The organism is Chromobacterium sphagni (genome assembly GCF_001855555.1).
Taxonomy (GTDB): domain Bacteria; phylum Pseudomonadota; class Gammaproteobacteria; order Burkholderiales; family Chromobacteriaceae; genus Chromobacterium; species Chromobacterium sphagni.
In genome coordinates this window covers 228173-284678 of sequence record NZ_MKCT01000017.1, presented here as the reverse complement: position 1 = coordinate 284678, position 56506 = coordinate 228173, and the positions used below count along the sequence as shown (strand labels likewise).

Below are 56506 nucleotides of genomic sequence, written 5' to 3'. Positions count from 1 at the left end.
GGCGTTGCTCGCCAGGCTGTCCCCGGCGCTGGACGAGATCGGCGCGGCGCTGGAAGAGGCCCGCCAGTCGCAGGGTCAACCGGCCGGACTGCTGCGGCTGACACTGCCGCACAGCGCGGCCCAACTGTTGTTCTACCCGCTGCTGGCCGACTTCCTGGCGAGCCACCCGCAATTGACACTGGAACTGGACGTCAACAATGGCCTGGTGGACATCGTCGCCCAGCGTTTCGACGCCGGCATACGCTTCGGCGAAACGCTGCAGCCTGGCATGCGCGCGCTGCAGATCAGCCAGCCGCTGCGCTTCATCGTAGCGGCCTCTCCCGATTATCTGGCTCGGCGCGGCGCGCCCGCCCGGCCGGATGATCTGGCCCGCCACGCCTGCATCGGCTACCGTTTCGGCGGCAACGGCCAGCAATACCGCTGGCAGTTTGTCCAGGACGGCCAGCCCTTGCAGCTGGCGCTGAGCGGACCGCTGATCGCCAACGACAATATGGCCATCCTGCATGCCGCAATGGGCGGCGCGGGCCTCGCCTATCTGGCCGAGCCCCTGGCTCGGCCTCAGATAGCCGCCGGCCGCCTGCAAGCGGTGCTGGACGCTTTCATGCCGCCGGCGGAGGCCTTCCATCTCTACTACCCACACCACCGCCAGCCGCCGGCCAAGTTGCGCGCGCTGATAGCCTTCCTGCGCGGGCGCGCCGGCCTGCCATGAACCGGCCGCCGAAATGAAAAAAGCCTACTCCCGGCGGGAACAGGCCGGGATCGGCCCCGCGGCGCTCAGCGGCCCTGCCGCGCCAGTTGCCCGGCGGCATCGCGCTTGTGGTAGCCCAGCAGGTAGTACGCCGCCACCAGGAACACCAGCCAGCCCGGGCCGACCATCAACGCCACCCGGGTGTCGGGGAAGTAGGCCATCAGGCCGATGACCAGCGCCAGGAAGCCCAGCGTCAGATAGGAACCGTACGGCCACAGCGGCATGCGGTGGCTGATCGCCGCCAGTTGCGCCGGCGACAGCGTGCGGCGGAAACGCAGCTGCGCCAACAGGATGATCAGCCAGGTCCACACCGCGCCGAAAGTGGAGATGGCGGTCAGCCAGGTGAACACCTCCTTGGGCGCCAGGTAGTTGAGCAGCACGCCCACCAGCAGCGCGGCGATAGACAACAGCAGCGCCGGCATCGGCACGCCGTTTTTCGACACGCGGGCGAACAGCGGCAGCGCCTGCTTCTGCTCCGCCAGGTTGAACAGCATGCGGCCGGTGCTGTAGATGCCGCTATTGCACGAAGACAAGGCGGCGGTCAGCACCACGAAGTTGATGATGCCGGCGGCTGCCGGGATGCCCAGGCTCTGGAACGTCATCACGAAGGGACTGCCGCGGGTGCCCAGCTCGTTCCACGGATAGATGGCCAGGATCACGAACAGCGCGCCGATGTAGAAGATCAGGATGCGCCAGAACACCGAATCCACCGCGCGCGCCAGCGCCTTTTTCGGATTCTTGGCCTCGCCGGCGGTCAGGCCCAGCATTTCCACGCCCAGGTAGGCGAACATCACCATCTGCAAGGACATCAGCACGCCGGTGAAGCCGTGCGGCATGAAACCGCCGTGCGCCCACAGATTGGAAATGCCGGTGGCCACGCCGTGGTTGCCGAAACCGAAGGCGATCATGGCGAAGCCGCCGGCTATCATCAATACGATGGTGACGATCTTGATCAGCGCGAACCAGAACTCGAACTCGCCGTAGGCCTTTACCGCGATCAGGTTGACGCCGCCCATCGCCAGCATCGCCGCCAGCACCCAGTACCAGGACGGCACATCCGGGAACCAGATGCCCATGTAGACGCCGACCGCGGTGATCTCCGCCATGCAGGTCACCAGCCACAGAAACCAGTAGTTCCAGCCGGTGAGGTAGCCGGCCAGCGGCCCCAGATAGTCTTGCGCGTAGCGGCTGAACGAGCCGGCTACCGGATTGTGGATGGCCATTTCGCCCAGCGCGCGCATGATCATGAAGATGGCCAGACCACCTATGCCGTAGGCCAGCATGATGGCCGGCCCCGCCATCTTGATGGCGGTGGCGGAACCGAGGAACAGGCCGACACCTATGGTTGCCCCCAGCGCCATCAGATTGATATGCCTCTCCTCCAGCCCCCGGTGCAGGGTCTGTTGCTCTCCCGACATACAGTGCTCCTTGTGTAAACGTTGAACTTCCGGCTATTGCTTGTGCTGTTGCGCCGGAATGACAAAGCATTTTACATAGATTCATATCGATATGAATATTTGAGCACTTTATTAAAATTAAAATGAATCAACTAGCATTCAAATTTCATAAAACAAACCCATATCAGCCATGATGCGCCGCAGTCGCCTCCTGCCCGGCGCGGCTCCAGGCCGTAAAAAAACCCGGAGCCAGGCTCCGGGTTGCGCTGCGGCATGCCAGGCCGGGATCAGGCCGTCTTGAGCTTGCCCTTGCCTTTAGCGACTTTCTCTTCCACCTCTTCCTCGCGCTCCCAGGCTTCGCGGTAGGCGCGGCCGTAATAGCTGTCCAGCAGCAACTGCTTCAATTCGCTGATCAGCGGGTAGCGCGGATTGGCGCCGGTGCACTGGTCGTCGAAGGCCGCCTCGGCCAGCGCGTCCAACTTGGCGAGGAAATCCGCCTCCGCCACGCCGGCGGCCTGGATCGACGCCGGGATGGCCAGCGTCCTCTTCATCTCGTCCACCCATTCGATCAGCTTCTCGACGCGGGCGTGGTCGCTATTGGCTTCCAGGCCCAGGTGGCGGGCGATCTCGGCGTAGCGCGCCACGCTCTTGGGGCGGTCGTACTGGCTGAAGGCGGTCTGCTTGGTCGGCACGTCGGCGGCGTTGTAGCGGATCACATTGCTGATCAGTAGCGCGTTGGCCAGGCCGTGCGCCAGGCCGAACTCGGCGCCGATCTTGTGCGCCATCGAATGGCAGACGCCGAGGAAGGCGTTGGCGAAGGCGATGCCGGCGATGGTGGCGGCGTTGTGCACCTGTTCGCGCGCCTTCGGGTCTCCCGCGCCGTTGCGGTACGACGACGGCAGGTAGTCCTTCAGCATCTTCAAGGCTTGCAAGGCCTGCGGATCGGAGTATTCGTTGGCCATCACCGACACATAGGCTTCCAGCGCGTGGGTGACGGCGTCGATGCCGCCGAAGGCGGTCAGCGACTTGGGCATGTCCATCACCAGATTGGCGTCGACGATGGCCATGTTCGGCGTCAGCTCGTAGTCGGCGATCGGATATTTCACGCCGGTCACTTCGTCGGTGACCACCGCGAACGGCGTCACTTCCGAGCCGGTGCCCGAGGTGGTCGGCACCGCCACCATCATCGCCTTCTGCCCCAGTTTCGGGAATTGGTAGATGCGCTTGCGGATGTCCATGAAGCGCAGCGCCAGATCGGCAAAGTGGACCTCCGGATGCTCGTACATCACCCACATGATCTTGGCCGCGTCCATCGGCGAGCCGCCGCCTATCGCCATGATCACATCCGGCTTGAAAGCGTGGGCCAGGTCGGCGCCCTTGCGCACCACCGCCAGCGTCGGGTCGGCCGGCACTTCGAAGAAGGTTTCCACTTCCAGGCCCATCTTCTTCAGCAGGCGGATCGGCTCGTCGACGAAGCCGTGCTCGAACAAGTACTGGCCGGTGACGATCAGGCAGCGCTTCCTACCGGCCAGGTCTTCCAGCGCCACCGGCAGGCAGCCGCGGCGGAAGTAGATGGACTTGGGCAGCTTGTGCCACAGCATGTTTTCAGCCCTCTTGGCGACGGTTTTCTTGTTGATCAGGTGTTTGGGGCCGACATTCTCGGAGATGGAGTTGCCGCCCCAGGAGCCGCAGCCCAAGGTCAGCGACGGCGCCAGGCTGAAGTTGTACAGATCGCCGATGCCGCCCTGGGACGACGGGGTGTTGATCAGGATGCGAGCTGTCTTCATCCGGTTGCCGAAGTAACGCACGCGTTCTTCCTGCAGATCCTGGTCGGTGTACAGCGCCGAGGTGTGGCCTATGCCGCCCATGGTCACCAGCGCCTCGGCCTTGTCGCAGGCGTCGATAAAATCCTTCGCCCGGTACATCGCCAGCGTCGGCGACAGTTTTTCGTGGGCGAAGGCTTCCTTCTCTGATACCTCGCTCACCTCGCCTATCAGCACCTTGGTGGTCGGCGGCACGTCGATGCCCGCCATCGCGGCGATTTTGGCCGCGCTCTGGCCAACGATGGCGGCGTTCAGGCTGCCGTCCTGCAGGATCACCTTGCGCACCGCCTCGACCTCGCTCCCCTTCAGGATGTAGCCGCCATGCTTGGAGAAGCGCTCGCGCACCGCGTCGTAGATTTCATCGACGATGATCACCGACTGCTCGGACGCGCACACCACGCCGTTGTCGAAAGTCTTGGACATCAGAATGGAGGCGACGGCGCGCTTGATGTCGGCGGTTTCGTCTATCACCGCCGGGGTATTGCCGGCGCCGACGCCGATGGCGGGCTTGCCGGAGGAGTAAGCGGCCTTGACCATGCCCGGACCGCCGGTGGCCAGGATCAGGTTGACGTCCGGGTGGTGCATCAGCTGGTTGGACAGCGCCACCGACGGCTCGTCTATCCAGCCTATGATGTCCTGCGGCGCGCCGGCGGCCACCGCGGCGTCCAGCACCAGGCGGGCGGCTTCGCAGGTGGAGCGGCGCGCGCGCGGGTGCGGCGAGAAGATGATGCCGTTGCGGGTCTTCAGCGAGATCAGCGCCTTGAAGATGGCGGTGGAGGTCGGGTTGGTGGTCGGCACGATGCCGCACAGCACGCCGATCGGCTCGGCGATGGTGAGGGTGCCGAAGGTGTCGTCCTCGGACAGCACGCCGCAGGTCTTCTCGTCCTTGTACTTGTTGTAGATGTACTCGGAGGCGAAGTGGTTCTTGATCACCTTGTCCTCCATCACCCCCATGCCGGTTTCGGCCACCGCCATCCGCGCCAGCGGGATGCGGGCGTCGGCGGCGGCCAGCGCGGCGCAGCGGAAGATATGGTCGACCTGCTCCTGGCTGAACTGCGCGAACGCCGTCTGCGCCTTTTTGACACGCGCCACCAGCGCGTCCAGCTCGATCTGATTGCTAACAGCCATGTTGTCTCTCCAGAACCAAATGAAATTGCCGGGCGCCGCGCGGTTTATTTCCAGCGCCATGTTTGCGAAAGTGAATGAATATGCGGAGAAAATCCCATTCCCCGCCGCAAAACGATGGCGGCGCCATCAAACCTTTGTAGCGAATCGATTACATCGCAGGCCACATGCCCTTATTAAAATCAAGGCTTTTGCATTGCCTACCCGCTGATTCGCTTGATTCGCCACCATGTTAATCCGTTTGCGGATATTCGATTTTGCGCATAGCCAAACAATTGCCGGTTTCCCAACGAAAAGAGCGCCGATTCGGCGCTCTTCAGATAGTCCAGACAGGAATCGCTGTAACGGCGGCGCTACCGCCCCATGAAACCGTACTTGAAATACTGGCCGCTGCGGCTCAGCTCACGGATGCGGACCGGATCGGTCTCGCCGTTGATATTGGTGATCACCAGCCGGCCGCGGCCCTGCTTCAGATCGTTGTTGAAATCGTAGTAGCCGCCCAGCACCGCCAGCCGGCCGGCCTCTACCTCGCCGGAGAACTTGAGGATCGAGCCTTCCACCTGGTTGTTGATGTTGATCAGCGCGCCGTTGGTGGCGTCGATGCCCTTGGGTATCTCGATATTGTCCAGTTCCTTCTGGATCGCAGGCTCCATCGCGCTGTAATCGCTGGCCGCCGCCTTGATCGCGCCGCAGCCGGAATGGCTGATGAACATCAGCAAGGGCGTGTGCAGGTGGCGCACGCCGTATTCGACCGAGCCCTCCGACGTGGCCAGCTGGTTGCCCAGATTGCTGATCACGAACAGCTCGCCGTCGGCGTCGCCGCCCAGCATGCCCACCTGGCCGCCGGGATTGGAGCAGGTCACCACCGTGGCCCTGGGCATCTGACGCTCGCCCAGCTTGGCGAGATAGCCCGGCGAATGCTTGGCGATATAGGCGCCGTTGGCCTTGAGTATGCTGCCGACCACGCTCTTCACCTGGCCGGTCTCGCCAGCCGCGGGCTTGGCCGCGGCATGCGCGACCTGTCTGGGCTTGGCGCGCGCCTTGCGGGCCGCGTGCGGCCTGCCGCCCGGCGCCGTCACCTCGGGACTGGGCTGGCTCAGATCCCGCGCCGGCGGCTTGCCCATCGGCACCGCGGGTTCCATTTTCTCCGCCGCTGCCGCATCAGCCTTGGCCGGAGCGCCTTTCTTGGCCGCCTCCATCTTCTTGCCCGCTTCCGCGGGCTTGCCGCCCGCGGCCGGCTTGACCTGAGTTCCGCTGGCCGGGGAGGATGGGGAAGGCATGGCCGCGGCCGGCCCTTCCGGCGTCTGGGCCGGCTTGCCCACCCGCAGCGGCAGCTTGATCACCTGCTGCACCTGGGGCTCCGCCGCTCCCGGCGCATCGTCCGCCCATGCCGACTGCAACGCCAGCAGCAGCGGCAACGCCATGCACGATCTGATATGCCGAGGCTTCATGCTCTGGTCCTTAAGGTCATCAAAGGAAATATTCATTCTATTCTGCATCATCGACTATAGCCGGAAAAGCCACCAGTCGGCATGCATGGACTCAAGCCTGCTTGCGCTGGCTCAGCCACACCCCGGCGAACACCAGCATCCCGGCCAGGCCCTGCCACGGCAGGAAGCGCTCGTCCAACAGCAGCCAGGCCAGCAGTACGGTGAATACCGGAATCAGATTGATGAAGGCGCCGGCGCGCGCCACCGGAATGCGCGACACCGCCCAGGTATACAGGCCATACGCGCCCAGCGTGATGGCCGCGCCCAGGTACAGCACCCACAGGCTGGGCAGCCAGTGGTAGTTGTCCGGCCAGCGCCCCCACGGCGTCAGCAGCAGCAGGCCGAACCAGGCGCAACCTATCAGCGTCTGGATGCCGGTGATGGCCAGCGGCGAATAGCGCGGCGACAGCCGCTTGGCGATCAGCACATAGCCGCTGGCGCAGATCATGGCGCAGAACTCCAGCGCGTTGCCCAGCACCGGATCGGACGCGCCCGGCCCGGCCCGGCTGCCGGCGCTAAGCCAGATCACTCCGGCAAAGGACAGAACGATGCCCAGCCACACCTGCCGGCCCTGCTTCTCGCGCAGGAACAGGCTGGCGCCTATCGCCATCAGCATAGGCAGCGTGGCAGTGATCACCCCGGCCTGCGAGGCGCTGGTATAGGTCAGGGCATTGGCCTCGAACAGGAAGTACAGGCAGGGCTCGGCCAGACCCATCGCCAGCAGCCAGCGCCAATCCCCGGCCTGATAGCGCCAGCGCACCCGGCCGCCCATCAACAACGGCAACAGGCACAGGCTGGCGATCACCATCCGGGCGAACAGCACCGCCAGCGGATGGTAGAAAACGAAGACATATTTGAGAACGATGAAGGAACTGGCCCACAACAGCATGGCCAGGCTCAGGGCGAGATAGGGCAAAGCGACTCCTAGACGGTTTCACGGGCCATCTGCGCGGCCCTAGTCGAGGAGGCATTGTTTCAGAAGATGATGACGGCTGTCGAATGCGGCTGGCGCCGGCGGCAGACCTGCAACTGCCACTCTCCCACTATCCGGCCAACTGAGCAGCGGCAGTTTCAGGCATACGCTCCAAGGTAGCCCACCAGAACAGCACGGCCAGCATGCTGACGCCAAAGCCTAACCCGCATACCCCCTGCCAGCCCAAGCAGGCGTATACGCTGGTCGCAGCAATCGCGCCCAGGCCGCTGCCCAATGAATAAAACAGCATATAACATGCCACTAGGCGGCTGTGCGCCGTCGTCGCCTCACGGAAAATCATGCCCTGGTTGACCACGTGAATCGCCTGCCCGCCCATGTCCAGCAGAATGATGCCAACAATCAGCGCCCACAAGCCATGCTCCATCCAGGCCAGCAGCGGCCAAGCAAACAGCATGCACAGCAACGCCGCCGCACTGGTCCGCTGACCCAAGCCAAGATCCGTCCAGCGCCCGGCCTTGGCAGCCGCCAGCGCGCCGACCAGCCCCACCAGGCCAAATGCGCCTATCGCCGTATGCGAGTAGCCAAATGGCTCAGCGCTCAGCGGCAGCGCCATCGCGCTCCAAAATATTCCCAGAATCGCAAACATCAGCAAGGCAAGCATGCCGCGTATCTGCAACCCCCGTTCCCGCCGCAACAATAGCCACATGGAATGCAGCAACATGGGATAAGACAACTCCATCCGCCTTGCCGGCCGCGGCGGCAACAATCGCGCCAGCAATAGCAGCATGGTCAGCGTCGCCCCTGCGGAAGCCAGATACACCGCGCGCCAACCAGCGAGATCGCTGATGCAACCGGCCAGCACCCGCGCCAGCAGCAATCCGACTACCACGCCTCCCTGCACGGTGCCCACCACTCTGCCGCGCCGCTCTGGCGCGGCCAACGTCGCGGAATAGGCAATCAGTCCCTGAGTCATCGCCGTGCCAAACAAGCCGGCCGCCGCCATGCCCAGCAATAGCAGCGTTGGGCTGGCGACCCAGACAATGAACAACAGCGTCAGCAACAGCAGCGCCAACTGCACCAGCAGCAAGCGCACCCGGTTCCACAAATCCCCCAGCGGCACTACCAGACAAAGCGCCAGCGCACAGCCAAGCTGCGTGGCGGTGACTATCCCGCCCGCCCCGGCCACGCTGATGCCCAAGTCGGCTCTGATCGTGTCCAGCAAGGGCTGCGCATAGTAGACATTGGCCACGCTCATGGCCGCGCATGCCGACATGACCATCAACAAAAAAGTAGCCGGTTGGCCTGCTTCGCCGTCCTCCTCACGCCGGCGGGAGAGCTTCGCGTTCAGGCTCATCATCCCTGCTCGGTCCAGGCCAATTGGCGGTGCAAGCCGCAGCGATCGGCCTGTATCCAGTATTCGACGATCTTGCCGTCCGCCACCCGGTAACAGGCGCTGTCTATCAGCGTCAACGGCCTGCCGCTGGCCGGATAGCCATCTATCTGGCCGGTATGATGGCCAAACTGAGTCCAGCGGGCGTAAGCGCGGTCGCCATTCACCAACAGCTCGTCTATCCGCAGCGTGAACTCGCCGAACAACTGGCGGAATTCGCGCACATGGTCGGCATAATTGGCCGGGCTGCGCGCCAGGACGCGCGGATTTTCCGACTCCAGCTGGTGGGCCGCCACCTGCTCCGCCAGGTAAATTCCCGCCGCGTCCGGATTGCGCCCGGACCTGACCTCCCGCAGGAAGCCCAGCACCACCTGCCGCGTGATATCGCTGTTCATCGTCTTTCTCCCGCCTGATTGCGTATTCGCTCCAATGCTTCCACTTCATCCCGGCAGGCCTGCCTGGCATGCAGCGTCATTCCCTGCCACCACCAGGCCAGCAGCCTTTTCAACCCACGGCGCAATAAGCTCATTGCCGGCTCCACTGTTCAATCATTTATCATGATCCGATCGTATTATGAATAATCGAATTGAAAAACCGCATTTGTCATGACAAACTGTTCATGAAATGAGAACAAATCACTTACCCGATGCCCAAGCGCTGCTGGCCTTCGACGCGCTGGTGCGTTGCGGCAGCTTCACCGCGGCCGCCGACGAGTTGCACTGCACCAAGAGCCGGATCAGCCAGTTGGTGAAAGCGCTGGAGCAGGACCTCGGCACAGTGCTGGTGCTGCGCAACACCCGCCGGGTAGCGCTGACCGAAACCGGACAGCGGCTGGCGGTGCACGCGCGCGAACTGCGCAGCCTGCTGGAACGCGCCCGCCTGGACGTCAACGAAGCCGAGGGCGAGGTCAGCGGTCCGCTGGTAATCAGCTCCATCACCTCCTTCGCCCAATACCTGCTCGCGCCCATCCTGGCCGAGCTGGCGGTGCTGCACCCCTGCCTGAAATTGAAGCTGCAAGTGGAAAACCGGCTGCAGGACCCTATCTCCGAAGGGCTGGACTTCTGCATCCGCACCCGCAACGTCCACGACGACGCGCTGGTGGCCAAACCACTGGGCTTCGTGCGCGAATGGGCGTTCGCCGCGCCGGACTATCTGGCCAAGGCGCCTCCGCTGAAGACGCCGGAAGACCTGAGCCATCACCGCATCCTGCTCGACACCAGCCGGCCCAAGCTGCGCGACGCGCCGGAATGGCTGCTGGAAAAGGACGGCGTGCAGAAGCAGGTGCGGATTCAACCGGTGCTCAGCAGCCACCAGTACGCGCCGCTATTGTCCGGCGCCATCGCCGGCAGCGGCATCGCCCTGCTGCCCCACTACGTGGCGATCGAACACCTGAAGTCCGGCCGGCTGACGCCGGTGCTGCCGGGCTGGAGCCACGACTGCTGGCCGGTGTTCCTGGTCTATCCCTACCGTCATCCGCTGCCGCGCAAATACGAGGCCTTCATCCAGCACGTGGTGCCGCGCATGCGCTCGCTGTTGCAAAGCGGCCTTGATCCAGACCAAGGCGGCGCCCCGCCGGCATGGTCAGAATGACGGCCATTCGCGCCGGCGCTGGCCCGGCCTGACAAGGAGAACCCAATGGAACACCGCGACATCGTCATCGTCGGCGGCGGCATGGTCGGCAGCGCGCTAGCCGCCGCCCTGGCCGGCCACGGCCTGTCCATCGCCGTGCTGGAACAGCAGGCGCCGCAGCCTTTCGACGCGGAACAGGAGCCCGATCTGCGGGTGTCGGCGATCAGCCCGGCTTCGGCGCAATTCCTGCGGCGCATCGGCGCCTGGGACAGGCTGCGGGCGATGCGCGCCGCGCCGTACCGGCTGATGCAAGTGTGGGAACAGCACGAGGCCGGCGGCACCCTGTTCGACGCCGCCGAAGCCGGCGTGGCGCAACTGGGCCATATCGTGGAAAACCGCGTGGTGCAGTTGGCCGCCACCGCCGCGCTGTTGGACAAGGGCGGCGTCGACTACCGCTGCCCGGCCGCAGTGGAGGACATTGTCTATCGGCCACAAGCCTCGCAAGTGACGCTGGCCGACGGCGGCCGGCTGCAGGCGCGGCTGTTGATCGCCGCCGACGGCGCCCACTCCCGGGTGCGCGAGGCGGCCGGCATCGCCGTCGCCAGCCGGGACTATCCGATGCACGCGCTGGTGCTCTCCTGCCGGATGGACAGCGGCCAACAGGACATCACCTGGCAGCGCTTCACGCCGGACGGGCCGCAGGCCTTCCTGCCGCTGGCGGGCGACGCCGCCTCGCTGGTGTGGTACCACCGCCCGGAAAGAATCCGCCAGCTGCTCGCGCTCGGCGACGACGAACTGATCGCCGCGGTCAGCCAGGCCTTCCCGCGCAAGCTGCCCGGCATCGTCCGCATCGCGGCGCGCGGCAGCTTCCCGCTGGTCCGCCGCCACGCGCAATGCTATGTCAAAGACGGCGTGGCGCTGGCCGGCGACGCCGCCCACACCATACATCCGCTGGCCGGCCAAGGCGTCAACCTCGGTTTCCAGGATGCGGCGGCGTTGGCCGCAACCATCCTGGCGGCCCACGGCAAGCGCGAAGACTGGGCCGGCGCGGCCGCGCTCGCGCGCTACCAGCGCGCCCGCAAACCGGCCAACCTGGCGATGCAGGCAGGCATGGACGCCTTCTGCTATGGTTTCTCCAACGATATCGCCCCGCTCAGGCTGCTGCGCGGCCTGGGCTTGCGACTGGCCAACCGGGCCGGGCCGCTCAAACGCGAGGCGATCCGTTACGCACTGGGACTGGGGCCGCAGCGCCGCTGACGCCTGAAACATCGAGGCCGTCGGCCATATCATCGCTTGCGGCGCCTGACGACGACATCCACCGAAAGCGGCCCCGATGAAACTCCCCCTGCTGACAGCCCTGCTGGTGCTGGGCCTGGCCTGCGGCGTCCGCGCCGAAGAACCGCTGGCGCGCGACCTGGGCGAAGAAGTGATCCTGCTGCCGGTGCGCCTGCCCGATGGCAACGGCCAGGCCAGCAGCCATGCCATGACCGTCACCCTCTACCGCCCCGTCGGAGCAGGCCCGCATCCGCTGGTGGTGATCAGCCACGGCCGCGCCACCACGCCGGCCGAGCGCGCCAGTCCGCCGCGGATCCGCATGCTGGAGGCCGCCCGCTATTTCGTGCGCAAGGGCTTCGTGGTGCTGGTGCCCACCCGGCTGGGCTACGGCTCCAGCGCCGGCGAGCTGGACCCGGAGGATTCCGGCCCCTGTCGGCGCAAGGACTACGCCGCCTCGCTGCGGCCGGCGGTGGCGGAAATCCTGGCGGCGCTGGACTACGGCCGCCGCCGGGACGATGTCGACAGCCAGCGCATGCTGCTGCTGGGGCAGTCGGTCGGCGGCATCAGCACGGTGGCCGCCGCCGCCGAGAATCCGCCCGGAGTGGTGGCCGCCATCAACTTTGCCGGCGGCGCCGGCGGCGACCCGGCCACCCATCCCGGCACGCCCTGCTCCGCACCGCAGTTGCAGCAACTGTTCGCCGACATGGGCAGCCAGACCCGCATACCGATGCTGTGGGTCTACACGCAGAACGACCGCTTCTTCGGCCCGGAATACTCGCAGAGCTGGGCCCGCGTCTACCGCGCCGGCGGCGCGCAGCTGGACTACCGGCTGCTGCCGGCCTTCGGCGACAACGGCCACCTGCTGTTCTCCCACGGCGCCGCCATCTGGATGCCGCTGCTGGAAGACTATCTGCGCGGGCTGGGCTTCCGCCAACCGGGCATCGCGCCGCGCCCTGCATCCAGCGGCTACGCCGCGCTGGACGACAGCGACCGTATCCCCTACCTCAAGCCCGACGACAGGCGCAACGGCTACGCCCGCTTCCTCTCCAGCCCCCTGCCGCGCGCCTTCGCCATCAGCCCCGACGGCCACTGGGGCTATGCCTACGGCAGCGACGCCACCGACCGGGCGCTGGGCTTCTGCCAGAACCGCAGTCCCAGCCCCTGCTCGCTGTACGCGGTGGATCAGGACGTGGTGTGGCCGGGCCGCAAACCCTGACTCCGCGCCAGCCCGCGGCTCAGGCCTCGCCCGGTTGCCGCCGCTTGGCGAAGTAACTGGCCGGCGAGTCGCCCAGGATGCGGCGGAACATGGCGATGAAATTGCTGGGCGCGGCGTAGCCCAGCGCATCGGACACGGCGGCGACGGAATCGCCGCCAGCCAGCAACTCCAGCGCATGGCTCAACTGCGCCTGCTGCCGCCACTGGACGAAGCTCATGCCGGTCTCCGCCGCGAACAGGCGGCGCGCGCTGCGGCCGGACAGGCCGGCATGGCTGGCCAGGACCTCCAGCGTCTCGGCGCCGCCCGGCTGTCCGATCACCCGCCGGGCGATCCTGAGCAAGCGCTCGTCCAGCGGCATCGGCAAATGCAGCGGCTCTGGCCGGGCCATGCGCAACTCATCCAGCAGCACCGCCGCCAGCCGTTGCTGCGCCTCGTCCAGGCTATGCTTGTCGTCCCAAGCCGCGGTCCGATGCACCACGGCGCCCAACAGCTCGCCGATGGCCACCACGCAGGGCGAGACGGGAAGACCGCCGCAGGCATCCGGCGCGATCAGCACTCCCCAGCCGCTCATCGCGCCGCGGATGGCCACCTTGTGGCTGACGCCCGGCGGTATCCAGCCGGCCCGGCCAGGCGGCAGCAGCCAGGAACCCTGCCGGGTGCGCACATGCACCAGGCCGTTGGCCACGCAAAACAGCTGGCCACGCGCATGCTGGTGCCAATCGTATTCCACAGTTCCCAGGCGAAACTCGCTGTCCGGTCCGGCATGGCCGGCATGGGCGACCAGCACCGGGCCGCCCAGGTAGTCGGAGTAATCGATATTGGCCACAACGTCGCGCGGCATGTTTGTCCGTTTATCAGTATTTTCTGTCCATACCATGCTATCAGCCCTTGCCGGTTCGCACCCACACTAAACGCACCTCAACAACACGCGGCTAGGAGACGGCAATGCCAGCGGATTTTCATGTAGCGATCATAGGCGCCGGCATCGGCGGCCTGAGTCTGGCCCAGAGCCTGAAACGCCTGGGTGTCCCGTTCACCGTATTCGAGAAAGACCCCGCGCTGGACAGCCGGACGCAGGGCTACCGCATCCGCATCGACGAAGCCGGCCGCGGCGCGCTGGCCGACTGCCTGCCGCCGGCGCTCTACCGCCTGTTCCGCCGGAGCTGCGCGCAAACCGGCCCGGCCGGCCGCTTTTTCGACACCCAGCTGCGGGAAACCGTTGGCCGGGCCGCGGAACACTGGCGTCCGGCCACCCAAACCGAGGACAGCGAGCATGACGGCGGCGATTTGAGAGTCCATCGCCAGACTCTGCGCGAAATCCTGCTATGCGGCATCGAAGCGCATGTGCAATTTGGCAAGGGCTTTGCCCGCTTCCGGCAACAAGGCGATAAGCTGGCCATCGATTTCGACGATGGGGCGTCCCGGCTGTGCGATGTGCTGGTGGCGGCCGATGGCGTCCACTCCCAGGTTCGGCGCCAGCTGGCGCCGAACGCCGCGCCAGCGGAAACCGGAGCGGTTTGCCTGTACGGCAAGACCTTGCTGACGCCAGCCAACCGGCAGCGGCTGGAGCCGCGCTTATGCGCCGGCCCGGCCGTGGTGTTCGCCGACGAGTGCGTGGTCGTGATCGACGCCATGACTTTCGCCGCCCCGCTGCCGGGACTGGCAACGCAAGCCGGACTCGCTGGCCGCTTCAGCGCGGTAGACGACTATCTGTACTGGGCCTTGTACTGCCCGCAAAGCATGTTCGCCCAGGCAACCCCAAACGGGGAAGCGGCGGCCGGAGCCGAGTGGGCCGCGCGCTTGGCCAGCGTGGCGCGGGACTGGCATCCGGATTTGCAGGCGGCGTTTCGCCTTGCCGAACCGGCCTCGCTGGCGCTGATGCGCGTGCGCAGCGGCAACGCAAACGCCAACTGGCCGGCCGGGCCGGTCACCGTGCTGGGCGACGCGATGCATGCGATGAGTCCGGCCGGCGGCCTGGGAGCCAATACCGCCTTGCGCGACGCGGCGGCGCTGGCGGCGCAGCTTGGCATCGCCGCCGCTGGGCAGCAGCCGCTAGCGGTCAGCCTGGCCAGCTACCAGAGCGGGCTGCGGGCGCGGGCGGCGGAGGCGATCCGCTTGTCGCAAGACGCCGAGGACCAGTTGCTGGAACGGCGGACCTTCAGCCCGCACTGACAGGAAGGGAAAACCAAACACATGAGGCGGCGTTCGGCCGTGGCCGCCGCCGGCAAACGGCGGCTGCGGCCGGCTCAATCCAGCATCGCGCCGGATTCGGATTTGGGCGAGCGGCCCAGCAACCCGGCCACCACCTGCTTGGGATCGTGGCCCTGGTACAACAGGCCGCACACCGCGGCGGTGATCGGCATGTCCACCTGCAAGCGCTCGGCCATGGTCAGCACCTCGCGGGCAGTGGCCACGCCTTCGGCGACATGGCCCAGCTCGTCCAGCACCTGCGGCAGGGGCTTGCCTTCGGCCAGCTTCAGTCCCACCTGGCGGTTGCGCGACAGCGCGCCGGTGCAAGTGAGGATCAAGTCGCCCATGCCGGACAAGCCCATCATGGTCTGCGGGCTGGCGCCCAGCGCCATGGCCAGGCGGGTGATCTCGGCCAGGCCGCGGGTGATCAGCGCCGCGCGGGCGTTGAGGCCGAAGTCCAGGCCGTCGGCGACGCCGGTGGCGATGGCCATCACGTTCTTCACCGCGCCGCCCACCTCCACCCCCACCAGGTCGTCGTTGGCGTACAGGCGCAGCAGCGGACTATGCAGCTCGCGCGCGACGCGGGCGGCGAAATCGCCGTCGTCGCTGGCGACGGTGACCGCCGCCGGCAGTCCCTGCGCCACTTCGCGGGCGAAGCTGGGACCGGACAACACGCCGCAAGGATGGTCGGCCGGCAATTCCTCCGCCACCACCTGGTGCGGCAGCAGGCTGGAGCCGGCTTCGAAACCCTTGCAGGCCCACAATACCGGCGGCAGGACCGGCAGCGCGGTCAACGCCTTCAGCGTCGGCCTCAGGCCCGCCATCGGGGTGACGATCAACACCAGCTCGGCATCCAGCAGGGCGCCCGCCAGATCGGCATTCAGCGTCAAGCTATCGGGAAACGGGCAGTCGGGCAGGTAGCGCCGATTGGCGCGGGCCTCGGCCATCTGCGCGATCTGCGCGGCGTCGCGCGCCCACAGCGTCACCTGATGGTGGCGGGAAAAAGCTATAGCCAGCGCGGTTCCCCAGGCGCCGGCTCCCAAAATCGCCAGTTTCATGCTAAGCCCTTATAAACCCCACAAGTCGGTAATACGAGCATAGCCGATGCTGCCGTCGCGGTGGCGCACCTTGGCCCAGCCGTCCTGCGGCGCTTCCATCAGTTCCAGCACGCCGTCCCTGGGCACGCTGTACAAGAGCCTGCCGTCTTCGCCGGCCCGGTCGCGCACGCCGGCCTGCGGCGACACCACCAGCAGCCAGCGCTGCTTGGACAAGGCGGCAGCGGGAATCCAGGCGATGCCGCCGGTGGCGTCGCGCACCCGCGCCCATTCCTTCTGGCTGGACAGCACTTCCACCGGATAATAGCGGCTGACCACGAACAGCTTCTTCGCGGACAGCGCCGGCGCCTCGTACAATGCGACGCCGGTTTCCTTGACCGAGCGGAATTCCAGGGCCTGGGCGGCCTGGGCCATGCCCAGGGCCAACAGCAGCGTGATGACGAGGCGCTTCATGCTCAACCTCAGGCGTTGCCGGCTTCGGCCAGCTGCGCACGCTGCTGCATGTACAGGGCTTCGAAGTTGATCGGGGCCAGCAGCACCGGCGGGAAGCCGGCGCGATTCACCACGCTGGACACCGCTTCGCGGGCGTAGGGGAACAAGATGTTCGGGCAAGCCACGCCCAGGATCGGGTCGAGGTCGTCGCCTGGCACGTTGCGGATCTGGAAGATGCCGGACTGGGCCACTTCGCACAGGAACATGGTCTTTTCCGGCAGCTTGGCGGTTACGGTGACCGTCAGCGTCACTTCGTAGAAACCGTCGTCCAATTGCTGGCCGGCGCTGGCCAGCTGCATATCGATTTCCGGCTGGGCCTGCTCCAGGAACACCTGCGGCGCGCCGGGCACCTCCAGCGACATGTCTTTCACATAGATTTTTTCGATGGAAAACGCCGGTTGCAGCTCTTGTTGTTCGCTCATTTTCTTTCTCACAAAAAACCGTCGCCATGACGGCCGAATTTTAATTGGGTACAACGGCGGGCATCATCGCATGAAAGCCGGCGTCGGCCAACCGGCGCGGCCCGCGCGCCGCTCAGTCCGCCAGCAGGGTATCCAGCTTGCCGGCGTGGTTCAGCGCCACCAGGTCGTCGCAGCCGCCGATATGGGTGTCGCCGATGAAGATCTGCGGCACGGTGCGGCGGCCGGTGATGGCCATCATCTTGTCGCGCTGCTCGGGGTCCAGGTCGATGCGGACTTCCTGGATGCCGCTCACGCCCTTGCTGGCCAGCAGTTGCTTGGCGCGCACGCAGTACGGGCATACCGCGGTGGTGTACATGGTAACCGGTTTCATATTCCTCGCCTGATTAAGGTCTGTCGGGGTCGATTATAGCCTGAGTCGGCGCCTTAGCGGTTTGCGCCGGATCGCGCCGCCGCCGGATCGAACGCCTGCACCAGATCGCCGACCACCGCGTCCAGCGCCTTGCCCATTTCCGCCGCGCGCGGGCTGTTGACAATGGCGACGATGGCAAGGCGGCGGCCATCGGCGGCCTGCCAGTAGCCGGCCAGCGCCTTCACGTCGCGCAAGGTGCCGGTCTTCATCCTGAGCCGCGGCCCCAGGTCGGCGAAGCGTTTCTTCAGCGTGCCATCCTCGCTGGCGATGGGCAGGCTGGCCAAGAACTCGCCGGCGTAAGGCCCGCGCGCGGCATCCAGCAGCACCTCGCCCAGCAGGCGGACGCTCACCCGCTCGCGCCGCGACAGGCCGGAGCCGTTTTCCAACTCCAGCAGATTCGCGTCGTCGATGCGCCTTTGCGCCAGTTGCTCCCGCAGCGCGCGCTCGGCGGCGGCGGCGGTGTCGCCGCCGCCGGCCTCTTTGCCCAGCGTCAGAAACAGGGTGCGCGCCATGGTGTTGTTGCTGTACTTGTTGATGTCGGCCAACGCCACCGCCAGCGGCTGCGACTGCCAGACCGCCAGCTCGCGCGCATTGTCCGGCGCCCGGCCCTGCGCCACCGTCAGCGGTCCGCTGCCGCCCAGCGCATGCCACAGCGCGGCAAAGTCCTGGCCGGCGAATTCGTCATGCTCCAGCACGTTGACGTAGGCGCGCGCGCCGTCGCAGGCGGCCGGCACACTGCCGGTCACACTGACATGGCGGCCATCGTTGCGGATGGCGACGAAGCGGCGCACGTCCGGGCAGGCCTCATCCCCGCCGGATTTGACATCCACCTGCAGATTGACACCCGGCAACGGCGGGTCCAGCGCCACCCGCGCGCCATGCCCGTCGTTGAAGAAGGTCAGCCAGGCCACTTTCAGATTGGTCAGATGGGTGTCCGGCCCCACCACGAAGGCCTTGCCGGCGTCGCCGTCGAAATCGTCGGCGCTGGCCAGCCGGCTGAACGCCCGCTTGTCCAGCAACAGCTTGCCGTCCAGCTGGCGCACGCCGCGCAGCCGCAGGTTGTACAGCAGGCTCAAGAGATTGCCGTTGTCGAAACGCGGATCGCCGCCGCCCAGCCAGTACAAATCGCCGCTGAGCGCATCGCCCCGCAGCGGCGCGGCCGACAGCAGCGCCGTCTTCCAGCGGTAGTCCGGCCCCAGCCGGTTCAGCGCCGCCCAGCCGGTGAGCAGCTTCATGGTGGAAGCCGGATTCACCGCCGCGTCGGCGCGATGCGCCGCCAAGGGCTGGCCCCCTTCCACAGCGGCGGCCCAGACGGCGATCTCGTCCGGCTTGAAGCCGTGCAAATCCAGCGCCAGGGCCAACTCCGGCGCGGCGTAAACCGCCAGCGCGGCCAGCAGCGTCAATTGTCTCGTCATCTTCATCTCATAACTCCTGCGGATCGACATCCAGCGACCAGCGCAGGCTGCGGCCATGCTGGCGCGCCAGCGGATCGAGCAAGGGCTGCAGCTGCGAGAGCAAGCGGTGCAGCGCGCCGCGCTGCACCGCCTCCAGCACCAGCTGCGCCCGCTCGCGCTGCGCCAGCCGCGCCATCAGCGCCGGCGCCGGGCCGGAAATCAGCACGCCCTCGGCCAGCGGCTCCAGCAGCGCGCGCGCCTGTTTGAGAAAGGCGGTGGCCTGCGCCAGTTCCGGGCTGTCGGCGCGCAGCAGCGCCTGGAACACGCTGGGCGGAAAACCGGCCTGGCGACGCTCCGCCAGCAAGCTGGCGGCGTAGCCGTCGAAATCGTGCGCCACCAGCGCCTGGTACAGCGGGTGGTCCGGCCACTGGGTCTGGACCAGCACCTCGCCCGGCGCCTCCGCGCGGCCGGCGCGGCCGGCCACCTGCATCAACTGCGAGAACAGCCGTTCCGACGCGCGGAAATCGGCGGAGTACAGGCCGCCGTCGGCGCCCAGCACCGTCACCAACGACAGCGTGCCGAAGTCGTGGCCCTTGGCCAGCATCTGGGTGCCGACCAGGATGTCCACCTCGCCGCCGTTTACCTTGCGGTACACCTCGTCCCAGGCGTCCTTGCGGCTGGTGGTGTCCCGGTCTATCCGCAGCACCCGCGCCTCGGGCAGCATGCGCTGCAGCGCCGCCTCCAGCCGCTGCGTGCCCTCCCCCAGCGGCTTGATATCGGGATCGCCGCAATCCGGGCAGGCGCGCGGCACCGGCTCCTCCCAGCCGCAATGGTGGCAGCGCAGCTTGCGCTCCAGCAAATGCACCACCAGCTTGGCCGAACAGTGCGGGCAACCGCTGGTCCAGCCGCAGGCGGTGCAGGCCACCACCGGGGCGAAGCCGCGGCGATTGATGAACACCAGGCTCATCTCGCGCCGCGCCAGCCGCGTTTTCAGCGCCTCGACCACCCCTTCGGCCAAGCCTTCCACCAGTTGCCGGCGCCGGGTATCCACCAGCCTGACATCCGGCAGTCTGGCGGCGCCGTGCGCGCGCTGCGACAGCACCAGCTTGCGGTAGCGGCCGGCCTCGACATTGGCCACCGTCTCCAGGCAGGGCGTGGCCGAGCCCAGCACGATGGAAATGCCGGCGCGGCGCGCGCGCCACACCGCCAGATCGCGCGCGTGGTAGCGCAGGCCGTCCTGCTGCTTGAACGAGCCATCGTGCTCCTCGTCCACCACGATCAGGCCCAGCCGCGGCAGCGGGGTGAACACCGACAATCGGGTGCCGATCACCACGTCGGCATCGCCGTGCCAGGCGTCCAGCCAACCGTGCATGCGCTCGCCTTCGGCTAGATGGCTGTGCTGCACCACGATGCGGCTGCCGGGAAAGCGTTCGAGGAAGCGGTTGATCAATTGCGGCGTCAGGTTGATTTCCGGCACCAGCACCAGCACCTGCCGCCGCGCCGCCAGGTGGCCGGCGATCAACTGCAGGTAGACCTCAGTCTTGCCGCTGCCGGTGACGCCGTGCAGCAGCCAGGGCTGAAAGCCCTGGCTGCTGCACAAGGCGTCCAGCGCCGCCCGCTGCTCGGCGTTGAGCGCCGGCGCTTCGCCCAGCACCAGAGGCGGACGCTCCGGCGTGATCCGCTCCGCCTTGTCCTCGGCCAGCCAGTCGGCCAGCAGCTTTCCGGCCTGCGGCGTCACCGCCTTGGCCTGCTCCAGCCGCAACGGCCCGTCCTGCAAGGCCTGCCACAACGCCAGCCGCGCGCGCTGCCGCGCTGGCGGAGCTTCAGCCAGACCCGCAGCGGTGAGCGCAAAGGGCCGTTGGTCGACCCGGCGCACATCGCGCGGCTCGCGCAGGCCGGTGGGCAGCGCGGTGAACAGCGTCGGCCCCAGCGGATGGTGGTAATAGCCGGCGGCAAAATCGACCAGCGCCAGAAACTCCTCCGGCAATGGCGGCAAGCCGTCGAGCACGGTTTCGATGCATCGCAACTTGGCCGCATCGATCTGGCTGACACCCTCCCCCGGTATCGGCGCGACAACTACGCCACATACCCGGCGATTTCCGAACGGAACGCAGACTCGCGCGCCACCCATGACGGGTGATTGAGTCAGGTAGCTGAACGTTCCGGGCAGCGGCAGATCCACCACCACCTGGACCAGATCCTTACCATCCATTTACATGCCTTCCTCAGGCAAACCCTGCTGCGACAAGGCTTTGCATCCGCTGTGCACAGATCTTGTGGATAACTTTGTGAACAACCTTGGTGATACCTGGCAAAAAGCCATGAAATCAGTGTTTCCGTTGGATTGCACAAAAATTAATCAAATGTAAAACTCTTTTATTTTCAACAACTTATAAAGTTGACTATTTTCCCCCGCACATGCTTGACAAGCGAGGCGCCAGCGACTAGGCGGTGTGCATAACTCCAGGAACACCAGCGTCGCCCGCTGTCAACACACATTTTTCGGGATGCAAATATCCATTTGGAAACAGAGCCGAAAGCGGCTCTGGCGGGCTCGGATACCCTGGCGGTCAACAAAGGCCGCAATAGGACAAGTGCAATAAAAACTTAAAAAAACCGGGATTTTTTCCGCGGATTCCCATCATGAAAATGACTGATTTGTTTAAACAAAAACAAGGAATCATTCAATATTCACGACAGGCACCAAGCTGGTGCGCCGCGCACCAGGCGATGCACCAGCTTGGCGGGAAACGTCACTGGCAATGATAAGGGCGCGACAACCGGTGCACGGCCTCGACCAGCGCGCCGGCATGAGCCGGATCGGCAAACTGCGAAATGCCGTGGCCCAGATTGAAGACGTGGCCGCTGCCGCTGCCATAGCCTTGCAGGATGCGCGCCGCTTCGCGCTCGATGGCGGCCGGCTCGGCGAACAGCGCGTTGGGGTCGAAGTTGCCCTGCAGCGCCACCTTGTCGCCGACGCGCGCGCGCGCCAGGCCGATATCGGCGGTCCAGTCCAGTCCGACGCAGTCGGCGCCGATGGCGGCGATGTCTTCCAGCCATTGGCCGCCGTTCTTGGTGAACACGATCACCGGCACGCGCCGGCCGTCGGACTCGCGCTTGAGGCCGGCGACAATGCGCTGCATATAGGCCAGCGAGAACTCCTTGTACGCGGCGTGGCTGAGCGCGCCGCCCCAGGTGTCGAAGATCTGCACCGCCTGCGCGCCGGCGTCGATCTGGGCGTTGAGGTAGGCGGTCACCGAGCGGGCGTTCATCTCCAGGATGTGGTGCAGCAGCTCCGGACGACTGTACAGCATGGCCTTGACGTGGCGGAAGTCGGCGGAGCCGCCGCCCTCGACCATATAGCAGGCCAGCGTGAACGGGCTGCCGGAAAAGCCGATCAGCGGCACGCGGCCGTTCAGCGCTTTGCGGATGCTGGCCACCGCGTCGAAAACGTATTGCAGCTTGTCCAGCGGCGCCGGCTGCAAGGTGCGGATGGCGGCTTCGTCGCGCAGCGGGCGCTCGAACCTGGGGCCCTCGCCCTCGGCGAAATACAGGCCCAGGCCCATCGCGTCCGGCACGGTCAGGATGTCGGAAAACAGGATGGCCGCGTCCAGCGGGAACCGCTCCAGCGGCTGCAGCGTCACTTCGGTGGCGAAATCCGGACTGGTGCACAGGCCCATGAAGCTGCCGGCGCGGGCGCGGCTGGCGCGGTACTCCGGCAGGTAGCGGCCGGCTTGGCGCATCATCCAGATCGGGGTGTATTCAACCGGCTCTTTCAAAAGGGCCCGCAGGAAAGTATCGTTGCTCAGCTGGGTCATGTCGGCACGCGCTATGGAGGTCAGCAGGCATTATACCCACCCCCGCCTCAGGGGCGAAACCACAGCTCGCGCCGCTGCAAGGGCGTGTCCTCCGGCAACAGCGGGTTGTCCAGCTCGATGATGGTGCGGCCGGACAGCTTGAGCTCGCGCAAGTGGTCGCCGTTGAAGGCCTTGAACAGCTGGTCGAAGCTGCCGTCGGCCACGCTCTTGTCCAACCCCTGGCGCAGCAGCCGCGCCAGGTCCGCGCGCTTGGGGGAGACGAAGAAATAAAAGGCGGTGGGATAGTGCAGCAGCAGATAAGGATCCAGCATCAGCCCCTTGCTGTTGGGCGACGCCAGTTCCTGTTTCACCTCGATCACGCTGCGCGGGAAATAGTCGTAGCGATGCTGGCGCAGCATGGAAAACAGATTGGGATAGTCGGGGCTGGTCAACACCGGCAGGCCGGCGTGCAGCAATATCTGGGTATCCGGCCAGTCCTGGCCCTGGCCGGCGCGGAAAGCTGTCAACTGCCGGCGGGTCTTGACGTTCTTGAACAGGTCGGGATGATCGGCGTTGATCAGCGACACCCGCCACCCGATCAGGCCCTTGTCCAGCGGCACCCTCACCGTCAGCAGCTTGCGCTCGCGCTCGCGGCTGGTCATGCCCCAGAACAGGTCCACGCGGCCATCGGCGCGCAGCATCTGCTCGGTGGCCCGGCCCTGGTTCATGTCGCGCGCCGCCTGCAGCACGCACTGCTGCCGCATCTGGCTGCACGCCAGCTGCAGCAGCGCCTGCATATAGGGCCAGTGCGGATCATTGTCGCCGGACACCAGCGCGTAGTTGATGTTCGTCCCGGCCGCCTGCGCCAACGCCCATGCCCCGCACAGCAGCAACAGACCGAGTGCTCTCGCCATATCAGAACCGTTCCGTGGTGGTAACGGTATTATGGCCGCGGATCACAACCAGCCCAAGCCGCCTATCAGCCCGCCCAGCAACAACAGCCACAGCGGATTCCAGTTGCGCCGCCAGGCGATCAGCGCCACCGCCAGGCTCAGCCCCCAGCCGGCGGCGTCGCGGTTGGCCGCCTGCAGCAGCAGACAGGCGCTGGCGCCCACCAACCCCACCGTCAGCGGCTGCAGCGCGCGCGCGATCAACTGCGTCAGCTCGCTGCCCTTGCGCTCGGCCCACCAGCGCGACACGTAGTAGCTGAGCAGCGACGACGGCAGGCACATGCCCAGCATGCTGACCAAGGCGCCTGCCATGCCGGCCACATGCCAGCCTATCAGGCTGACCACCAGCACATTGGGCCCCGGCGCGGCCTGCGCCAGCGCGAACAGCTCGGCAAACTGCGGCGCGCTCATCCAGCCCTGTTCCACCACCAGCCGCTGCAGCTCGGGCAGCAGCACATTGGCGCCGCCGACCGCCATCAGCGACAGCACGCCGAACTGCCACAACAACAGCAGCAGAATCATGGCGCGCTCCCTCGCCGCGTCAGCCAGGCCAGCCACAGCGTCAGCGGCAGCGCCGCCAGCAACACCCACGGCAGCGGCAGGCGCCAGACGGCGATGGCGGCAAACGTGCAGGCCATCACCGCGACGCTCCAGGCGTGGCGCTCCAGTCGCGACAAGAGCCGCAGCAGCATCGCCAGCAACAAGCCCGCCGCCGCAGCGGCCAGGCCATGCATCACCTGCTCCACCAGCGGCAGCTGGCGGTAGCGGCCATACAGCGTGCCCAACAGCAGCACGATGGCCATCGGCGCCAGCAGCAGGCCGGCCACCGCCAACATCGAGCCGGCCACGCCGTGAAAACGCGCGCCGACCGACACGGCCATATTGACGATATTGGGTCCGGGCAACACCTGGCACAGCCCGAGCTGTTCGGCGAAATCGGCCTCGGACAACCAGCGCCGCCGCTGCACCAGCATGCTGTGCGCCTGCGGCAGTACGCCGCCGAAACCGGTGATGCCGACGGAAAAGAAACCGGCAAACAGGTCGCGCCGGCGCGGTTTGATCAGTTCGGTGTTCATGCTTTGACACTACTCTTGGGCCAGGAACACTACAAACGAGAATTTCTGACAGGGGCGGTCAATAAAACTCACAGCGCGCCCAGGCGCTCGACGATGAAGTCGACGAAGACTCTCAGTTTCGGCAAAGGTTGGCGGTCCGCCGGGTAGATCAGGTGCATGGGTTTGGGCGGCGGCAGATAGCCATCCAGCAAAGACACTAGCCGGCCCGCCGCCACATCGTCGGCCAGCAGCGCCTCCGCCTGCAGCGCCAGCCCCGCGCCGGCCAGCGCCAGCTGCCGCAAGGCCTGGCCCTGGTTGCACTGGAAGCGGCTGGCGCCGATCTCCACGCCGTGCCGGCGGGCCAGCGCGTCCCAGCCGTCATCGCGCTGCCAGCGGCTGAAGCCCAGGCAGTCATGCCCCGCCAGCTCGGCCGGCGTACGCGGCACGCCGCGCGCCGCCAGATACGCCGGCGCAGCCGCCGCCATCATCCGGTAAGGCCGCAGCCGCCGCGCCACCAGGCCGGAATCGGCCAGCTGGCCAATGCGGAATACCGCGTCGTAGCCGTCCGCCACCAGATCGACCAACTGGTCGCTCAGCTCCAGCTCCACCCCGATCTCCGGATAGCGCGCCATGAATTCGGCCAATAGCGGCGCCAGGCGCAAGCTGCCAAACGTCACCGAAGCATTGAGCCGCAGCACGCCGCGCGGCTGTTGCCGCAGCAGCTCGGCGGCATCCTCGGCTGCCGCCAACTCAGCCAGGATGGCGCGGCAGCGCTGATAATAATGCTGCCCCAGTTCAGTCAGTTGCTGACGCCGGGTGGTGCGCACCAACAGCCGGCCGCCCAGGCGTTTTTCCAGAGCGGCGATATGCTTGCCGACCATGGGCTGGGACAGGCGATATGCCTCCGCCGCCGCGGTGAAGCTCCCCTTGTCCACCACGGCGACGAACAACTCCATACTGAGCAGCCTGTCCATGAGTTAGAAACTCCAGGTTATTAATCCTGTTCATCATAACGGATTAATCAAGAAGGAGAATCCCGGCACACTGCATCCATCGCCAACCGCAATGGAGACACACCATGAAAATCCTGATCGTAGGCGCCAGCGGCACGCTGGGCCGCGCCGTGCAGCAAGCGCTGTCCCATCACCAGATCCTTACCGCCGGCCGCAACAGCGGCGACTTGCGGGTGGACATCACCGACAGCGCCAGCGTGCGCTCGATGTTCGAACAGGCCGGCCGGCTGGACGCCATCGTCAGCGCCACCGGCAGCCTGCATTTCGGCCCGCTGCTGGAAACCACCGCCGCCAACTTCCGCATCGGCCTGGAAGACAAGCTGCTGGGCCAGATCGACCTGGCGCTGACCGGCCAGCACTACCTGAACGACGGCGGCTCCATCACGCTGACCAGCGGCATCGTCAGCCAGCAGCCCATCCGCCACGGCAGCAACGCCACCGCCGTCAACCGCGCGCTGGAAGGCTTCGCCGCCGCAGCCGCGCTGGAATTGACGCGAGGCCAACGCATCAATGTAGTCAGCCCGAATGTGCTACAGGAGTCGTGGGAAGGCTATGCCCCTACTTCCCCGGCTTCGAAGCGGTGCCCGCCGCCCGCGCCGCCTTGGCCTATGTGCGCAGCGTGGAAGGCATCGCCAACGGCCAGACGCTGACCGTGTGGTAAACCAAGGAAGGAAAGCTAGACATGAAAATACTGTTAGTCGGAGCGAAAGGAACCATAGGCCGTGCGGTTCAGCACGCCCTGTCCCGCCATCAAATCTTGTCGGCCGGTCGAGACAGCGGAGAACTCCACGCGGACATGACGCAGCCGGACAGCATTCGCGCACTATTCGAGCGCACAGGAAAGGTGGATGCCATCATCTGCGCGGCCGGCCTGCTGCATCTCGGCCCCTTGACGGAGATGTCGCCCGAGCAATTTCGCATCGGCTTGGACAATAAATTGATGGGCCAGGCAAACCTGGCTCTGATCGGCCAGCACTTCCTCAATGCCGGCGGCTCAATCACCTTGACCAGCGGCATGGGCAACGAAATCCCGATTCGGCATGGCAGCAACGCTTGCGCCGTCAATGCGGCAATAGAAGGCTTCGTCCGCGGTGCGGCCGTGGAGCTGACGGCGGGACTGCGCATCAACGCGGTGTGCCCCAACGTTCTGCAAGAATCGTGGGAGCCGCTGCAAAGCTATTTTCCGGGTTTTGAACCGGTGCCCGCCGCCCGAGTCGCCCTCGCCTATCAACGCAGCGTAGAGGGCGTCGAGACCGGGCAGGTGTTCAAGGTTTGGTGAGGGCACAATTCACCTGGGCATTGGCCGCAGCCCTCCTCTCGGAGTGGCGGTGGCTCATGCCCCACAATACCGCAACGTCAGATGCAGCAAAGGAAACGGCCTGCCGGCACCATCCGGCGCCGAACACGCCTGCCTATACTGCACTAGCCGCGCCCGACGCCTTGGGCGCGCAACGGCGGAGGGACGCGATGGGCAGGACATGGCTGGGCATGCTGGCATCGATATTGTGGTTGCAGACGGCGCACGCCGAACCGGTGCAGTCGTCCAGCCAGGCGATAGAACCATGGGGCGACGCCGCCAGCGGCGACGGCTTGGCGCCACGCTTCCTGCGCTGGCTGGCCGCGCAAAGCGGCCTGCAACTGCGCCAGGACATCCGGCCGCTGCCGCGGGTGGTGGAAGACCTCAAAAGCGGCCAGAACGCGCTGGCGCTGCTCACCGCGTCGCCGGAACGCGACGCCTTCGGCCTGGAGCTGTGCCGCCCCACCGCCATCCGGCTGTCAGTGATCTACCGCGGCACGGCGCTTAGCCGGGACAGCCTAAGGCAGCGTCCGGTGGGCATCCTGCGCGGTACCCACACTCTGGACCGCTTCATCGCCAGTTCCGGCGCGCAGCCGGTGCTGGTCGGCGATCTGCACCAGGGATTGCGCATGCTGCGCATCGGCCGGCTGGATGCGATGATGTGCGTGCGTCCCGACTGCGGCCGCACGCTGCGCGAAATTTCGTCACCCGGCGACCAGTGGTCCGAATTGCCGATCAGCCGCGAGCCGATGGCGGTGTACGTATCGCGCCTCAGCCCGTTGGCGCGCGACCGCGCGATGCTGGACAGGCTGCGGGCCGCCTGCGCCTCTCCGCAGGGGCAAAAAAAGATGGCGGAACTGCTGTCGGCCTACGATTGAAGCGGCCAGCAAAAAGCCCCGCCGGCCGCCTGTGCCAAGGCAGTTAAGCGGGGCTGGACATCAAGCGGGAGCGGCCTAGATATCGGCCTCCACCTCGTTGCCCTTGGCCTCCATCCAGCTGCGGCGGCTGGACGCCTCGCCCTTGCCCATCAGCATCACGAAAGTGTCCAGCGTCTGCTGCAGCTGGCCGTCGCGCACCCTCACCTGGCTCAGGCGGCGCGTGTCCGGATTCATGGTGGTATCCTTCAGCTGCTCCGGGTTCATCTCGCCCAGCCCCTTGAAGCGCGAAATGCCCCAGGCGCTCTCGCGCACGTTCTCGCTGCGCAGCCGGTCTAGGATCGCGGTCAATTCGCCCTCGTCCAGCGCGTACAGCTTGCGCGGCGGCCGGTTCTTGCCCTGGCCCGGCACGTCGACGCGAAACAGCGGCGGCTGCGCGATGTAGATGTTGCCGTTTTCCACCAGCCGCGGGAAATGGCGGAAGAACAGCGTCAGCAGCAGCACCTGAATGTGCGAGCCATCGACGTCGGCGTCGGACAGGATGGCGATTTTGCCGTAGCGCTGGCCGGACAGGTCGGGATGGTCGGCGGGGCCGTGCGGGTCTACCCCTATCGCCACCGAAATATCATGGATTTCGGCGTTGGAGAACAACTGGTCCCTGTCGGTCTCCCAGCTGTTGAGCACCTTGCCGCGCAAGGGCAGGATCGCCTGGTATTCCTTGTCGCGCGCCAGCTTGGCCGAACCGCCGGCGGAGTCGCCCTCCACCAGGAAAATCTCGTTGCGGTCGATGTCCTCGCTCTCACAATCGGTGAGTTTGCCCGGCAACACCGCCACACCGGATCCCTTCTTCTTCTCCACCTTCTTCACCGACTTCAGGCGGCTCTGCGCCTGGCGTATCGCCAGTTCGGCGATCTTCTTGCCGGCTTCCACATGCTGGTTCAGCCACAGCTCCACCGGGTCGCGCGCCAGGCCCGAAACCAGCTTCAAGGCGTCGCGGCTGGTCAGCTTGTCCTTGGTCTGGCCCTGGAACTGCGGGTCCAGCACGCGGGCGGACAACACGAAGCGCACCCGGCTCCACACATCCTCCGCCATCAGCTTGACGCCGCGCGGCAACAGGTTGTGGTGGTCGACGAAGCTCTTCACCGCATCGAACACGCCGGCGCGCAAGCCGGCCTCATGGGTGCCGCCGACCGGAGTGGGAATCAGGTTGACGTAGCTCTCGCCGCTGGCGCCGTCCTCGAACCAGGCCATCGCCCATTGCGCGCCCTCGCCTCTGGCGAACTGCTCGTGGTCGTCGCCGATATAGGCCTCGCCGGCGAACAGCGGCGCCACCGGCTCGTCGCCGTTGCACAGCTCGGCCAGGTAGCCCTTCAGACCTTCCGGGTACTGCCATACCCTCACTTCGTCGCCGCTGGGCTTTTCCACCGTCAGCGTCACCGCCACGCCGGGCAGCAGCACCGCCTTGGCGCGCAACAACCGCTCCAGCTCCTGCATCGAATAGCGCGGGCTTTCAAAATACTTGCCGTCCGGCCACACCCGCACGCGGGTGCCGCTGGTGCGGGCGCCGCAGTCGCCGACGCGGGCCAGCGGTTCGATCACGTCGCCGCCGGAAAACACCAGGCGGTGCACGCCGCCGTCGCGCTTGACCTCCACTTCCAGCCGGGTGGACAGCGCGTTGGTCACCGACACGCCGACGCCGTGCAGGCCGCCGGAGAAAGCGTAGGCACCGCCGTCCTTCTTGTTGAACTTGCCGCCGGCGTGCAGCCGGGTGAACACCAGTTCCACCACCGGCACGCCCTCCTGCGGGTGCAGGCCCACCGGAATGCCGCGGCCGTCGTCCTCCACCGTCAGCGAGCCGTCCTGATGCACCGTGACGGCGATCTTGCGCGCGTAGCCGCCCAACGCCTCGTCGGCGGCGTTGTCTATCACTTCCTGGCAGATATGGGTGGGGTCGGTGGTGCGGGTGTACATGCCGGGCCGCTCTTTGACCGGCTCCAGCCCTTTTAACACCCGTACCGAAGATTCGTCGTATTGTTGGCTCATATTCTTGGTCTTACTTTATCCGCGACTCGCGCCTGCGCCGCCCCGGACGGGACGGCGGAAAAAAAGACAGCGGGCATCGGCCCGCCGTATGGTTGCGCTGAAACGACGCCGCCGTCAATGCTCGCTCTGCGCGCCGATGCGCGCCAAATAGGCGTGGTGGCTCTCGACCCCGCGCAGGAAGCGCGACAACTCGGACAGCGCCCGTTCGTACACGTCGCGCTTGAACTCTATCACCGCGTCCACCGGCGCCCAGTAATCGTTCCAGCGCCAGCCGTCAAACTCCGGATGGCTGGTGGCGCGCAAGCAGACGTCGCTGTCGCGGCCGACCAGCCGCAACAGGAACCAGATCTGCTTCTGCCCCTTGTAACTGCCGCGCCATTCGCGGCGTACCCAGTTTATCGGCACCTCGTAGCGCATCCAGTCGCGCGTGCGCCCCATGATCTTCACGTGCTGAGGCAGCAAACCCACCTCCTCCAGCAGCTCGCGGTACATCGCGGCCTCCGGGCTCTCGCCCGGCTTGATGCCGCCCTGCGGAAACTGCCAAGAGTGCTCGCGCACGCGCTTGCCCCAGAACACCTCATTCCTGGAGTTGGTGAGGATGATTCCGACATTTGGGCGGTATCCGTCCCGGTCCAGCATGGAAAAAACCTGCAATTCGTCTAGTTACCAGAATTTTTGCACATTTCCGGCCGCCTTGCCATGCGCGCGGCCTTCCGCCACCCACAGTTTGGCCTTGAGCGGCGTTCCTTCCCCACCCGCTCTCTCCCCCAAACCGGTCAAACGGTGCTACGATGCGTCGATTGAACGTCATTCAACTGCGCATTCATGGCATTTCTGCTCAATCGACCCACGCTGTCCCGTCTATCCTGGCTGCCCCTGCAGCCGGAAGACTTCTCCACGCTGCTGCAAACCCGCGAATTCCGCCTGCAATTGCTGGCAGCCATCGCCGCGGCCACGCAACGCATCTATCTGTGCGCGTTGTATCTGGAGAATGAGGAAGCTGGCCGGGAGATCCTCGACGCCCTCTATCAGGCCAAGCAGCGCTGCCCAAGCCTGGACATCCGGATCATGGTGGACTGGCACCGCGCCCAGCGCGGCCGCATCGGCGAAGGCCAGTCGAATTGCAATGCCAGCTGGTACCGTGAAGAAGCCGCACGCCGCGAACTGGACATCCCGATCTACGGCGTGCCGGTGCAAACCCGCGAGCTGTTCGGCGTGCTGCACCTGAAAGGCTTCGTCATCGACGACACCGTTTATTACAGCGGCGCCAGCCTCAACAATGTCTATCTGCACAAGCAGGACAAATACCGCTTCGACCGCTATCACCTGATCCGCAGCCCGCAGCTGGCCGATGCGATGGCCGGCTTCATGGTCGAGCAGTTTTTCAACGATCCTGCGGTATTCCGCCTGGACAAGCCGACGCCCCCCACCCGCAGCATACGCAAGGAAATCCGCCAGCTGCGCGACAAGCTGGTGCACAGCCAATACCGGATGACCCACGGCGCAAGCGCCGAACAATTGAGCATCACCGCCATTGTCGGCATCGGCAAGGGCAACCGGCTCAACCGCGTCATCCTGGACGTCATCGCCAGCGCCGAGCACCACCTGTTCATCTGCACGCCCTACTTCAACTTCCCGCGCTCAGTGGTTCTGGAGATCAACCGCGCGCTGCGCCGCGGGGTGGAAATCGACATCGTCGTCGGCGACAAGACCGCCAACGACTTCTACATCCCGCCCGAACAGCCATTCCGCGTGATAGGCGCCCTGCCCTATCTGTACGAAATGAACCTGCGCCGCTTCGTCAAGCGCCAGCGCCAGTTCGTCAACCGCGGCGAGTTGCGCGTCCGCCTGTGGAAGGACGGCGACAACACCTACCATCTCAAGGGCATCTGGAGCGACCAGCGCTACATCCTGCTGACCGGCAACAACCTCAATCCGCGCGCCTTCCGCCTGGATCTGGAAAACGCGCTGCTGCTGCACGACCCGCAGCGGCAACTGCAGGCGCAAAGCCAGGCGGAACAGCAGAACATCCTGCGGCACACCACCTTGCTCGGGCACTACCGCCAACTGGAAGATGTCCGCCGCTATCCGGAGCAGATCAAGAAACTGCTGACCCGCCTCAGCCGGGTGCGGATAGACCGCATGCTGAACCTGATGCTATAGACGCCAAGCACGACACCGCGCCCCAGCCCCGCAGCCGCGGGGCTTTTTCATGCTGCGGCGCAATGCCGCAGCCTCCACACGCGCCATATGCTAAAACTACTAAGCACATGCACGCAGTGGAGTGGCATCATGATTACCGCCAAAGTCGAAACCCGCAGCCTAGCCATCAGCCACGACTACGCGGAAAAATGGCAGCAAGTGCTGGACCTGCTGGCCAGGATAGTCAGCATCCCTTCGGCGCTGATCATGCAAGTGCAACCGCCGCGCATCAAGGTCTTCCTCTCCAGCCACAGCGCCGACAACCCCTACGAAGAAGATGAAATGGCCGATCTGGGCACCGGGCTCTACTGCGAAACGGTAATGACTTCGCGCAGCGAACTGACCGTGCCCAATGCGCTGTCCGATCCCGACTGGTGCGACAACCCGGATATCAAACTGGGCATGATCTCTTATATGGGCATGCCGCTGATCTGGCCCAATCAGGACGTATTCGGCACTATCTGCGTCCTCGATCGCACGGAAAACGCCTACACCCCCACCTACAAGCAACTATTGGCCCAGTTCCGCGGCATGGTGGAGCGCGACCTCAGGCAGATATACAACGACAAGGCCCGCGCGCAGGAGGACGCCTTGCTGCGCGCCGACGAAGCCGAACGGGTGCGCCGCGAGTTCGAGCTGCTGCGCGCCGGCGAACAGAAGGCGCTGCGCGCGCTGCGCGAAAGCGAGGAGCGCTGGCACTTCGCGCTGGAAGGCGCCGGCGACGGCGTCTGGGACTGGAACATCGCCAATGGCGACATCTTCTTCTCCCCCCGCTGCCAGCAGTTGCTGGGGCTGACGCGGTCGGCGGAGATAGGCGACTTCAAGCTGTGGCAGACCGGCATCCATCCGGATGATCTGCCGACCGTGCTGGCCGACCTGGCCAGCTATCTGCGCCAGCCACAAGGTTCCTTCGTCACCGAACACCGCTTCCAAAAAGAACAGGACTGGATCTGGCTGCTGGGGCGCGGCATGGTGGTCAGTCATGACGCCCAGGGCCAGCCGCTGCGGATGATAGGCACCTACTCCGACATCAGCCTGCGCAAAGAAGCGGAATGGGAACTGCAGCAGTTGAACAGCCATCTGGAGGAACGCGTGGCCAGCCGCACCGCCGAACTGAAAAAAGCCATGCACCAGATCAGCATCGCCGAAAAGCAAACTGCTCTGGCCAGGATGGTGGCGGGCATGGCGCACGAGCTGAACACCCCGATCGGCAATATATTGCTGTGCTCCTCGCAGATACAGGCCGATGTGGACGGCATCACCCGAGCCGATGCCGAAAAGCTGTTATCGCGCAAAGGACTGCAGGACTTCCTGCAGAAAGCCGGAGAAACCTGCGAACTATTGCAACGCAATAGCGAACAGGCCGGCGACCTGATCGGCCGCTTCAAGCAAATCGCCGTAGACCAGCTTGACCAGCCCAAGCGTGTCTTCAGTCCCGGCCAGGTGATCGCGCAGCTGCTCAAGGCGCTGGTTCCACCAGAGCATCATCCCCATCTGCAAGTGGAGTTGCAGGCTCCATCCCATCTGATGATAGAAAACTACCCCAGCGCGCTGGAACAGCTGGTCTCCCATCTGGTGGCCAACTCGCTGACCCACGGCTTTGAAGAGCGCGGCCAGGGCACAATCAGCATCAGCATCAGCCAGTCGCTAGGCAACATCACGCTGCGCTACGAAGACGATGGCAAGGGTATCGCGCCGGAGTTGCACGGCAAGGTGTTCGACCCCTTCTTCACCACTCGCATGGGACAAGGCGGCGTTGGCCTGGGCTTGGCGATGGTGCACAACATCGTGCAGGTGATCCTGAAGGGCGAGATCCGGCTGGAAAGCGAACCCGGTCACCATACCGCGTTCATCATCACCTTTCCTGCGAGCGCCGCTTGAGACCCTTGCCTCCCACCCATCGGGGAACGGCGCCATCCATAGCGCCATCGGGAAGATGACAGGACGAAGCCGCGCTGCCTGCGCGAAGCATCATGAAGGGGAGAGAGCGGCTTTCAATGCGCCTGATTCGGCCGGCATCGGCCAAGCGGCACCGGGCTCGAGCTATCGCCGATCGTGGGTACCATCGCCGGACGCCAGCGGCCTCACCTCCTGCAGCAGTTGGTAGTCAACATGGTCGTTTTCCTCCTCGTCGGTATAGATCAGGTCCGCGAAAACATGATTCCAGCGGATGTCCAGATGAGAGAAGGTATGGCGCGCCACCATGGTCTGGATGGTGGTTTCGTCAATGCCGCTGATGGACAGGATCAGTTGCGCCTTGACCGCCGCCAGCGACTCGGCATCGCGCTGGTACAAGGGGCTGCGCTCGTCCAGCTTGTGCACCAGCGTCCAGCCCAGCACGAACATCGGGTGCTCATCTCGTACCAGCTCCAGATCATAAAGCTTGCGAAATGTCGTTCCCTCCGCCGTGATCTCCTGTTGCAACAGCCGCAGACGGGCGCTGGCGTCAATGATCACATTATTTCTGGCATTGGCGGCGCGCAACATCAGCACTGGCTCACCGTTCAGCGGCCTCACCACAAGCTGCCTGGTGAACACGATACGCGCTCTTGGCCGCGAAAAACGGGCAAAGGTGACGCCGGTAATCAGCGCAATGCTCATCATGCCAATGAAGATTTCCAGCATTGAAATCCAGTGGGTGTACAGGCTTTGCGGATGCATATCGCCGTAACCAACCGTGGCAAGGGTTTCCACGCTGAAGAAGAACGCTCCAAGAAAACCTTGCGGGAACTGGTTGGCGATGCCGCCTGGCTGCAGCTGATAGAACCCGGCGAACAACAGATTCAAGGCCACGAAGGCCAGCGCGATGAACAGGTAAAAATGCGGCCAGCTGATGGTCATGCAGTAATGATAGAGATCATGCAGCGAGTGCCGCGGCATGCTGTGGATGTACAGGCTGCGATCGCCCGCCATGATACGCCGCGCGGGCTTGCTGTTGCGAAAAGCCATCTGCCGCTACCTCGTTGAAGCCTGTAAATGGCTGATTTTGTGCGGGATGCGCTTCACGGTCAATGACAGGAATCTAAACGCCTAAGCCCCCCGCAGATCGCTCGCGGGGGCTTGGGTCAGGTATCAGGACATCGGTCTGGCGTGCGCCAAACGCAAAAACCCCAGCTCATTGAGCTGGGGTTCCGCTATCGGGCGTCTGGCGGTGTCCTACTTTCACATGGCGAATGCCACACTATCATCGGCGCTAAGGCGTTTCACGGTCCTGTTCGGGATGGGAAGGCGTGGGACCACCTCGCTATGGCCACCAGACATAAACTGGTACAAACTCAAGAAGCCTGAACTCGTCTCTCAACGCGTTCTGAATATTTTTTCGGGTACTCAATTGTGTCGCACTCACACTCCATCTTCGTCACTCAGTTTCCCAAGCCACTCAAATGATAGGATCAAGCCTCACGAGCAATTAGTATCGGTTAGCTTCACGCCTCACAGCGCTTCCACACCCGACCTATCAACGTCCTGGTCTCGAACGACTCTTCAGGGAGGTCTAGCCTCCAGGGAAGTCTCATCTTCAGGCGAGTTTCCCGCTTAGATGCTTTCAGCGGTTATCTCTTCCGAACTTAGCTACCCGGCGATGCCACTGGCGTGACAACCGGTACACCAGAGGTTCGTCCACTCCGGTCCTCTCGTACTAGGAGCAGCCCCCGTCAAACTTCCAACGCCCACTGCAGATAGGGACCAAACTGTCTCACGACGTTTTGAACCCAGCTCACGTACCACTTTAAATGGCGAACAGCCATACCCTTGGGACCGGCTACAGCCCCAGGATGTGATGAGCCGACATCGAGGTGCCAAACACCGCCGTCGATGTGAACTCTTGGGCGGTATCAGCCTGTTATCCCCGGAGTACCTTTTATCCGTTGAGCGATGGCCCTTCCATACAGAACCACCGGATCACTATGTCCTGCTTTCGCACCTGCTCGACTTGTCGGTCTCGCAGTTAAGCTACCTTTTGCCATTGCACTATCAGCACGATTTCCGACCGTACCTAGGTAACCTTCGAACTCCTCCGTTACACTTTGGGAGGAGACCGCCCCAGTCAAACTGCCTACCATGCACTGTCCCCAATCCGGATCACGGACCAAGGTTAGAACCTCAAAGGGGTCAGGGTGGTATTTCAAGGTTGGCTCCACCTGAACTAGCGTCCAGGCTTCATAGCCTCCCACCTATCCTACACAAACCACTTCAAAGTCCAATGCAAAGCTACAGTAAAGGTTCACGGGGTCTTTCCGTCTAGCAGCGGGTAGATTGCATCTTCACAAACACTTCAACTTCGCTGAGTCTCAGGAGGAGACAGTGTGGCCATCGTTACGCCATTCGTGCGGGTCGGAACTTACCCGACAAGGAATTTCGCTACCTTAGGACCGTTATAGTTACGGCCGCCGTTTACCGGGGCTTCGATCAAGAGCTTGCACCCCATCACTTAACCTTCCGGCACCGGGCAGGCGTCACACCGTATACGTCCACTTTCGTGTTGGCACAGTGCTGTGTTTTTGTTAAACAGTCGCAGCCACCGATTCTCTGCGACCTGTCATAGCTTCAGACGCGAAGTCTTACACCACAACAGGCATACCTTCTCCCGAAGTTACGGTATCAATTTGCCGAGTTCCTTCTCCTGAGTTCTCTCAAGCGCCTTAGAATTCTCATCCTGCCCACCTGTGTCGGTTTGCGGTACGGTTCTTGTGTAGCTGAAGCTTAGTGGCTTTTCCTGGAAGCGTGGTATCAGTCACTTCAGGTCCGTAGACCCTCGTTATCACGTCTCGGTGTTAAAGAAGAGCGGATTTGCCTACTCTTCACACCTACCGGCTTGAACAGACTATTCCAACAGTCTGCTGACCTAACCTTCTCCGTCCCCACATCGCACTACACAAAAGTACGGGAATTTTAACCCGTTTCCCATCGACTACGCTTTTCAGCCTCGCCTTAGGGGCCGACTCACCCTACGCCGATGAACGTTGCGTAGGAAACCTTGGGCTTTCGGCGAGCGGGCTTTTCACCCGCTTTATCGCTACTCATGTCAGCATTCGCACTTCTGATATCTCCAGCATGCCTCTCGACACACCTTCACAGACCTACAGAACGCTCCCCTACCACGGACACATTTGACTGTGCCCATCCGCAGCTTCGGTTATCAGTTTGAGCCCCGTTACATCTTCCGCGCAGGACGACTCGACCAGTGAGCTATTACGCTTTCTTTAAATGATGGCTGCTTCTAAGCCAACATCCTGGCTGTCTATGCCTTCCCACTTCGTTTACCACTTAACTGATCATTTGGGACCTTAGCTGGCGGTCTGGGTTGTTTCCCTCTTGACAATGGACGTTAGCACCCACTGTCTGTCTCCCATGCTGGCACTTTCCGGTATTCAGAGTTTGCCATGGTTTGGTAAATCGCAATGACCCCCTAGCCATAACAGTGCTTTACCCCCGGAAGTGATACATGAGGCACTACCTAAATAGTTTTCGGGGAGAACCAGCTATCTCCGAGTTTGTTTAGCCTTTCACCCCTATCCACAGCTCATCCCCTAGTTTTGCAACACTAGTGGGTTCGGACCTCCAGTGCGTGTTACCGCACCTTCATCCTGGCCATGGATAGATCACTCGGTTTCGGGTCTACACCCAGCGACTGATTCGCCCTATTCGGACTCGGTTTCCCTACGCCTCCCCTATTCGGTTAAGCTTGCCACTGAATGTAAGTCGCTGACCCATTATACAAAAGGTACGCAGTCACGGAACAAGTCCGCTCCCACTGTTTGTATGCATCCGGTTTCAGGTTCTATTTCACTCCCCTCCCGGGGTTCTTTTCGCCTTTCCCTCACGGTACTGGTTCACTATCGGTCGATCACGAGTATTTAGCCTTGGAGGATGGTCCCCCCATCTTCAAACAGGATTTCGCGTGTCCCGCCCTACTTTTCGTATGCTTAGTACCAAGAATGCGTTTTCGTGTACGGGGCTATCACCCACTACGGCGGTCCTTTCCATGAACCTTCCACTAACTCAATCTCTATCACATACAGGCTGTTCCGCGTTCGCTCGCCACTACTTACGGAATCTCGGTTGATTTCTTTTCCTTCAGCTACTTAGATGTTTCAGTTCGCTGAGTTCGCTTCCTCAGACCTATGTATTCAGTCTGGGATGACCCCTAAGGGCCGGGTTTCCCCATTCGGATATCGCGGGATCAAAGCTCTATTGCCAGCTCCCCCGCGCTTTTCGCAGGCTTACACGTCCTTCATCGCCTGTGATCGCCAAGGCATCCACCAGATGCACTTAGTCGCTTGACCCTATCATTTCAGTAACCTACGTCACTTCATGACAGAGCGTGTTTGCGCGACGACTGCACCGCCCCTTTTGATATGGCGACGCAGCCTTAGATACAATCAAATACCCAAGATGACGATTTGTCCGCGTACAGAATTAACTCTACGCTTTCATTTCGCCGTCTTATATATTCGGCTTCTTCAGTTTGTTAAAGATCGGGCGTTAAAATTACAACGCAAACAGAACCAAACTCTTCCGAGTTCGCTTGTGTTTGAGTTGTGGTGGAGGATGACGGGATCGAACCGACGACCCCCTGCTTGCAAAGCAGGTGCTCTCCCAACTGAGCTAATCCCCCAACTGGTGGGTCTGGTAGGACTCGAACCTACGACCCCTGCGTTATCAACACAGTGCTCTAACCAGCTGAGCTACAAACCCAGTAAACTTCTACGCCAGCCCCACAAGGAGCTGGCTGCCCTTAACAGAATAACCGATAGGCTGTAAGTACTTGACGATCGCCTTCTCTAGAAAGGAGGTGATCCAGCCGCAGGTTCCCCTACGGCTACCTTGTTACGACTTCACCCCAGTCATGAATCCCACCGTGGTAAGCGGCCTCCTTGCGGTTAGCCTACCCACTTCTGGTGAAACTCACTCCCATGGTGTGACGGGCGGTGTGTACAAGACCCGGGAACGTATTCACCGCAGCATGCTGATCTGCGATTACTAGCGATTCCGACTTCACGCACTCGAGTTGCAGAGTGCGATCCGGACTACGATCGGTTTTATGAGATTGGCACCACCTCGCGGCTTAGCGACCCTCTGTACCGACCATTGTATGACGTGTGAAGCCCTGCTCATAAGGGCCATGAGGACTTGACGTCATCCCCACCTTCCTCCGGTTTGTCACCGGCAGTCTCATTAGAGTGCCCAACTTAATGATGGCAACTAATGACAAGGGTTGCGCTCGTTGCGGGACTTAACCCAACATCTCACGACACGAGCTGACGACAGCCATGCAGCACCTGTGTTACGGCTCCCTTTCGGGCACCAAGCCATCTCTGGCAAGTTCCGTACATGTCAAGAGCAGGTAAGGTTTTTCGCGTTGCATCGAATTAATCCACATCATCCACCGCTTGTGCGGGTCCCCGTCAATTCCTTTGAGTTTTAACCTTGCGGCCGTACTCCCCAGGCGGTCAATTTCACGCGTTAGCTACGCTACCAAGGATTCAAACCCCCAACAGCTAATTGACATCGTTTAGGGCGTGGACTACCAGGGTATCTAATCCTGTTTGCTCCCCACGCTTTCGTGCATGAGCGTCAGTGTCATCCCAGGGGGCTGCCTTCGCCATCGGTATTCCTCCGCATCTCTACGCATTTCACTGCTACACGCGGAATTCTACCCCCCTCTGACGCACTCTAGTCTTGCAGTCTCCAATGCCGTTCCCAGGTTGAGCCCGGGGCTTTCACATCAGACTTGCAAAACCGCCTGCGCACGCTTTACGCCCAGTAATTCCGATTAACGCTTGCACCCTACGTATTACCGCGGCTGCTGGCACGTAGTTAGCCGGTGCTTATTCTTCCGGTACTGTCATCCCCGCCAGGTATTAACCAGCGGAATTTCCTCCCGAACAAAAGTCCTTTACAACCCGAAGGCCTTCTTCAGACACGCGGCATGGCTGGATCAGGCTTGCGCCCATTGTCCAAAATTCCCCACTGCTGCCTCCCGTAGGAGTCTGGGCCGTGTCTCAGTCCCAGTGTGGCGGATCATCCTCTCAGACCCGCTACTGATCGTCGCCTTGGTGAGCTCTTACCTCACCAACTAGCTAATCAGACATCGGCTGCTCGTATAACGTGAGGCCTTACGGTCCCCCACTTTCCCCCTCAGGGCGTATGCGGTATTAATCCGGCTTTCGCCGAGCTATCCCCCATTACACGGTACATTCCGATGCGTTACTCACCCGTTCGCCACTCGTCAGCGGAGCAAGCTCCCTGTTACCGTTCGACTTGCATGTGTAAAGCATGCCGCCAGCGTTCAATCTGAGCCAGGATCAAACTCTTCAGTTCAATCTCATAGCAAATTTTCTGGCACGCAAGTTCAAAGAAATAAAACAAGTATTTCTTGTCTCTTGCAGTGCAAGTTTTTGGCTTTCGCCAAGCACTTACACCTATCGGTTATTCGTTCTGTTAAAGAGCAGTGCCGGCCGCTTCGAACACCGCCGGAACCTGTTTCGTTCGGCTTGTTTCGTTCGCTGCGTCAGCTGAGGAGGCGAACTATACCGCCGCGCCCTATCCTCGTCAACACCTTTTGCCGGATGAAATGCAAAAAACCGGCACCCGCCCACCCAAGTCATTGATGTGCAATGAAACTGGGCTGGCATGAATTTCGCCGGCCAATGAAAAACGCCGCAGTCTGCGGCGTTTAGGCTAAAACCATCAGCGTTTCTTTCGCGCATCAAGGCTGCGCGGCAGCGGCCGGAGGCTGCAAATAAGGCAGGAAAGCGTCAACCACTTCCGACGCATCCGGCTTGGTGCGGGTCGCGATACTAACTACCTTGCTGGCGCCGGGGAGGATCAGGTATTTGTGGAAGTTCCACGAAGGCGCGTCATCGGTGGCGGCGATCAATGCCTTAAAGAAAGGTTGGGCATCGCTGCCGCGCACATGCCCCTTGCTGGCCATGGGAAAGGTGACGCCGTAATTAGCCTGGCAGAACTGGCCGATCTCGGCCGGTTTATCCAGCTCCTGAAAAAAGTCGTTACTGGGAAAGCCGACCACTACCAAGCCGCGCGGGCCATATTGCTTATATAGAGACTCCAACTGGGTGAACTGCGGCGTAAAGCCGCAGTGGCTGGCGGTGTTCACCACCAGCACAGGCCGATCGGCGTACTGGCAGAGGTTGATCTCGCCCCCCATCAATCCCGGCACCTTGTAGTCCAGCAGCGCCGGACAAGCCGCCGCCGCCATTTGGCTGGCCAACACCAGCGCAACACTCAGGATACGCATACCCGCCTCCCCGCGCCTTGCGGCGCCAGCATCAATGATGTTGCCAGCTTACTGCGGCTGAGCCTGAACTTCCAAGTCCTTCAGCTGCTGGATCAGCTGTTCCAATTGCCCGGCCGACAGCGCGCCCGCCTGATTGAACACCATGGCGCCGTCCTTGATGGCGATCAGCGTGGGAATGGAGCGGATCTTGAAATGGCTGGCCAGCGCCTGCTGCTCTTCGGTATTGATCTTGCCGAAGACGATGTCCGGGTGTTTTGCGGCAGCGGCCTCGAAAGTGGGGCCGAACATCTTGCACGGGCCGCACCACGGCGCCCAGAAATCCAACAGCGTGATGCCCTGCTGCGGGATAGTGCCGTTGAAGTTGTCTGCGTCGAGATTGAGGTAACTCATCTTGTATCCTTATCGGCAATGCGTGTTCATGACACTTTACAAGATGGGCGCTGGGGAGAATGGGCGCAAGAGGATGCGCCCATTGTATTTCATCATGCCCGCGATAGCGGATGCTTATCGCCGACGGGCATCAGCGCTTTTGCAGGCTCCAGCACTGATGGATCTTGCGGTTGCGGAAATCTTCCGGCACCGATTGCGCGCTCAAATCACGGATCAGATAGTCTTCATTCAGACGCTCGTCCAGCTCGAAGCTGCGCAGGTTGTTGGAGAAGTAAAGCTTGCCGCCCGGCGCCAGCAGCGCCATCGCGTAATCTATCAGCCAGACATGGTCGCGCTGCACATCCAAGATGTCCCGCATCTTCTTGGAGTTGGAAAAGGTCGGCGGGTCCATCACGATCAGGTCGAACCGCTTGCCCTCCTCCACCGCATCCTCCAGATACTGAAACGCGTCGGCGCGGATCAACTGATGGCGCGCCGGATCCAGGCCATTCAGCTCGAAATTGCGCCGCGACCAATCCTGATAGGTATTGGACATGTCCACTGTTTCCGAGCTGGCCGCCCCGCCGGCTCCGGCGTAGACGGTGAAGCTGCCGGTATAGGCGAACAGATTGAGAAAACGCTTGCCGGCGGCTTCCCCGCGCACCCGCTGGCGGGTATTGCGGTGGTCGAGAAACAGGCCGGTGTCCAGATAGCGGTCCAGATTGACGATGAAGCGTTGGCCAAACTCCTCGACGATGAAGTCATCGCCCTCGCGGCCCACTTTCTCGTACTGGCTGACGCCCTTCTGGCGGCGGCGGTTCTTCAGCGTCACGGCGGCGGCGGCAATGCCGGTAACCTGCTCGATGGCGGCCACCACCGCATCTATCCAGGCGCGGTATTCGTCGTCGGCCAGTTCCCAGCCGGTGTCGTACTCCTGCAGATGCACCTTGCCACCGTAGATGTCGACGGCGAAGGGAAACTGCGGCACATCCTTGTCGTAGGCGCGCCAGGCGTCCAGGCCCTGGCGGCGCGCCCATTTGGCGTAGTGCTTGTAATTCTTGGCCAGCCGGTTGGCAAATGCGCTGACATCCTGCATATCGAACCCTCAAATCCCGTAAAGCAAACGCGCCAGACTCGGCTGGCGCGGCATTCAATTCTAGTTCCGCATTATAGCGGTAAGCGCGGTCTCAGCCGTTGGAATACATCGCCAGCATCTTGCGGTACACCGGCTCCGGCAAATACTGGCGGATCACGCCCTCCCAGCCGCGCGGCCCCACCAGTCCCTTGACCATGGTCGACGAGACTTCCGCGTACTCGCGCGGCGGCAGCAGGAAGATGGTGGTGATATCCGGGTGCAGGTCGGAGTTGATGTAGCGCATGGTGCGCTCGTACTCGTAGTCGCTGGCGGTGCGAATGCCGCGCACGATGTAGTTGGCGCCCACGCTTTGCGCGTAGTTGACCAGAAACTGGTTCTCGAACACGTCAACCCTCAGCTTGCTGAAACCGACGGTGACTTCGCGCAGCAGCCCCACCCGCTGATCGACATCGAAGGTGCAGTGCTTGTCCGGGTTCACCCCGACCGCCACGATGAGTTCGTCGAACAGCTCCACGGCTTCGCGAATCATCCACAGGTGGCCATTGGTCACCGGGTCGAAACTTCCGGCATACACGGCTCTCTTCAATTGACGTTTTCCTTTGGATTTTGGCATGGGTTCCATGGCGAATGTAGCGTGCGGGGGGTGGATGGTAAAGGAATATTTGTGCGATGCGGCAAAATGGCGCCGCATCGCGCGGCCGGTCAAAAAACGGTCACAACTGGCAATTGATCATCCAGCCAATGCCGAATTTATCATTGAAGCAGCCAAAAAGCGCGCCCCAAAAGGTCTTGTTCAGCGGCACCGTCACCGTGCCGCCGGCGCTCAGCGCCGCGAATGCTTTCTCGGCCGCGGCGACATCCCCCTCCAGATTGATGGACAAGGTCACCTGCTGGCTGGACGCAAGCGGACGGCTGGTATCGGAGATCATCAGCACATTGCCGCCGAAAACCAGCCGCGCGTGCATGATCCAGTTCGGATCGGCATCGCCCATGCCCTCCACCTCCTTCGGCGCCTCAGAATAGCGCATCAGCATCGCGATTTCGCCATCCAGCGCCTGACAGTAGAAATTCAGCGCTTCTTCGGCCCGACCATTCAAACTCAGATAAGGATACAGATTCATGCTTTGCCTCCCTGCTGGTGATGGGGCGTCCAGTGTAACGCCGGTCTTACGCCATTAAAATAAAAAAGCCCGCCGCGCCGAGCGCGACGGGCCTGCTGTGCCGAAAACGGCCTCAGCCGTTGATTTCCTCTGCCCGATGACAGGCTATCATCCGCTGATCCAGCTCGCGCAGCTGCGGCACCTCCGCCTGGCAGCGCTCCTTGGCGTACGGACAACGTTTGTGGAAGGCGCAACCGGACGGCGGCTTGAGCGGGCTGGGCAGCTCGCCCTCGATCTTGATCTTGATGCGGCGGTCTTCCGGATGGATGGACGGCGTCGCCGACAACAACGCCTGAGTGTAAGGGTGCAACGGACGGCCGTAAACGCGGGCCTTGTCGCCCACCTCCACCGCGCGGCCCAGGTACATCACCATCAGCTCGTCCGCCACATGCTCCACCACCGCCAGATTGTGCGAGATGAACACATAGGCGGTGTTGAACTCTTCCTGCAGATCCATGAACAAATTGAGTACCTGCGCCTGGATCGAGACATCGAGCGCGGAAGTCGGCTCGTCCGCCACCACGATCTTGGGGTTGAGCATCATCGCGCGGGCGATGGCGATGCGCTGGCGCTGGCCGCCGGAGAACATGTGCGGGTAGCGGAAATAGTGCTCCGGGCGCAGGCCGACGCGGGTCATCATCGAGCGCACCTGATCCTCGCGCTCCTTGGCCGACAGATCGGTATTGATCAGCAGCGGCTCGGACAGCTGCGAGCCTATCTTCTGGCGCGGATTGAGCGAACCGTAAGGGTTCTGGAACACCATCTGCACCTTGCGCCGCATCGCTTTCAACTCCGCGCCGCCGGCGGTGGCCGCATCCAGGCCGTCGAGCAACAGCGAGCCGGAAGTCGGCGGTTCGATCAGCGTCAGCTGGCGCGCCAGCGTGGACTTGCCGCAGCCGGATTCGCCCACCACCGCCAGCGTACGGCCGGCGGACAATTCGAACGAGACGCCGCCCAGCGCCTTCACCTGCGCCTTGGGCTTGAACCAGCCCTGCGCCACATCGTAGTAGCGGGTCAGATCCCGCGCTTGCAAAACGCTAGTCATGCTGCTTCTCCTTGGCCAGCAGGGGGTAGTGGCAACGCACCGCGCCATTCGGCTGCGGAGTCAGCTGCGGCCGCTGGCTGCGGCAGTTTTCCTGCACATACGGGCAACGCGGCGACAACAGGCAGCCGCTGGGACGATCGTACTGGCCGGGCACGATGCCCGGCAGCGTGGCCAGCCGGTGCGCGCCCTTGCTGTGTTCCGGAATGGACGACAACAGCGCCTCGGTGTACGGATGCGCCGGCTGGCGGAAAATGCCGGGGACCCGGCCCACTTCGGCCGCCTGGCCCGCGTACATCACCACCAGCCGCTGCGCCACTTCCGCCACCACCGCCAGATCGTGGGTGATCAGGATCAGCGCCATGTTCTGGCTCTTCTGCAAGGACACCAGCAATTCCATGATCTGCGCCTGGATGGTGACATCGAGCGCGGTGGTCGGCTCGTCTGCGATCAACAGCTTGGGGCTGCAGGCGATAGCCATGGCGATGGCCACCCGCTGGCTCATGCCGCCGGACAGCTGGTGCGGATAGGCAGAGAGCCGAGTCGCCGCCGCCGGGATCTCCACCTGCTGCATCAGTTCCAGCGCGCGCGCCTTCAAGGCCGCGCCGCGCAGACCCTGGTGCACTTTCAGCACTTCCATGATCTGGTAGCCGACAGTGTAACTGGGATTCAGCGCCGTCATCGGGTCCTGGAAGATCATCGAGATGTCCTTGCCGACGATCTTGCGTCGGCCGCGCGCCGAAATGGTCAGCAGGTCTTTGCCGTCGAAGCTCAGCTCGTCGGCGACGATGCGGCCCTGCCCTTCCAGCAGGCCCATCATCGCCATCATGGTGACCGACTTGCCGGAGCCGGACTCGCCGACGATACCGACGATCTCGCCCTGCTCTACCGCCAGGTCCAGCCCTTCCACCGCGCGGAAGGGATTGTTCTCGGCGCCGAACTCCACCGAGAGGTTCTTGATTTGCAACAGACTCATATTTTTATCCTCAGGCGGCGCGCTTCAGCTTGGGATCCAGCGCGTCGCGCAGGCCGTCGCCCATCAGGTTGATCGCCAGCACCGACAGCAGAATGGTCAGGCCCGGCAGCGTCACCACCCACCAGGCGCTCTCGATGTAGTCGCGCGCGGACGCGAGCATGGTGCCCCATTCCGGCGTCGGCGGCTGCACGCCCAGGCCGAGGAAGCCCAGCGCGGCGATTTCAAGAATGGCGGAGGAAAAGCTCATGGTGGCGTGCACGATCAAGGGCGCCATGCAGTTGGGCAGCACGGTGACGAACATCAGCCGGAACAGGCCGGCGCCGGCCACGCGCGAGGCCACCACGTAGTCGCGGTTGAGCTCGGTCATCGCCGAGGCCCGCGTCAGGCGCACATAGGCCGGCAGCGACACGGTGGCGATGGCGATCATCGCGTTGGTCAGGCCGGGACCGAGGATGGCCATGATGGCCACCGCCAACAACAGCGACGGCAGCGCCATCATGATGTCCATCAGCCGCATGATGCTGGAGCCCAGCACCTTGGGGAAGAAGGCGGCCAACAGCCCCAGCACTACGCCGGGGACCAGCGCCATCAGCACCGACATCAGGCCGATGAACAAGGACAGCCGCGCGCCGTGGATCAACCGCGACAGGATATCGCGGCCCAGTTCGTCGGTGCCGAACAGGAACTGCAGGTTGCCGCCGGCTTGCCACGACGGCGGGGTCAGCAGGTGGTCGCGGTATTGTTCGATCGGACTGTACGGCGCCAGCACCGGCGCGAACAGCGCACAGGACACGATCACGATGACGAAGATCAGCCCGGCGACAGCGCCCTTGTTGTGGGCGAAGCCCTGCCAGAACTCCTTCAACGGCGACGGATAGGACAGCGCCAGGTCGACTGCCGGCGCGGCAGCCTGGTTTTGCGTTGCATTGCTCATGTTGGATTCCCGCTTACTTGGCATGACGGATGCGCGGATTGGCGATGCCGTACAGGATGTCGACGATGAAGTTGGTGACGATCACCAGCGTGGCCACCATCAGGATGCCGTTCTGCACCACCGGGTAGTCGCGGCGGGCGATGGCGTCGATCAGCCATTTGCCGACGCCGGGCCAGGAGAAGATGGTCTCGGTCAGCACCGCGCCGCCCATCAGCGTGCCCACCTGCAGGCCGATCACGGTCAGCACCGGGATCAGGGCGTTGCGCAAGGTGTGGATGAAGATCACCCGCGCCGGCGACAACCCCTTGGCGCGCGCGGTACGGACATAGTCCTCGCGCAGCACTTCCAGCATCGACGAGCGCGTCATCCGCGCGATCACCGCCAGCGGAATGGTGCCCAGCACGATGGACGGCAGGATCAGGTGCGACAGCGCGCTCCTGAAGGCGCCGGCATTGCCTTCCGGGTCGGCCATCTCGGCCAGGTAGCTGTCTATCAGCATAAAGCCGGTGCGCGGGTGGATGTCGAACATCAGATCCATCCGGCCCGACACCGGGGTCCAGCCCAGCTTGACCGAGAAGAACATGATCAGGATCAGGCCCCACCAGAAGATCGGCATGGAAAAGCCGGTCAGCGAGATGCCCATCACGCCGTGATCGAACAGCGAGCCGCGCTTGATCGCCGCCAGCACGCCGGCCAGCAGCCCCCAGACAATGGCGAACAGCAGCGCCGACAAGGCCAGCTCCAGCGTAGCCGGGAACAGGGTCTTGAATTCGGTCCAGACGCCCACCTTGGTCACCAGGGATTCGCCCAGATTGCCGTGCAGCAGGTTGACGACGTAGTCCAGATACTGCGCGTACAAGGGCTTGTCCAGCCCCAGGCGGTGCAACGCCTCGGCGTGCAGCTTGGGGTCGAGCGTGCGCTCGCCGACCATCACCTCAACCGGGTCGCCGGGAATCATGCGGATCAACCCGAAAGTCAGCAGGGTGATGCCGAAGAAGGTGGGCACCAGCAGGCCCAGCCTCCGCAGAATGAATGCAAACATGGATAAACTCTCCTGGACGCGGACGCGGCTTGAACGCCGCGCGCGCCATCTAACCCAGACATCGCGTGCAGGGAATCGACACAGGAGGAGAAATAGAGAATCGCCGTCTGGCGAAGAGAGAAAAACGGGTGCCGGGCAGCGGACAGGCAACTAAACCACCCACCAGCCTTAGCTGCAGCCACTGCCGCGGCGAGGGGAACAATATCAGCCTCCCCGGCCCTGCGGCTTGACGCAGGTCAAGCCGGCCTCAAGCCGGCTCCTTGCCCTCGCCTCCACTCCATTCCTGTGCAGATACTGCCATGTAGACGCCGGCGCCCTCTCTAGCGGACGGCTGCCTGCGCCTACACTTGTCTCAAAGCGGGGGGAGCGCGCTCCCCGCCGCCTCATGTGATTACGTCCTGCTCGGACCGCCTTACTTGACGCTGACGCCGTAGAAGGAGTTCAGGCCGAACGGGCTGACCTTGAAGCCCTGCACCGACTTCAGCATCGGCTGGTTGACGGTGGAGTGGGCGATGGCGGTGTAGGGCAGCTGCTGCTTCACGATCTCCTGCGCCTTCATGTACAGCTTGGTGCGCTCGGCGACGTTGGCGGTGCTCTTGCCCTTCTGGATCAGGTCTTCAAACGGCTTGTAGCACCACTTGGCGAAGTTGTTGCCGTTGAGCGCGTCGCAGCCCAGCTGGGTGCCCAGCCAGTTGTCCGGATCGCCGTTGTCGCCGGTCCAGCCGATCAGCATCGCGTCGTGCTCGCCGGCCTTGGCGCGCTTGATGTACTCGCCCCACTCGTAGGAGGTGATCTTGGCCTTGACGCCGATCTTGGCCCAGTCGGACTGGATCATTTCCGCCATCAGCTTGGCGTTGGGGTTGTACGGGCGCTGAACCGGCATCGCCCACAAGGTGATTTCAAAGCCGTTGGGATAGCCGGCCTTGGCCAGCAGCGCCTTGGCCTTGGCCACGTCGTAAGGCGCGTCCTTCAAGCTCTTGTTGTACGACCACTGGGTCGGCGGCATCGGATTGGTGGCCGCCTGGCCGGCGCCCTGGTACACCGCCTGCAGGATGGCCTTCTTGTTGATGGACATGTCCAGCGCCTGGCGCACTTCCAGCTTGTCCATCGGCTTGTGCTTGACGTTATAGGCGAGGTAGCCCAGGTTGAAGCCGGCCTGCGCGATCACGTTCATCTTGGGATCGGCCTTCATCGCGGCGATGTCGGTCGGTCGCGGGAAGGTGGTGATCTGGCACTCGCCAGCCTTCAGCTTCTGATAGCGCACCGAGGCGTCGGTGGTGATGGCGAACACCAGGTTGTCCACCTTGGGGCCGTCAGCCTTGTCCCAGTACTGCTTGTTGGCGGCGAAGCGAATCTGCGCGTCCTTCTGGTAGCGCTTGAAGATGAACGGGCCGGTGCCCACCGGCTGCTGGTTGATCAGCTGCGGCTTGCCGTCCTTCAGCAGCTTATCGGCGTATTCGCCCGACTGGATGGAGGCGAAGCTCATCGCCAGGTTCTGCACAAAGGCGGCGTCCACCTTCTTCAGCGCGAACTTGACGGTATACGGGTCCACCTTCTCCACCTTGACGATGTTCTCGTCCATGCCCATGTCGGAGAAGTACGGGAATTCGGTCGGGTAGGCCTTGCGGAACGGATTATTCTTGTCGATCATGCGGTTGAAGGTGAACAGCACGTCGTCTGCGTTGAAATCGCGCGTAGGCTTAAAGTAGTCGGTGGTCTGGAACTTGACGCCCTTGCGCAGGTGGAAGGTGTAGGACAGTCCGTCGGCGGCCACATCCCATTTCTCCGCCAGGCCCGGCACCACCTTGGTGCCGCCGCGCTGGAATTGCACCAGGCGGTTGAAGACGGTTTCCGCGGCGGCGTCGAAATCGGTGCCCGTGGTGTACTGGCCCGGGTCGAAGCCGGCCGGGCTACCCTCCGAGCAGAACACCAGAGTGCCGGCGGCATGCGCCGCCAATGAAGAACCCGCGATCGCGCCTGCAACCAGCAGCTTTTTGAAAGCTGGCATAATGTTTCCCTTTTCCTTTGTCCAGACTATTTACAGTCTTTTCTGATATTCAACCTGAGCCTTGTGACTTGGCTGGTGGGGGATACATTATGCACAGAGGGCGCTTTTGACAAGCGCCCTCTGGCTTTTTTATGGCGGCCGCAGCCATGACGGCTCCGAGCCGTGACAGCGGATTACTGCTTCTTCAACACCACGGAACCGACGGAATAGCCCGCGCCGAAAGAAGAGATGACGCCGACATCGCCCGCCTGAAGATCATGCGAATGCAGATGGAAGGCGATGATGGAGCCGGCCGAACTGGTGTTGGCATAACGATCCAGTATCACCGGCGCTTCGACATTGTCGGCGTCGCGCCCCAGCACCCGGCGGGCGATCAGCTGGTTCATCGCCAAATTGGCCTGGTGCAGCCAGAAACGGCGCACATCGGCGGCGCCGATCTGCAGGCTGTCCAGATGGCTGACAATGTGCTCGCCCACCATAGGGCAGACCTCCTTGAACACCTTGCGGCCCTGCTGGATAAACAACTTGTCCGGCTGGCCGATACCAGCCTCGTCGCAGCGGTTGAGGAAGCCGAAATTGTTGCGGATGTTGTTGGAGAACAGCGTGGCCAGCTTGCAGCCCAGCACCTCGAAACGCTGCGCCGAGGTCGCGGCGTCGGCGCGCTCCAGCACCACCGCGGTGCAGGCGTCGCCGAAGATGAAATGGCTGTCGCGGTCGCGGAAGTTCAGGTGGGCGGAGCAGATCTCGGGGTTAACCATCAGCACCGCGCGCGCCTGGCCGCTGGCAATGGCATTGACCGCGGTCTGGATGCCGAAGGTGGCCGACGAGCAGGCGACGTTCATATCGAACGCGTAGCCATTGATACCCAGCGCCTGCTGCACCTCCACCGCCATCGCCGGGTACGGCCGTTGCATATTGGAGCAGGCGACGATCACCATGTCGATGTCGGCGGCGAGACGCCCGGCCGCGGCCAGCGCCTCGCGCGCCGCATTGACAGCCATTTCGGCCTGCAGCGACAACTCGTCGTTGCCGCGCTCCGGCAGATGCGGCGTCATCCGCGTCGGATCGAGCACGCCGCTCTTGTCCATCAGAAAGCGCTGCTTGATGCCCGAGGCTTTTTCAATGAACTCCGCGCTGGACTCGGCCAGCTCAGCCACCGCGCCGGCGGCAATCGCCGCCTGGTTGGCGGCGTTGAATTCCCGGACATAGGCATTGAACGCCTCCACCAGCTCGGCATTGTTGACGGCATTGGGCGGGGTGAACAGGCCAGTCCCGCTGATAACAACCTTGTGCATGTTTTTATTCCTTTTCCACCCCCTGTTGCGGGAGCAAGCATGGCGGACAAGCGCCGGCGGACCAGGGTCCCGGACGGCTCGTCGATGCCGGAGCCGGCCCCATGCGGGACGACTCGGCCGAAGATTGCAGCGATTTTACACAAGCCCCCGCAAAAAGTAAGAAATCCATAGCCGGCAACAAGTTAAAGCTAGTAAAATATTCGGCTTTACTGCATCCGGTGGCAGGTGTGCCTGACAAATACTTGACTAATTTAGTCGGATATTAGGTATAATCTGGGACAGTACCACCCACCGGAACGAAAACCCATGCGCCTCACCACCAAAGGACGTTTTGCCGTCACTGCCATGCTGGATCTCGCCATGCGCGAGCAGGGCGGCCCAGTCACCCTGGCCGGCATCAGCGAACGCCAGAGCATCTCGTTGTCCTACCTGGAGCAGCTGTTCGGCAAGCTCCGGCGCGCCGAGTTGGTGGACAGCGTGCGCGGTCCCGGCGGCGGCTATACCCTAGCCAAGGAAACGCGCGAGATTTCGGTGGCCGACATCATCACCGCGGTCGACGAACCGGTGGACGCCACCCAGTGCGGCGGTCGCGAGAACTGCCGCGGCAGCCAGCGCTGCATGACGCATGACTTGTGGACCAACCTCAACGTCACCATATTCGACTACCTCTCCAAGGTAAGCCTTGCCAGCCTGGTCGCCGAACAGGCCGAGCAGCACGCCAAGGAGACCAGCGTGGTGCAGGACAAGCGCGACAGCTGTAGCACCCCTCACCTTGCCGCTGCCAGCCGAGCCCTGTAAGCGCCTGAACATCTTGTGGAGATTATGTAAATGAGCCAGCCCAAGCTACCGATCTATCTGGATTACTCGGCCACCACTCCGGTGGACCCGCGCGTCGCCGAAAAAATGATTCCCTACCTGACCGGGAAGTTCGGCAACCCCGCCTCCCGCAGCCACAGCTTCGGCTGGGAAGCGGAAGAAGCGGTCGAGAACGCGCGCGTCGAAGTAGCCCGGCTGATCGGTGCCGATCCCAAGGAAATCGTCTGGACCTCCGGCGCCACCGAGTCCGACAACCTGGCGATCAAGGGCGCCGCCCAGTTCTACAAGAGCAAGGGCAAACACCTGATCACCGTCAAGACCGAGCACAAGGCGGTGCTGGACACCTGTCGCGAACTGGAACGCCAGGGCTTCGAAGTCACTTATCTGGACGTGCAGGACAACGGCCTGATCGACCTGGAAAAATTCAAGGCCGCGATCCGCCCGGACACCATCGTGGTATCTGTGATGTACGTCAACAACGAGATCGGCGTGATCCAGGACATTCCGCAGATCGGCGAGATCTGCCGCGAGAAAGGCATCATCTTCCACGTTGACGCCACCCAGGCGCCGGGCAAGGTCAAGATCGACCTCGCCACGCTGAAAGTCGACCTGATGAGCCTGTCCGCGCACAAGGTGTACGGCCCCAAGGGCATAGGCGCGCTGTACGTGCGCCGCAAGCCGCGCGTGCGCCTGGAAGCGCAGATGCACGGCGGCGGCCATGAGCGCGGCTTCCGCTCCGGCACCCTCGCCAGCCATCAGATCGTCGGCATGGGCGAAGCCTTCCGCATCGCCCGCGAGGACATGGACAGCGAAAACGAGCGCATCCGCATGCTGCGCGACCGGCTGTGGAACGGCATCAAGGACATGGAAGAGGTCTACATCAACGGCGACATCGACCAGCGCGTGCCGCACAACCTAAATGTCAGCTTCAACTTCGTCGAAGGCGAAAGCCTGATCATGGCCATCAAGGATCTGGCCGTGTCCAGCGGCTCGGCCTGCACCTCGGCCTCGCTGGAGCCGTCCTACGTGCTGCGCGCGCTGGGACGCAACGACGAGATGGCGCACAGCTCCATCCGCTTCACCCTCGGCCGCTTCACCACCGAGGAAGAGATCGACTTCACCATCGCGCTGTTGAAGTCCAAGATCGGCAAGCTGCGCGAACTGTCGCCGTTGTGGGAGATGTTCAAGGACGGCGTCGACCTCAACAGCGTGCAGTGGGCTGCGCACTAATCCATCAAGATTGCCCGCGCCGCGCGGCGCGGGCTGGCAGGAGAAAATCATGGCATACAGCGACAAGGTAATGGATCACTACGAGAATCCGCGCAATGTGGGTTCCTTCGAAAAGGGCGACGACAGCATCGGCACCGGCATGGTCGGCGCGCCGGCCTGCGGCGACGTGATGAAGCTGCAGATCAAGGTGGGCGCCGACGGCGTGATTGAAGACGCCAAGTTCAAGACTTACGGCTGTGGCTCCGCCATCGCCTCCTCCTCCCTCGTCACCGAGTGGGTGAAGGGCAAGTCGCTGGACGAGGCGCTGACCATCAAGAACACCGCCATCGCCGAGGAACTGGCACTGCCGCCGGTGAAGATCCACTGCTCCATCCTGGCCGAAGACGCGATCAAGGCCGCGGTGGAAGACTATAAACAGAAGCACGGCAAGTAATCCGGGAACGGTTATGGCACTTACTCTCTCCGAACGCGCCGCCGCCCATATCAGCGCTTTTATCGCCAAGCGCGGCAAGGGCTTGGGCGTGCGCCTTGGCGTGAAGACCTCCGGCTGTTCCGGCATGGCCTACAAGCTGGAGTTCGTCGATGTCGCCAACGACGACGACCTGCGCTTCGACAGCCATGGCGTCTCCATCTTCACCGACGCCAAGAGCCTGGCCTATCTGGACGGCACCGAGCTGGACTACGGCAAGGAAGGCCTGAACGAGGGCTTCAAGTTCAACAACCCCAACGTCAAGAACGAGTGCGGTTGCGGCGAGAGCTTCAACGTCTGATCCCTGGCGCCGCGCCAGCCCCGGCGGAGCGTTGACGGCCAAGACGTCATCCTCCGCCTTGTTCTTTGGCGGAACGCAATGCATACCCGTCCTTCTGGAAGCCTGATGAACACCGATTTCAGCCAAGACTTCTTCAACCTGTTCGGCCTGCCGCGGCGTTTCGCCATCGACAGCCAACAGCTGGACGGCGCCTGGCGCGCCGCCGCCGCCCAGGTTCACCCCGACCGCTACGCCGCCAGCTCCGACGCCGAAAAACGCAGCGCGCTGATGCTGTCCACCCGCGTCAACGAAGCCTACCAGACGCTGAAATCGCCGTTGTCGCGCGCCCGCTACCTGCTGCTGCTGTCCGGCGTCGACACCCAGGAGGAAAGCAACACCGCGATGCCGGGCGACTTCCTGATGGCGCAGATGGAATGGCGCGAGGACATCGACGACGCCCGCCGCGACCTGGCCCGGCTGGAAACCCTGTCATCCCGGCTGCGCGGCGAGGTGAAATCGCTGCTGTCTACGCTGGAACAGGCGCTGGACAGCCGCGCCGACTTGGACGGCGCCACCGTTCTGGTGCGAAAATTGCGTTTCATGGAAAAGCTGGACCAGGAAATCGGCGACGCCATCGAAAGCCTGCTGGATTGATCCGGCTGCGACGCCGCCCCTGAGCAACGACACAAAGACCACCACGACATGGCTCTACTGCAAATCGCCGAACCCGGCCTCTCCGCCGCTCCGCACCAACACCGCCTGGCCGTAGGCATAGACCTGGGCACCACCAACTCGCTGGTGGCCACCGTCAAGAGCGGCTCCGCCGCCGTTCTGCCGGACGAGCACGGCCGCAGCCTGCTGCCATCGGTAGTGCGCTACGGCGCGGATGGCGTGCTGGCGGTGGGATACGAGGCGCAACGCGAACAGAACCGCGATCCGCACAACACCATCGTCTCGGTCAAGCGCTTCATGGGCCGCGGCCTGTCCGACCTGAAAGACATCGGCAGCCTGCCTTACCGCTTCGTCGACGCCCCCGGCATGCTGCAACTGCATACATGCGCCGGCGTCAAGAGCCCGGTGGAAGTGTCGTCCGACATCCTGCGCGCGCTGAAACAGCGCGCGGAAGACAGCCTGGGCGGCGAACTGACCGGCGCGGTGATCACCGTGCCGGCCTATTTCGACGACGCCCAGCGCCAGGCCACCAAGGACGCCGCCCGCCTGGCCGGCCTCAATGTGCTGCGCCTGCTCAACGAACCCACCGCCGCCGCCATCGCCTACGGCCTGGACAACGGCAGCGAGGGCACCTACGTGGTGTACGACCTGGGCGGCGGCACGCTGGACGTGTCCATCCTCAAGCTAAGCCGCGGCGTATTCGAAGTGCTGTCCACCAGCGGCGACTCGGCGCTGGGCGGCGACGACTTCGACCACCGCGTGTTCTGCTGGATGCTGGAATCCGCCGGCCTGTCAGGCCTGTCCGCCCACGACATGCGCCTGTTGCACACCCGCGCGCGCGAAGCCAAGGAAGCGCTGACCGACCACGCCGTCACCCGCATCACCGCCATCCTGTCCGACGGCCAGGCGCTGGACCTGGAGCTGGATCAGAAGCAGTTGCACCAGATCACCAAAACCCTGGTGGACAAGACCCTGCTGCCGGTGCGCAAGGCGTTGCGCGACGCCCGCATCGCACCGGAAGACGTCCAGGGCGTGGTGATGGTGGGCGGCGCCACCCGCATGCCGCATGTGCAGAAGGCCGTGGCCGACTTCTTCGGCCGGGTGCCGCTGACCAACCTCGATCCCGACAAGGTGGTGGCGCTGGGCGCCGCCATCCAGGCCAATGTGCTGGCCGGCAACAAGCAGGACGACGAGTGGCTGCTGCTGGACGTGCTGCCGCTGTCGCTGGGCATCGAGACCATGGGCGGCCTCACCGAAAAGATCATCCCGCGCAACAGCACCATTCCGGTGGCGCGCGCGCAGGACTTCACCACCTTCAAGGACGGCCAGACCGCGATGTCCATCCACGTGCTGCAGGGCGAGCGCGAACTGGTGTCCGATTGCCGCAGCCTGGCCAAATTCGTGCTGTCCGGCATTCCGCCGATGGTGGCGGGCGCGGCGCGCATCCGCATCACCTTCCAGGTGGACGCCGACGGCCTGCTGGCCGTCACCGCGCGCGAGCAGACCTCCGGCGTGGAAGCCAGCATCGAGGTGAAGCCGTCATACGGCCTGTCCGACGACGAAATCAGCCGCATGCTGACCGAGTCGATGGCCAACGTGCATGAAGACATCGAGGCGCGCAAGCTGCGCGAGGCCATCGTCGACGCCGAAAGCCTGCGCGACGCCACCCGCAACGCGCTGGCTCGGGACGGCGACCT

The 56506-nt window shown here is 63.5% G+C and carries 50 protein-coding genes, 2 tRNA genes and 3 rRNA genes (2 of these 55 cut by a window edge); 17 read left to right on the top strand and 38 right to left on the bottom strand.

The genetic code is table 11. The features are described from left to right. On the top strand, nucleotides 1–709 hold the 3' portion of the coding sequence (locus tag BI344_RS09590) for a LysR family transcriptional regulator (protein WP_071112717.1). The gene continues 194 nt to the left of window position 1, outside the view; the window shows 709 of its 903 coding nt (coding positions 195–903); its start codon lies beyond the left edge, outside the window; the stop codon is at nucleotides 707–709. Nucleotides 710–774: 65 nt separating this feature from the next. On the opposite strand, the gene BI344_RS09585 is transcribed toward BI344_RS09590, so the two are convergent. Next, on the bottom strand, nucleotides 775–2166 hold the full coding sequence (locus BI344_RS09585) for an amino acid permease (RefSeq protein WP_071112716.1): 1392 nt from the start codon (nucleotides 2164–2166) through the stop codon (nucleotides 775–777). A gap of 266 nt (nucleotides 2167–2432) precedes the next feature. Beyond that, the gene (adhE, locus tag BI344_RS09580) at nucleotides 2433–5096 is read right to left on the bottom strand and encodes a bifunctional acetaldehyde-CoA/alcohol dehydrogenase (RefSeq protein ID WP_071112961.1); all 2664 of its coding nucleotides are present in this window, start codon (nucleotides 5094–5096) and stop codon (nucleotides 2433–2435) included. A 19-nt stretch (nucleotides 5097–5115) separates the two neighbouring features. Between adhE and BI344_RS24790 the strand changes: the two genes are divergently transcribed. Then, the gene (locus tag BI344_RS24790; protein WP_206600354.1) at nucleotides 5116–5304 is read left to right on the top strand and encodes a hypothetical protein; all 189 of its coding nucleotides are present in this window, start codon (nucleotides 5116–5118) and stop codon (nucleotides 5302–5304) included. A gap of 142 nt (nucleotides 5305–5446) precedes the next feature. On the opposite strand, the gene BI344_RS09575 is transcribed toward BI344_RS24790, so the two are convergent. The 5 genes from BI344_RS09575 to BI344_RS24355 form a co-directional block, all read right to left on the bottom strand. Then, nucleotides 5447–6544 (bottom strand): carbonic anhydrase, encoded by a 1098-nt coding sequence (locus BI344_RS09575; RefSeq protein ID WP_139166938.1) that lies wholly within the window; start codon nucleotides 6542–6544, stop codon nucleotides 5447–5449. Nucleotides 6545–6635: 91 nt separating this feature from the next. Then, nucleotides 6636–7499, bottom strand: a complete 864-nt coding sequence (locus tag BI344_RS09570) for a DMT family transporter (RefSeq protein WP_083338831.1) — start codon at nucleotides 7497–7499, stop codon at nucleotides 6636–6638. 127 nt (nucleotides 7500–7626) lie between these two features. Next, nucleotides 7627–8790: an MFS transporter gene (locus BI344_RS09565; protein WP_338152210.1), complete on the bottom strand. Its 1164-nt coding sequence runs from the start codon at nucleotides 8788–8790 to the stop codon at nucleotides 7627–7629. A gap of 80 nt (nucleotides 8791–8870) precedes the next feature. Beyond that, nucleotides 8871–9302 (bottom strand): ester cyclase, encoded by a 432-nt coding sequence (locus tag BI344_RS09560; protein WP_071112714.1) that lies wholly within the window; start codon nucleotides 9300–9302, stop codon nucleotides 8871–8873. Further along, a complete protein-coding gene (locus tag BI344_RS24355; RefSeq protein WP_158020770.1) occupies nucleotides 9299–9436 on the bottom strand; it encodes a hypothetical protein in 138 nt (45 codons plus the stop codon). The genes BI344_RS09560 and BI344_RS24355 overlap by 4 nt, the downstream gene beginning before the upstream one ends. A gap of 95 nt (nucleotides 9437–9531) precedes the next feature. Between BI344_RS24355 and BI344_RS09555 the strand changes: the two genes are divergently transcribed. From BI344_RS09555 to BI344_RS09545, 3 genes are all read left to right on the top strand, one after another. Next, complete coding sequence (locus tag BI344_RS09555; protein ID WP_071112713.1) at nucleotides 9532–10497, top strand: LysR family transcriptional regulator; 966 nt, start codon at nucleotides 9532–9534, stop codon at nucleotides 10495–10497. A 45-nt stretch (nucleotides 10498–10542) separates the two neighbouring features. After that, entirely contained in the window at nucleotides 10543–11733 is a 1191-nt protein-coding gene (locus BI344_RS09550) for an FAD-dependent monooxygenase (RefSeq protein ID WP_071112712.1), read from the top strand. Nucleotides 11734–11809: 76 nt separating this feature from the next. Continuing rightward, complete coding sequence (locus BI344_RS09545) at nucleotides 11810–12967, top strand: alpha/beta hydrolase family protein (RefSeq protein ID WP_071112711.1); 1158 nt, start codon at nucleotides 11810–11812, stop codon at nucleotides 12965–12967. 19 nt (nucleotides 12968–12986) lie between these two features. Here BI344_RS09545 and BI344_RS09540 read toward each other — a convergent pair whose 3' ends face one another. Continuing rightward, on the bottom strand, nucleotides 12987–13808 hold the full coding sequence (locus tag BI344_RS09540) for an AraC family transcriptional regulator (RefSeq protein ID WP_071112710.1): 822 nt from the start codon (nucleotides 13806–13808) through the stop codon (nucleotides 12987–12989). A 104-nt stretch (nucleotides 13809–13912) separates the two neighbouring features. Here BI344_RS09540 and BI344_RS09535 point away from each other — a divergent pair, with 104 nt between their 5' ends. After that, entirely contained in the window at nucleotides 13913–15139 is a 1227-nt protein-coding gene (locus BI344_RS09535; protein WP_071112709.1) for an FAD-dependent oxidoreductase, read from the top strand. 74 nt (nucleotides 15140–15213) lie between these two features. On the opposite strand, the gene BI344_RS09530 is transcribed toward BI344_RS09535, so the two are convergent. The 11 genes from BI344_RS09530 to BI344_RS09480 all read right to left on the bottom strand — a co-directional run bounded on the left by BI344_RS09530 (nucleotide 15214) and on the right by BI344_RS09480 (nucleotide 25705). Beyond that, nucleotides 15214–16215 carry an NAD(P)H-dependent glycerol-3-phosphate dehydrogenase gene (locus tag BI344_RS09530; protein ID WP_071112708.1) on the bottom strand — a complete coding sequence of 334 codons (1002 nt, stop codon included), beginning with the start codon at nucleotides 16213–16215 and terminating at the stop codon, nucleotides 15214–15216. Between the two features lie 9 nt (nucleotides 16216–16224). Further along, the gene (locus tag BI344_RS09525; protein ID WP_071112958.1) at nucleotides 16225–16665 is read right to left on the bottom strand and encodes an SH3 domain-containing protein; all 441 of its coding nucleotides are present in this window, start codon (nucleotides 16663–16665) and stop codon (nucleotides 16225–16227) included. 8 nt (nucleotides 16666–16673) lie between these two features. Next, nucleotides 16674–17126, bottom strand: coding sequence for a protein-export chaperone SecB (gene secB / locus BI344_RS09520; RefSeq protein ID WP_071112707.1), 453 nt, complete (start codon nucleotides 17124–17126; stop codon nucleotides 16674–16676). Between the two features lie 112 nt (nucleotides 17127–17238). After that, complete coding sequence (gene grxC, locus BI344_RS09515; protein WP_071112706.1) at nucleotides 17239–17496, bottom strand: glutaredoxin 3; 258 nt, start codon at nucleotides 17494–17496, stop codon at nucleotides 17239–17241. Nucleotides 17497–17549: 53 nt separating this feature from the next. Beyond that, on the bottom strand, nucleotides 17550–18956 hold the full coding sequence (gene dacB, locus BI344_RS09510) for a D-alanyl-D-alanine carboxypeptidase/D-alanyl-D-alanine endopeptidase (RefSeq protein WP_071112705.1): 1407 nt from the start codon (nucleotides 18954–18956) through the stop codon (nucleotides 17550–17552). A gap of 1 nt (nucleotide 18957) precedes the next feature. After that, nucleotides 18958–21141, bottom strand: a complete 2184-nt coding sequence (locus BI344_RS09505; RefSeq protein WP_071112704.1) for a primosomal protein N' — start codon at nucleotides 21139–21141, stop codon at nucleotides 18958–18960. Nucleotides 21142–21682: 541 nt separating this feature from the next. Continuing rightward, entirely contained in the window at nucleotides 21683–22747 is a 1065-nt protein-coding gene (hemE, locus tag BI344_RS09500; RefSeq protein WP_071112703.1) for a uroporphyrinogen decarboxylase, read from the bottom strand. A 47-nt stretch (nucleotides 22748–22794) separates the two neighbouring features. Then, nucleotides 22795–23640, bottom strand: a complete 846-nt coding sequence (locus BI344_RS09495) for a type 2 periplasmic-binding domain-containing protein (RefSeq protein ID WP_071112702.1) — start codon at nucleotides 23638–23640, stop codon at nucleotides 22795–22797. 42 nt (nucleotides 23641–23682) lie between these two features. Continuing rightward, complete coding sequence (locus BI344_RS09490) at nucleotides 23683–24198, bottom strand: chromate transporter (RefSeq protein ID WP_071112701.1); 516 nt, start codon at nucleotides 24196–24198, stop codon at nucleotides 23683–23685. Continuing rightward, nucleotides 24195–24752, bottom strand: coding sequence for a chromate transporter (locus tag BI344_RS09485; protein WP_071112700.1), 558 nt, complete (start codon nucleotides 24750–24752; stop codon nucleotides 24195–24197). Before BI344_RS09485 ends, BI344_RS09490 begins: the two co-directional genes overlap by 4 nt. A gap of 68 nt (nucleotides 24753–24820) precedes the next feature. Beyond that, nucleotides 24821–25705 (bottom strand): LysR family transcriptional regulator, encoded by an 885-nt coding sequence (locus BI344_RS09480; RefSeq protein WP_071112699.1) that lies wholly within the window; start codon nucleotides 25703–25705, stop codon nucleotides 24821–24823. Nucleotides 25706–25809: 104 nt separating this feature from the next. Here BI344_RS09480 and BI344_RS09475 point away from each other — a divergent pair, with 104 nt between their 5' ends. From BI344_RS09475 to BI344_RS09465, 3 genes are all read left to right on the top strand, one after another. Continuing rightward, on the top strand, nucleotides 25810–26394 hold the full coding sequence (locus tag BI344_RS09475; protein WP_241499295.1) for a short chain dehydrogenase: 585 nt from the start codon (nucleotides 25810–25812) through the stop codon (nucleotides 26392–26394). A gap of 32 nt (nucleotides 26395–26426) precedes the next feature. Beyond that, complete coding sequence (locus BI344_RS09470; RefSeq protein ID WP_071112698.1) at nucleotides 26427–27023, top strand: short chain dehydrogenase; 597 nt, start codon at nucleotides 26427–26429, stop codon at nucleotides 27021–27023. Nucleotides 27024–27211: 188 nt separating this feature from the next. After that, nucleotides 27212–27919: a type 2 periplasmic-binding domain-containing protein gene (locus BI344_RS09465; RefSeq protein ID WP_071112697.1), complete on the top strand. Its 708-nt coding sequence runs from the start codon at nucleotides 27212–27214 to the stop codon at nucleotides 27917–27919. A 75-nt stretch (nucleotides 27920–27994) separates the two neighbouring features. Here the strand turns inward: BI344_RS09465 and parE are convergent, their stop codons facing one another. Then, the gene (gene parE / locus BI344_RS09460; RefSeq protein ID WP_071112696.1) at nucleotides 27995–29959 is read right to left on the bottom strand and encodes a DNA topoisomerase IV subunit B; all 1965 of its coding nucleotides are present in this window, start codon (nucleotides 29957–29959) and stop codon (nucleotides 27995–27997) included. 114 nt (nucleotides 29960–30073) lie between these two features. Further along, entirely contained in the window at nucleotides 30074–30598 is a 525-nt protein-coding gene (locus BI344_RS09455; protein ID WP_071112957.1) for an RNA pyrophosphohydrolase, read from the bottom strand. 186 nt (nucleotides 30599–30784) lie between these two features. Between BI344_RS09455 and pssA the strand changes: the two genes are divergently transcribed. Beyond that, nucleotides 30785–32122 (top strand): CDP-diacylglycerol--serine O-phosphatidyltransferase, encoded by a 1338-nt coding sequence (pssA, locus tag BI344_RS09450; protein WP_071112695.1) that lies wholly within the window; start codon nucleotides 30785–30787, stop codon nucleotides 32120–32122. A 129-nt stretch (nucleotides 32123–32251) separates the two neighbouring features. After that, nucleotides 32252–34042 (top strand): ATP-binding protein, encoded by a 1791-nt coding sequence (locus BI344_RS09445; protein WP_071112694.1) that lies wholly within the window; start codon nucleotides 32252–32254, stop codon nucleotides 34040–34042. Between the two features lie 162 nt (nucleotides 34043–34204). On the opposite strand, the gene BI344_RS09440 is transcribed toward BI344_RS09445, so the two are convergent. The 17 genes from BI344_RS09440 to BI344_RS09360 form a co-directional block, all read right to left on the bottom strand. Beyond that, the gene (locus tag BI344_RS09440) at nucleotides 34205–35110 is read right to left on the bottom strand and encodes an ion channel (RefSeq protein WP_071112693.1); all 906 of its coding nucleotides are present in this window, start codon (nucleotides 35108–35110) and stop codon (nucleotides 34205–34207) included. 194 nt (nucleotides 35111–35304) lie between these two features. Beyond that, nucleotides 35305–35419: ribosomal RNA gene (gene rrf / locus BI344_RS09435) — 5S ribosomal RNA — on the bottom strand. A gap of 130 nt (nucleotides 35420–35549) precedes the next feature. Further along, a 23S ribosomal RNA gene (locus BI344_RS09430) occupies nucleotides 35550–38445 on the bottom strand. 256 nt (nucleotides 38446–38701) lie between these two features. Continuing rightward, nucleotides 38702–38777: transfer RNA gene (locus BI344_RS09425), tRNA-Ala, on the bottom strand. 3 nt (nucleotides 38778–38780) lie between these two features. Next, nucleotides 38781–38857, bottom strand: a tRNA-Ile gene (locus BI344_RS09420). Between the two features lie 90 nt (nucleotides 38858–38947). Then, nucleotides 38948–40483, bottom strand: a 16S ribosomal RNA gene (locus BI344_RS09415). The 16S, 23S and 5S rRNA genes sit together here with 2 tRNA genes alongside, the layout of an rRNA operon. 388 nt (nucleotides 40484–40871) lie before the next feature. Further along, the gene (locus BI344_RS09410) at nucleotides 40872–41420 is read right to left on the bottom strand and encodes a glutathione peroxidase (protein WP_071112692.1); all 549 of its coding nucleotides are present in this window, start codon (nucleotides 41418–41420) and stop codon (nucleotides 40872–40874) included. Nucleotides 41421–41468: 48 nt separating this feature from the next. After that, entirely contained in the window at nucleotides 41469–41810 is a 342-nt protein-coding gene (trxA, locus tag BI344_RS09405; RefSeq protein ID WP_071112691.1) for a thioredoxin, read from the bottom strand. 130 nt (nucleotides 41811–41940) lie between these two features. Beyond that, complete coding sequence (locus tag BI344_RS09400; protein ID WP_071112690.1) at nucleotides 41941–42885, bottom strand: class I SAM-dependent methyltransferase; 945 nt, start codon at nucleotides 42883–42885, stop codon at nucleotides 41941–41943. A 91-nt stretch (nucleotides 42886–42976) separates the two neighbouring features. After that, complete coding sequence (coaD, locus tag BI344_RS09395; RefSeq protein WP_193430970.1) at nucleotides 42977–43498, bottom strand: pantetheine-phosphate adenylyltransferase; 522 nt, start codon at nucleotides 43496–43498, stop codon at nucleotides 42977–42979. A 100-nt stretch (nucleotides 43499–43598) separates the two neighbouring features. Then, nucleotides 43599–44006, bottom strand: coding sequence for a VOC family protein (locus tag BI344_RS09390; RefSeq protein ID WP_071112689.1), 408 nt, complete (start codon nucleotides 44004–44006; stop codon nucleotides 43599–43601). A 112-nt stretch (nucleotides 44007–44118) separates the two neighbouring features. Next, nucleotides 44119–45090 (bottom strand): peptide ABC transporter ATP-binding protein, encoded by a 972-nt coding sequence (locus BI344_RS09385; protein WP_071112688.1) that lies wholly within the window; start codon nucleotides 45088–45090, stop codon nucleotides 44119–44121. Continuing rightward, nucleotides 45083–46063 (bottom strand): ABC transporter ATP-binding protein, encoded by a 981-nt coding sequence (locus BI344_RS09380; RefSeq protein ID WP_071112687.1) that lies wholly within the window; start codon nucleotides 46061–46063, stop codon nucleotides 45083–45085. The genes BI344_RS09385 and BI344_RS09380 overlap by 8 nt, the downstream gene beginning before the upstream one ends. A 10-nt stretch (nucleotides 46064–46073) precedes the next feature. Further along, on the bottom strand, nucleotides 46074–46997 hold the full coding sequence (locus tag BI344_RS09375; protein ID WP_071112686.1) for an ABC transporter permease subunit: 924 nt from the start codon (nucleotides 46995–46997) through the stop codon (nucleotides 46074–46076). Nucleotides 46998–47010: 13 nt separating this feature from the next. Further along, nucleotides 47011–48039 (bottom strand): ABC transporter permease subunit, encoded by a 1029-nt coding sequence (locus BI344_RS09370; protein WP_071112685.1) that lies wholly within the window; start codon nucleotides 48037–48039, stop codon nucleotides 47011–47013. A gap of 412 nt (nucleotides 48040–48451) precedes the next feature. Beyond that, nucleotides 48452–50047 carry an ABC transporter substrate-binding protein gene (locus BI344_RS09365; protein WP_071112684.1) on the bottom strand — a complete coding sequence of 532 codons (1596 nt, stop codon included), beginning with the start codon at nucleotides 50045–50047 and terminating at the stop codon, nucleotides 48452–48454. Nucleotides 50048–50220: 173 nt separating this feature from the next. Then, the gene (locus BI344_RS09360; RefSeq protein ID WP_071112683.1) at nucleotides 50221–51342 is read right to left on the bottom strand and encodes a beta-ketoacyl-ACP synthase III; all 1122 of its coding nucleotides are present in this window, start codon (nucleotides 51340–51342) and stop codon (nucleotides 50221–50223) included. Nucleotides 51343–51648: 306 nt separating this feature from the next. Here BI344_RS09360 and iscR point away from each other — a divergent pair, with 306 nt between their 5' ends. The 6 genes from iscR to hscA form a co-directional block, all read left to right on the top strand. After that, nucleotides 51649–52140 (top strand): Fe-S cluster assembly transcriptional regulator IscR, encoded by a 492-nt coding sequence (gene iscR / locus BI344_RS09355; RefSeq protein ID WP_071112682.1) that lies wholly within the window; start codon nucleotides 51649–51651, stop codon nucleotides 52138–52140. A 30-nt stretch (nucleotides 52141–52170) separates the two neighbouring features. Next, entirely contained in the window at nucleotides 52171–53388 is a 1218-nt protein-coding gene (locus BI344_RS09350) for an IscS subfamily cysteine desulfurase (RefSeq protein WP_071112681.1), read from the top strand. A gap of 49 nt (nucleotides 53389–53437) precedes the next feature. Then, complete coding sequence (gene iscU, locus BI344_RS09345) at nucleotides 53438–53821, top strand: Fe-S cluster assembly scaffold IscU (protein ID WP_071112955.1); 384 nt, start codon at nucleotides 53438–53440, stop codon at nucleotides 53819–53821. Nucleotides 53822–53834: 13 nt separating this feature from the next. Then, nucleotides 53835–54158, top strand: a complete 324-nt coding sequence (gene iscA, locus BI344_RS09340) for an iron-sulfur cluster assembly protein IscA (RefSeq protein WP_071112680.1) — start codon at nucleotides 53835–53837, stop codon at nucleotides 54156–54158. Between the two features lie 105 nt (nucleotides 54159–54263). Continuing rightward, nucleotides 54264–54791, top strand: coding sequence for a Fe-S protein assembly co-chaperone HscB (gene hscB / locus BI344_RS09335; protein WP_071112679.1), 528 nt, complete (start codon nucleotides 54264–54266; stop codon nucleotides 54789–54791). A 48-nt stretch (nucleotides 54792–54839) separates the two neighbouring features. Further along, nucleotides 54840–56506 carry the 5' portion of a Fe-S protein assembly chaperone HscA gene (gene hscA, locus BI344_RS09330; protein WP_071112678.1) on the top strand. Its footprint extends 193 nt past the window's final position, so 1667 of the gene's 1860 nt are visible here — the first part of the coding sequence; it begins with the start codon at nucleotides 54840–54842; its stop codon lies off the right edge, out of view.

What these genes read in the sequence shown, in the direction of transcription:
- BI344_RS09585 (WP_071112716.1), bottom strand. Translation starts at nt 2,166, where the DNA reads ATGTCGGGAGAGCAACAGACCCTGCACCGGGGGCTGGAGGAGAGGCAT.
- adhE (WP_071112961.1), bottom strand. Translation starts at nt 5,096, where the DNA reads ATGGCTGTTAGCAATCAGATCGAGCTGGACGCGCTGGTGGCGCGTGTC.
- BI344_RS24790 (WP_206600354.1), top strand. Translation starts at nt 5,116, where the DNA reads ATGAAATTGCCGGGCGCCGCGCGGTTTATTTCCAGCGCCATGTTTGCG.
- BI344_RS09575 (WP_139166938.1), bottom strand. Translation starts at nt 6,544, where the DNA reads ATGAAGCCTCGGCATATCAGATCGTGCATGGCGTTGCCGCTGCTGCTG.
- BI344_RS09565 (WP_338152210.1), bottom strand. Translation starts at nt 8,790, where the DNA reads ATGTCGGCATGCGCGGCCATGAGCGTGGCCAATGTCTACTATGCGCAG.
- BI344_RS09560 (WP_071112714.1), bottom strand. Translation starts at nt 9,302, where the DNA reads ATGAACAGCGATATCACGCGGCAGGTGGTGCTGGGCTTCCTGCGGGAG.
- BI344_RS24355 (WP_158020770.1), bottom strand. Translation starts at nt 9,436, where the DNA reads ATGAGCTTATTGCGCCGTGGGTTGAAAAGGCTGCTGGCCTGGTGGTGG.
- BI344_RS09555 (WP_071112713.1), top strand. Translation starts at nt 9,532, where the DNA reads ATGAGAACAAATCACTTACCCGATGCCCAAGCGCTGCTGGCCTTCGAC.
- BI344_RS09550 (WP_071112712.1), top strand. Translation starts at nt 10,543, where the DNA reads ATGGAACACCGCGACATCGTCATCGTCGGCGGCGGCATGGTCGGCAGC.
- BI344_RS09545 (WP_071112711.1), top strand. Translation starts at nt 11,810, where the DNA reads ATGAAACTCCCCCTGCTGACAGCCCTGCTGGTGCTGGGCCTGGCCTGC.
- BI344_RS09540 (WP_071112710.1), bottom strand. Translation starts at nt 13,808, where the DNA reads ATGCCGCGCGACGTTGTGGCCAATATCGATTACTCCGACTACCTGGGC.
- BI344_RS09535 (WP_071112709.1), top strand. Translation starts at nt 13,913, where the DNA reads ATGCCAGCGGATTTTCATGTAGCGATCATAGGCGCCGGCATCGGCGGC.
- BI344_RS09530 (WP_071112708.1), bottom strand. Translation starts at nt 16,215, where the DNA reads ATGAAACTGGCGATTTTGGGAGCCGGCGCCTGGGGAACCGCGCTGGCT.
- BI344_RS09525 (WP_071112958.1), bottom strand. Translation starts at nt 16,665, where the DNA reads ATGAAGCGCCTCGTCATCACGCTGCTGTTGGCCCTGGGCATGGCCCAG.
- secB (WP_071112707.1), bottom strand. Translation starts at nt 17,126, where the DNA reads ATGAGCGAACAACAAGAGCTGCAACCGGCGTTTTCCATCGAAAAAATC.
- grxC (WP_071112706.1), bottom strand. Translation starts at nt 17,496, where the DNA reads ATGAAACCGGTTACCATGTACACCACCGCGGTATGCCCGTACTGCGTG.
- dacB (WP_071112705.1), bottom strand. Translation starts at nt 18,956, where the DNA reads ATGAAGATGACGAGACAATTGACGCTGCTGGCCGCGCTGGCGGTTTAC.
- BI344_RS09505 (WP_071112704.1), bottom strand. Translation starts at nt 21,141, where the DNA reads ATGGATGGTAAGGATCTGGTCCAGGTGGTGGTGGATCTGCCGCTGCCC.
- hemE (WP_071112703.1), bottom strand. Translation starts at nt 22,747, where the DNA reads ATGACCCAGCTGAGCAACGATACTTTCCTGCGGGCCCTTTTGAAAGAG.
- BI344_RS09495 (WP_071112702.1), bottom strand. Translation starts at nt 23,640, where the DNA reads ATGGCGAGAGCACTCGGTCTGTTGCTGCTGTGCGGGGCATGGGCGTTG.
- BI344_RS09490 (WP_071112701.1), bottom strand. Translation starts at nt 24,198, where the DNA reads ATGATTCTGCTGCTGTTGTTGTGGCAGTTCGGCGTGCTGTCGCTGATG.
- BI344_RS09485 (WP_071112700.1), bottom strand. Translation starts at nt 24,752, where the DNA reads ATGAACACCGAACTGATCAAACCGCGCCGGCGCGACCTGTTTGCCGGT.
- BI344_RS09480 (WP_071112699.1), bottom strand. Translation starts at nt 25,705, where the DNA reads ATGGACAGGCTGCTCAGTATGGAGTTGTTCGTCGCCGTGGTGGACAAG.
- BI344_RS09475 (WP_241499295.1), top strand. Translation starts at nt 25,810, where the DNA reads ATGAAAATCCTGATCGTAGGCGCCAGCGGCACGCTGGGCCGCGCCGTG.
- BI344_RS09470 (WP_071112698.1), top strand. Translation starts at nt 26,427, where the DNA reads ATGAAAATACTGTTAGTCGGAGCGAAAGGAACCATAGGCCGTGCGGTT.
- BI344_RS09465 (WP_071112697.1), top strand. Translation starts at nt 27,212, where the DNA reads ATGGGCAGGACATGGCTGGGCATGCTGGCATCGATATTGTGGTTGCAG.
- parE (WP_071112696.1), bottom strand. Translation starts at nt 29,959, where the DNA reads ATGAGCCAACAATACGACGAATCTTCGGTACGGGTGTTAAAAGGGCTG.
- BI344_RS09455 (WP_071112957.1), bottom strand. Translation starts at nt 30,598, where the DNA reads ATGCTGGACCGGGACGGATACCGCCCAAATGTCGGAATCATCCTCACC.
- pssA (WP_071112695.1), top strand. Translation starts at nt 30,785, where the DNA reads ATGGCATTTCTGCTCAATCGACCCACGCTGTCCCGTCTATCCTGGCTG.
- BI344_RS09445 (WP_071112694.1), top strand. Translation starts at nt 32,252, where the DNA reads ATGATTACCGCCAAAGTCGAAACCCGCAGCCTAGCCATCAGCCACGAC.
- BI344_RS09440 (WP_071112693.1), bottom strand. Translation starts at nt 35,110, where the DNA reads ATGGCTTTTCGCAACAGCAAGCCCGCGCGGCGTATCATGGCGGGCGAT.
- BI344_RS09410 (WP_071112692.1), bottom strand. Translation starts at nt 41,420, where the DNA reads ATGCGTATCCTGAGTGTTGCGCTGGTGTTGGCCAGCCAAATGGCGGCG.
- trxA (WP_071112691.1), bottom strand. Translation starts at nt 41,810, where the DNA reads ATGAGTTACCTCAATCTCGACGCAGACAACTTCAACGGCACTATCCCG.
- BI344_RS09400 (WP_071112690.1), bottom strand. Translation starts at nt 42,885, where the DNA reads ATGCAGGATGTCAGCGCATTTGCCAACCGGCTGGCCAAGAATTACAAG.
- coaD (WP_193430970.1), bottom strand. Translation starts at nt 43,498, where the DNA reads ATGCCAAAATCCAAAGGAAAACGTCAATTGAAGAGAGCCGTGTATGCC.
- BI344_RS09390 (WP_071112689.1), bottom strand. Translation starts at nt 44,006, where the DNA reads ATGAATCTGTATCCTTATCTGAGTTTGAATGGTCGGGCCGAAGAAGCG.
- BI344_RS09385 (WP_071112688.1), bottom strand. Translation starts at nt 45,090, where the DNA reads ATGACTAGCGTTTTGCAAGCGCGGGATCTGACCCGCTACTACGATGTG.
- BI344_RS09380 (WP_071112687.1), bottom strand. Translation starts at nt 46,063, where the DNA reads ATGAGTCTGTTGCAAATCAAGAACCTCTCGGTGGAGTTCGGCGCCGAG.
- BI344_RS09375 (WP_071112686.1), bottom strand. Translation starts at nt 46,997, where the DNA reads ATGAGCAATGCAACGCAAAACCAGGCTGCCGCGCCGGCAGTCGACCTG.
- BI344_RS09370 (WP_071112685.1), bottom strand. Translation starts at nt 48,039, where the DNA reads ATGTTTGCATTCATTCTGCGGAGGCTGGGCCTGCTGGTGCCCACCTTC.
- BI344_RS09365 (WP_071112684.1), bottom strand. Translation starts at nt 50,047, where the DNA reads ATGCCAGCTTTCAAAAAGCTGCTGGTTGCAGGCGCGATCGCGGGTTCT.
- BI344_RS09360 (WP_071112683.1), bottom strand. Translation starts at nt 51,342, where the DNA reads ATGCACAAGGTTGTTATCAGCGGGACTGGCCTGTTCACCCCGCCCAAT.
- iscR (WP_071112682.1), top strand. Translation starts at nt 51,649, where the DNA reads ATGCGCCTCACCACCAAAGGACGTTTTGCCGTCACTGCCATGCTGGAT.
- BI344_RS09350 (WP_071112681.1), top strand. Translation starts at nt 52,171, where the DNA reads ATGAGCCAGCCCAAGCTACCGATCTATCTGGATTACTCGGCCACCACT.
- iscU (WP_071112955.1), top strand. Translation starts at nt 53,438, where the DNA reads ATGGCATACAGCGACAAGGTAATGGATCACTACGAGAATCCGCGCAAT.
- iscA (WP_071112680.1), top strand. Translation starts at nt 53,835, where the DNA reads ATGGCACTTACTCTCTCCGAACGCGCCGCCGCCCATATCAGCGCTTTT.
- hscB (WP_071112679.1), top strand. Translation starts at nt 54,264, where the DNA reads ATGAACACCGATTTCAGCCAAGACTTCTTCAACCTGTTCGGCCTGCCG.